Raw genomic sequence first — 46,320 nt, 5'->3', positions numbered from 1 at the left:
CAACATTTCCATGCTGATCACCCTGTGTTCTCCTGCTCAAAAAGTGAGCAGAAGCAGTTGAACACCTGGGTCAGTTTTCAGTCGGCAGAACAGCCCCTACTGGGTCAGTTTTCGGTCAGCGGCAACAGCTGCCATTCTTGACACCATCGGCGAAGCGCCCTTGGAACTCGGGTCTATTGGTGCAAGGTGCAATATCACGGAAAAAATTCTTTCCAATTACTTCGCTCGGCTTGCGGCCCGTGATGTCACCTTCCGCAGCGTTGTACTGCAGGATTTTACCGGACGCGTCCAGCTGGATAGCTCCAAATGCAACCTTATCGAGCTGTCCAGCCGACATTTTGGCGAGAGTATTTTCGATGTCATTAGATCCAAAGCTTATCAATTGCATGGGTAACCCCTGCTGCTTGAGCGCAGCGAAATTTTTCGCTATCGTTAAAATCTGTACAGACCGTATCTTATGTACAGGTTTTGTACAACTCTGATTTTAATCGCGCCGCTAGTGAGAACCCTTCTGGAATAAAGTCCTCCGTCCAAGACTGGACTCGAGTGGCGCGGATTCTGATCGCCGCAGCCCGTTTTTCTGCACTCCGTTTTGTGTCAATTTTCAATCAACACTAACAAGCCGGGCCGTCATTAGTCCCCAGCCCGTTGGCATCCGAATCATATAGAGTTTCGAAATGGCCATAAAAACGTTGGGGACGCATCGTTATCATAAGCAACTACGACAGGCTCACCACAATTTACTATCCCTCAGCTCGCTGACCAGGACTGCAGCAATGTAGATAATTCTTCCGCACGTACTGGAGGGCTGAACAGATACCCTTGCACGAATGGGCAATCCATTTCTTTCAATCGTTGGAGCTGAGCGAGCGTCTCAATGCCCTCCGCTGTGATAGCCAAATTCAACGTCCTGCCAAGGGAAAGTATACTTCTGATGATGGCATCACTTCGGTCGAAGGACATCATTCTAGAAACGAAGGAACGGTCGATTTTGATGGCATCGAGCGGGTAGCGATCAATATATCCTAGGGAACTGTAGCCCGTACCGAAGTCATCAAGCGCCACGCGAATACCTAGCTGCCGAACCCCCTCCAGCACGCTTGCGGTCATCTGAGGTTCGTGAAGAAAAACAGATTCCGTAATTTCAATCTGAAGCTCGTGTGCGCAAACTCCCGTGGTCGACAGCACATTGCTGACTTGAGCTACATAACCAGGACGAATGAGCTCAGTACCTGATACGTTCACATTCAAATGCAATCGTAGAGAAGGAAATTCGTGCTTCCAGCGCATTAGTTCTGTGCAAGCTTGTTGCATGACCCAATGGCCCAACTCATGAATGACACCGATATCTTCCGCTACCGGGATGAAGACGTCTGGAGGCACATGCCCCAGCTCTGGATGTAGCCATCTGACCAAAGCTTCGACGCCACTTATTTCACCGGTCTTGACGTTATAAATCGGCTGGTAAACAACTGAAAACTCTTCGCGCGCAATGGCTTGCTTCAGCGCGTTCTGCATCAGGAGTGCATCAATAGCAGCCTTTCGCATTGAGGCATCAAATATCGTCCAGCGGCCACGCCCCTTCTTCTTAGCGGCGTACATCGCTACATCAGCGTCTCTAAGCAAATCTTCAGGTGTTTCGTGTGAGGCGTCAGTTGTGACAATGCCCAGGCTGCAGGACGTGAAAATATCTTGGCCATCAATCGCAACTGGCTGGCTGAGCTGGCTAACGATGCGTTGAGCGAGCTCAATGGCTAGAGGAGCCGTTTCATCCCCAGCCAGTAGAATTGCAAATTCGTCGCCGCCAATGCGGGCAAAGATATCGTCTCCCCGGATACAGCTTTCAAGGCGCCGCGCGACGACTTTCAGGAGATGATCACCTGCGCTGTGGCCAAGGCTATCGTTGACAAATTTAAATCGGTCAAGGTCTAGAAAAAGTACCGTGGCCGCAGGTACATAGTGAGGCTTGCTCGCAGTGAACATACTCAGCAACCTGGACATAAGATAAGCCCGGTTGTGCAACAAGGTCAGATCGTCGTGAAAGGCTGCATATGAAAGCTCCTCTTCAATGCGCTCCCTCTCTAACAGCCGCGTCTCCAACGCGACCTTCGCGTCTCTATCAGCCTGAGCCTGAAGTGCCAGCAACTCGGCTTCCTTGCGTTCGCTGATATCCCTCTGAACGGAAACCCAATGGGTGAACCACCCACGCTCGTCGGCGACAGGAACGATGCTCAGTTGCACCCAGAATTTGCTGCCGTCTTTGCGCGCGTTGATAAGCTCAACCTCAATGGGCTCCCACTTCGACAATGCGGCACGAATTGAATCGAGAGTCGCTCTGCTCGTATCTTCCGAATGGAGAATACGAGGGGTTAGCCCGATTACGTCTGAAGAGCTAAAACCCGTAGCGGTGATGAACGCGGGATTACAGTAAACAATCCTCGGGCCGGGCTGATCTATGGGCTCGGCCTCAGTGATCAGGATTGCGTCTTTCGCATTGACCACCACAGACTCAAGTAGCCTCAAGCGCTCGATCAACGGATCAATAGCCGGGACAGGTTCGGTTCCCTTTGACTCAATCAGCTTACTAAAAAGAGCGCCATGCGTTTGTAAGGCGTATGTTTGCGCGGCACTCAAGCGCTGTTGCGGCTCAGCACTGCTGACCAGCAAAACGCCCAACAAACTGTTGTCCGCCCCACGGACGGCTAGGCCAATCAGAAAGCCTTCTCGGAAATACATAAGCCGGTGAAACAAGATAGGCATGACCTGTCCTGCGGCTTCACTGATTGCGATCAAAGCTTTTTGGGAAACGACCTCACGTAGAAAGCTTTCAGTAGGGGCCTCGACGACCAGGTCTTCTTGCACGCCGTAACTGGCGATAATCGACCACTTCCCTGGCACTCCACCCACAAGCAGTCCCCTGGTGCAGTCTGCCGAGTAGGCAGCAGCCTGCACCAGCAGATTCATAGCGTCTGAGCTTTGGGTGTTGAAGTCATCGTGCATTTGATTGCCTACTTTCAAGCCATTACTGAGGCTGGTGGATACCAAGATATCACTATGCCATCACCTCCGTACGTCACTTTGACGGATGGCTCGCTGCCTAGGCTCGCGATGAAACTCGTAAGGTTGATTCGTCACGCTGAGGACGCCGCAAATGCGGGCCTTCCCACTAAAGCGCCAGACTCAATACCATTGATCGAAAAAGGCCAGCTCTAAGCACGGGCACTCGCTGACCACTTTACGACCCCACCCGCCTCTATCGTCTCATCACCATTCGAACGAGAAGTCGCAACCGCATTCCATAACCCCACGATGACCGAGACCTGCGACAAGCGGTGTTGTGAAATGACTTGGTGATCATAAATATCTCAAGGTTCTGGGTATTCAGTGATCGCAATACCTTTGCGCCCTAGCTGTTTTACCCCGTACATAGCTTGATCCGCTGCCTTGAGCAATGCGTCGAGGCTCTGTCCATGCAACGGGCAAATTGAGACGCCGATAGAGCAAGAAAGGGAAAGCTCCCCAACGCTTGTCACGACTGTACCCGCAATGGAGTCGAGCACCCTCGCTGCTCTAGTTTCAGCACTTCCGGGGTTGGATAAATCCTTAATCAGAATCACGAACTCATCTCCTCCGTAGCGGGCGACCGTATCAGTCGAGCGAGTGGCCTGAAGCATGCGACTTGCGACCGCTTGAAGAACCTGATCACCGATCTCATGACCGTGCTGATCATTTATCTGTTTGAAATGATCCAGATCGATCAACAGCACCGCAAACGGTTCCGCCCGCTCTTTCCAATCGGAGAAGGCTTGCTGAAAACGATCAGCAAATAGGTAGCGGTTTGGCAGTTCGGTGAGTACGTCATGGGTCGCAAGATAGGCGGATCTTTCGTGCTCAACCTCAGCTCTTTCTATCGCCCTGAAGTGCCGAATCAGTACCCCTGGAATAAGAAAGAGAGCCGCGGCGAGAACCGAAAGGATGATCAGCGCTTGCGCAGTCAAAACGTCTGCAAAACGTAACTGACGCTCAAACAGCAGTGTCATCGGTTGCGAGGTACTTCTGATTTCGACTCGATCAGTCAGGCGCGGCAAAATCAGACGATCAAGAAAGCCAGCATTGTTGGCGTTCGTAGAGAACACGTTACTTTCAGACCCTGCCCCGGCTTTCATGACTGCGCTGATATGAACCAAGGGATCTATGTTCGAATCATTGACCGCATCCAACAGCGAGCCGGTCTGGATCAAAAGCAAAGACACCATGGTGCTTCCGAAAAAATTGGGCCGATTGCTCTCCCTTAGATTTTCGGGCCGACTCACGGACTGCATGAGAATGTAAGCGCTGCCTCCTTCGTACATAGAGAAGACAGGTGATACAACCGGCTTCGGATTATTGTGAGTGCGGGCCAACGCGTAGGAAAGATGCCCAACGGTTTCCAATCTAACGCCATAGATGGAACTGGATTCGGGAAGCGGCGGGTACATAAACAACACAGGCCAAGTCTCACTGAGGTAGGCCTGATGCTGGGCAGGTTGCTGGGTGAGACTCGGGAAGTCTTTGAGCTCAAAGTCCGGACGCCAAGTGCGGCGCATCAGAGTCTCAAATGCAGCCTGCTCCAAGATGGGAACCGCCCTCGCCGCCTCAAGCATGTAAATATGAGGGTATGCGGACAATACGGCTGACGCATAACGGGCTGCAGCTTCCGTGTCGCTCTGATCGACCGCTTGGAGAAAGGCAGAGAACCCCGACAATACCGCTTCATTGGTATCAAGCTTATTTCGCACGATGCTCGAGATGTTCTGCACGTAATCCGAGAAGCGCGTCTCCCTGCGTTGAGTTTCTGACTTAAGCAGTAACAGGGCCGAAAAACCGACCAAGCCGGCAGCCATGAGAATGAAACCCAATAAAGATCTGCGCCTTTTAGTCAACATCATCCTTATATTCCAATGCGCATCATATGTGTGGGACTTCGGTCAACCTCAGGGCTGAGCGGCGTTGCTGCCCCAATTTCGTATTAAGTGACCATCGCTAAATCTAGGGCATATCGCCGGTGAGGATCAGCGTGCGCTGGCGCAGACGGACAATCCGCAGCAGGCTTGTCCAGCCGACCAAGGCGGCGAGCTGGCAATTACCAAGTCAGCATAGCGCGGCAGACGCATCGGCCAGCGGGGCATTTGCGATTTCCCGACCCCGGGCACGTCCAACGTTATAGTCGTGAAGTCCACCAACTCATCGCGCAGGGAGTCGAAGGTACGGATCAAACCACCCTGGCCATTGAGCAATAAAAGCGGCGAGCCTTTACCGTAGATTGACACGTTTACCTGCAAGTCTTTAATGGTCAGTTTGTGCGTTGCCATGGTTTTCCCTTGCTGCACGTAGCTGAGATGGCAGTCGTGAACAAGGACGCCGATCATGTAAGTGAACAGTTTCTGGGTGCTCAGAACAGCACTGCGGCGGCTTCCCCATAAATATCTCGATCGTCTTCGGCCCGATTCCTTCAAATTCGGATAATCGGTTTTCGAATGACTGATGCTCAGGGCTCGCTTCCACAATGTTGCTCACCCTGCCAGCGTATTCAATGGTGAGCTTGTTTGCCAATGCTAGCAACCGCGACGCGGAGGTCTCGTCGTAACGCACATAGCTCGGCGCCTAACGATTGCACCAAAAGTTCGAGAGTTACGAAATGCATATGACCGAGGCTACTCAAGTCATGGAAGCGTTGTCGGCCAACGAATCAAACCTGAAGCTTCATGAGGGCTGGTCATTGATATCCGTGGTTGTCACGACACATCCTAATGGTCAGCTTCATCCCTGCTACATACTGGGGAAATCGGTGACCGTAGTTAACCATCAAAGCCCCGATGAAATTACGCGGTGCTTAGCGATCTAGTGCATCGAAAGGTGTTGGGAGGAGATTTTGGCTTATCTGGACTGGGTTCAATGGCCCGCGATGCTTGTGACCGTTCTCGCCGCATGGCTAATCGGATCACAGCGGTCAGGACGGCGGATGATCGGGTTTGTGTGCTTCAGCTTGAGCAACGTGTTGTGGGTGATTTGGGGAGCCTATGCAGAGGCGTTTGCATTGATCGCCTTACAGGTTTGTCTATTCCTAATGAATCTCCGGGGCTTCAGGAAAAACTTCAAAGGGCAGGAAAGGGAGCAGTCTCATGACTGACGGTGGCCATCGAAGTTCTTTTTAGAACCTCGGGCATTCATCCCCAAGAGAATGCACTCAAGGAGGATCAGCGCGATCGTAAGGGGGAAACGGTGTCCTGTCTTTCATGGGGCTCGTTCAAGCGGTAACCAGACGCGCACTTCGAAACCCTCTTGTCGACCGGTTGCAGGAGAGATCAATTGCATACGCGCGTTGACCCCCTGCGCAATCGTTTTGGCAATCGCGAGGCCCAGTCCTGAACCGCTGATTTCACGGTGACCTCGCACAAAGCGCTCAGTCAGGTGCTGCAACACCGACTCCGGTACCGCCGGGCCGCCATTGACTACCCGCAGCTGTGCCTGTTCGGTGAGGCTGACTTCCACCGGTTGATCGGTTGCGCCGTACTTCAACGCATTCTCGATCAGGTTGCGCAACAAGATGCCAAAGGCGTCAGGGTCGATGTTCGAGTACACGCTGGCCTGGCCCGGCAGATGCAGCTCAATGCTTTGGCCGCCGCGCTGGCTCCACTCGTCGACCCCATGGGCCAGCAATGGAATCAAGTCCTGAGGCGTTTCGGACAACAGCCCGCCGCCCTCGGCCTTGGCCAGTTGCATGAGCTTTTCCGATAGGCGTGCCAGCTCGCGCAAGGCATTTTCGATCTTCGCCGCACGCACTCGCAACGGCCCTTCGGGCGCCTCGTGGCGTAACCGCTGGATCTGCGCCAGGGTCGCGGCCAGTGGCGTGCGCAGTTCATGGGCGCTGTTGGCGGTAAAGCTGCGCTCGGTTTCAAGGGCCTTGCGCATGCGCTCCAGCAGGTGGTTGACCGCCTCGGCCAACGGGTCGATTTCTGCCGGCAGACGGGCCACCTTGATTGGCGACAAGTCACCCACGCCCCGCGCCTCAACCGCACGACGATACGCCAACACACTGCGCAGGCTGATCCGCACAAATAACCAGGTGCCCAATAGACTCACAGGAATCAGCGCCAACAGCGGCAGCAACAAGGCAAACAAGGCCTCCCGCGCGGCTTCACGGCGGTGATCCAGGGGCTCGGCTATCTCGATAAACAGCGTCTCGCGCAACGCACTGGCGCCGTACAAGCGGTATTTTTCAGAAGTGGTAAACCCCTCAGTCGGCTGTTGATTGAAGATCTTCGGGTTGGCGTCGTGGGACTGCATCAGGATCTTGCCGCTGGCATCGCGCACCAGGTACGTCAGGTATTCCTTGTGCATTTTCAACGTCGCAACGTGCTGCGCTTCACGGGGTTCCTCCCGGTTGCTGATTTCCATCACGGCCAGCGGCAAGATGCGTTGCGCGGTCTCTTCCAGCGCACTGTCGAACGCTTCGTTCAACTCATGTTGCACCACCAGCCAGGCGCCGACAGTCGCGCCCAGCCACAGTAAGGTCATGCCCAGGGTCAGCCCCAGGCCGAGGCGTTTTTGCAGGCTCGAAGAAGACTTCATACGGCCATCAACCGGTAGCCCATGCCTCGCACGGTTTCAATCAGCTCGCGTCCCAGTTTTTTGCGCAGCCGGCTGATGTAGACCTCGATGGTATTGCTCTCGATTTCGGCACCGAAGGCATACAGCCGCTCTTCCAGCTGCGACTTGGACAACAACGCGCTGGGGCGCTGCACGAACGCTTCGAACAGCGCCCATTCGCGGGCCGTCAAGTCCACGGTGGTGCCGGCACGCTGCACGGTGCGGGCGCTCATGTCGACCTGTAAATCGCCGAGTCTGATCTGCGGATTGGGGTTGCCGCTGTAACGTCGGGCCACCGCCGCCACACGGGCCGAGAGCTCAAACAAGTCAAACGGCTTGACCAGGTAGTCGTCGGCGCCTGCGTTGAGGCCGGCGATGCGATCGGAAATCTGATCCTGGGCTGTCAGGATAATCACCGGGGTCACGTCCCCTGCCGAGCGCTGCTGACGCAAGAAATCAAGCCCGCGACCGTCCGGTAGCATCAGGTCCAGCAGGATCAGGTCGTAAGGCGTGGTGCGCACGCTGTTGCGCGCATGGGCCAGGCGCTGCACCCAATCGACGGCGTGGCCGTCATCGGCGATCTGCTCGCGCACCGCTTCCCCCAACCCTGGCGCGTCCTCGACCAATAAAACCCGCATCTGGCACCTCCTGTGGTGATTGTTGTGCCGCACCTTAATCGCCCTACCTGACGTGAATCTGAAGATTCAGCTGGTTGTCAGGAATGCACCTTAGGGTATGCCACAGACGCCGACCTCGGCAGGAGACAGATCATGAAATCAGGTTTTATTGCCCATGCCGCGCTGTTGAGCCTGATGCTCAGCGGTTACGCCTTGGCCGACGACTGCAGCGACCCGGTGAGCGACTGGCAACCGCGCGAAAACCTGCGTGAGCAGGTCGAGCGGCAATACGGCTGGAGCGTGCAACGCATCAAGGTCGACGACGGTTGTTACGAGCTCAAGGGGTTGGACCGCAAGGGCAACGTTATCGAAGCCAACTACTCACCGGCCTCGTTGCGCCTGCGCACCCTCGAGATCCATTTCCGCGACGACGGCGATGCCAGGGATTACCTCGGCAACCCGCTCACCGAATGACGCCTCTCCTGTCGAGTTTTTCCTGCGCTTCAGGTTGCTGTCAGCAAGCAGGTCCAGGATCTCGACCTAACGATCAAAAGGACACCCTCATGAAAAAGATCATCGCAGCCACCTGCCTCGCCGGCGCCATTGCCCTGCCGGGGTTGGCCCAGGCCCGGGAAGTGACCCTGACCACCCAGCTCAAGGACTACAGCGGCAATGATGCTTACCTGGCGATCTACGTAACCGACGCCAACGGCCAGTACCAGAAAACCCTGTGGGTGGCCGGCAAGAAGGCCAAGTACTACAAGCACCTGGGCGACTGGGCCCGTGGCAGCGGGATGAACCGGAGCGAGTTTGACGGCGTCAGCGGCGCCAGTGTCGGCAGCGGGCGCACGCTCAAGGTCAGCGTCGAGCTGGCAGACACCCTGATCGATGCCGGGTATCAGATCCGCATCGACAGCGCCGTCGAGGACAAACGTGACGCTCGCGCCGATGTCAGCGTGCCGTTGACGTCCAAGGGCGCCGGCAAGCCGGTAACCGGCAGCACCTATGTCGAGTCCTTTACTTACGATTTGTAGCACTTGCCCTTTCTGGAGGCTGAACATGCTTCGCCAGTCCCATTCCCTGCCCGGCCTGATCGCCGCCCTGTTGGTCATGCTGTTGGCCATCAGCGGCGCGATCCTGTCGGTCGACCCGGCGCTGGAACGCTTGCACAACACCGCCACCGCGGCCGGGCAACTTAACGTCGGCCAACTGGCCGGGCGTGTCGCCAGTCACTTTCCGGGCGTGGAGCAGATCCAGCGCACAGCGTCCGGGACGGTCATCGTCTACTACAACCAGAACGGTCAGGCCGGGGCTGAAACGGTCGACACTCTGACCGGCGAAGGCCTCGCGCCTTATGCACCCTCCGCGTTCACGCGTTGGGTGAAAGAGCTGCACCGCTCGATGTTCCTTGGCACGCCAGGCCATGGAGTGTCGGGAGTCGGCGCGTTGTTCATGCTGATGTTGTCAGTGTCCGGCGCGCTGTTGCTGGCCCGGCGCCTGGGTGGCTGGCGCAACCTGCTGCGGCCACTGCACGGCACCTTCAGCCAGCGCTGGCATGCTGAAGTCGGGCGACTGGCCTTGCTCGGGCTGCTGCTGTCGGCATTGAGCGGGCTTTACATGTCCGCCACCACTTTTGGTTTTATCACCGACGGCAGTCAGAGTGAACCCGCCTTCCCCGCCCACGTCAGCGCCGGCCCGGCCTTGCCGGTGGCGAACCTGCAAGCCTTGCAGGCCACCGACCTGAATGACCTGCGCGAGCTGGTCTACCCCAGCCCCGGTAACCCGAAGGACGTGTTTTCCCTGCGCACGGCCCAGGGCGACGGCTACGTGGATCAGGCCAGCGGCGCTTTGTTGTCCTATCAGGCCCACGACTCGATGCACAACCTCTATGAATTGATCTATCAGCTGCACACCGGTGAAGGCCTGTGGTGGTTGGGCCTGCCGCTTGGGCTCTGTGCCCTCTGTGTGCCGTTGATGAGCGTCACCGGCCTCCTGTTGTGGTGGCGCCGCCGCAAGGCGAGCCCGAACATCGGCCACAACAGCCCTGCCCACTCTGCCGACAGCGTGATTCTGGTGGGCAGTGAAAACAACAGCACCTGGGGCTTTGCCAAGACCTTGCATGACGCCTTGCACCTGGCCGGACACCGAGTGCATAGCGCGGCGATGAATCAATACGCCAACGACTACCGCAGCGCCCAGCGCGTGATCATCCTCACCGCGACCCACGGTGACGGCGACGCGCCAAGCTCGGCTTCGCAGTTCCTGGCGCGGTTGGCCAAAACCGGCCTCAAGCCCGGCCAGCCCTTTGCCGTGCTGGGCTTTGGTGACCGCCAGTTTGCGCAGTTCTGTCAGTTCGCCCATCAGGTGCAGGACGCGATGTTGCAGGCCGGTGGCTTGCCGTTACTGGGGCTGGAAACCGTCAACCGCCAATCCTCTCAGGAATTTGCACGTTGGGGCCACGCGCTGGGCGACGTGCTCAAACATGACCTGACACTGGTCCATGCCCCGCAGCGGCCACAGACCCATCCATTGGAGTTGACAGAGCGCATTGTCTACGGCGAACAGGTGAACGCACCGACACACGTGTTGCGCTTCAAGGCACCCGGCGCGCTGCCGGACTTCTTGGCCGGTGACCTGGTCGGGATTGTGCCTCCGGGCAGTCCGATCCCCCGTTTCTACTCGCTGGCCAGTGGTTCGCAGGACGGCGTGCTGGAAATCTGCGTTCGCAAACACAACGCAGGCGTGTGCTCGGAATTCCTTCATGGCCTGGACATTGGTGCGCAGATAGAAGCGTTTATCCAGCCCAACCCGCAATTTCGCCCGGCGTCGGGCACGCACCCGGTGATCCTGATCGGGGCCGGTACCGGCATCGGTCCATTGGCCGGTTTTATCCGCAACAACAAGGCGCGACACCCAATGCACTTGTATTGGGGCGGGCGCAACCCGGACTCGGATTTTCTCTATGAACCGCAGCTCAATCAGTACCTGGCCGACCGACGCCTGACGGCATTGCGCGCCGCCTTTTCTCAGGTTCAGGACCGCTGTTATGTGCAAGATCGGTTGATCGGCGATGCCCTGACCTTGCGCCGGCTGATTGAAAAAGGTGCCCAGGTGCTGGTGTGTGGCAGTCGCGAAATGGCCAAAGGCGTGATGCAAGCCCTCGATGAAGTGTTGGCACCTCTCAATCTGACTGTGCTGACCCTCAAGGCACAAGGACGCTACCGTGAAGACGTTTACTGAGTTGCAACGCTATAGCCTGAACGGCGAAACGATGGGCACGCGCTACATCGCCCTGTTTTATGCCGGGGCCGGGATCGATACCGACGCAATTGGCCATCGCCTGGCGCGCGCCGTGGCCCGGGTGGACCAGCAAATGTCCACCTGGAAACCCGACTCGGACCTCAACCGCCTCAACACCGCCCCCGAGCAGGAATGGGTATCAGTGCCCCAGGAACTGGCAACGGTGTTGTCTGCGGCACTGCGTGTCAGTCAGCAATCCGGCGGCGCCTTCGACATCGGGGTCGGTGATCTGGTTGATGCCTGGGGGTTCGGCCCCGGGGAGCAGACGGTCACAGAGCAGGCGCTCGCGACGATGCCGCCGCGCACCCGGCTGTCAGCCAGCGCAGCGTTGGTGATTGACCCATTACGTCATCAGGTGCGTAAACGCGCACAGCTGCACCTTGACTTGAATGGCATCGCCAAAGGGTTTGGCGTCGATGAACTGGCCCGTTGCCTGGAAGGTTTGGGCATAACCCGCTACCTGGTCGGCATCGACGGCGAAATGCGCGCCCGGGGCGTCAAACCCGATGGCCAGTGCTGGACCGTAGCGGTGGAAAAACCTAACCGGGGCGTGCGTGAAGTCATGGGCGTGATGGAGCTTGGCGATGCCGCGATCGCGACCTCCGGGGACTACCGACGGTGGGTCGACGTGGCCGGTCAAGCCTATGCCCATACCATGAACCCGGCCACTGGCGCGCCGCTGTGCAACCCGCTCGCCGCCGTCACCGTGGTGGCCGCTTCGTGCATGCTCGCCGATGCCTGGGCCACGGCGCTGATGGTGCTGGGTGAAACCGAAGGCCCACGCTTGGCTCAGGAACGCGGGATGGACGCGTTGTTCGTGCTTCGCGACGGCCAACAATTCAAGGAAATATCCATTGTCGGCGGCCAGTTGCAGGCGCAGATTGAAACCCGTCCGATGTGAACCGCCTAATGACAGTGAGTCGCGCTCAACCATGAAATTCATGCACAGACACACCGAGTCCCACCGCAGTGATCGTATCGGCTGGCTGCGCGCCGCCGTCCTTGGGGCCAACGACGGAATTGTCTCCACCGCCAGCCTGCTGATCGGCGTCGCCGCCGCCAACGCCAGCCACGCCACGTTGCTGGTCACGGGCATGGCGGGGCTGATGGCCGGCGCCATGTCCATGGCGGCAGGCGAGTACATCTCCGTGCACTCCCAGGCCGATACCGAGCGCGCCGACTTGTCCCGCGAACGTGCCGAGCTCGCCAGTGACCCGAAAGCCGAACACATCGAGCTCGCCAACATCTACATGCACCGTGGCGTATCACCCGAACTGGCGCATCAGGTGGCCGATCAATTGATGGCCCATGACGCACTGGGCTCTCACGCCCGGGACGAACTGGGTATCAGCGCCACCCTTACCGCCAAACCCTTACAGGCCGCCCTGGCCTCCGCCGTCAGCTTTGTGGTGGGTGCCGCCCTGCCCCTGGCGGTGACGTTTGTCGCGCCGGAGCACAGCGTGGTGCCCTGGATATCGGGCATGTCATTGGTGTTTCTCGGGACACTGGGCGCCATTGCCGCCAGGGCCGGCGGCGCCAAGGTCATCACCGGTGCCTGGCGGGTGACCTTCTGGGGGGCGCTGGCCATGGGGATTACGGCGCTGGTGGGGCACTTGTTTGGCGCCGTGGTCTAGCTCACGTCCGTTCCCGCAAAAAACAAAGGGCGCCCCTTAATGAAAAGGGGCGCCCTTTTTACGCTGCCAACCTATACCACGCCGACGAAATCGCTCGCAGTGAGGGCCACATGCCCGACCAGATCAATCTGGAAGTCGGCGCCATTGCCGCTGTTCACATTGCCCTCCACATAGGTGTGATCGACCCCGCCGACATTGACGAAGTGGTACTTCAATTGCGCCTGGTTGTTGAACTCGTTGCCGGTGCCGTTCCACTCGCCGAGGAAGGTGAAGTCCTGATTACCGGCGGAACCTGCGCCGGAGGTCCGGGCATCCATCAGCGACAGATCGATAAGGTCTTGCCCTTGGGTAAAGTCGGTAATTGCATCTCGGGTAAGGGTTGACGTGCCTGAATCCCCAATGGCCGAGAAGACAAACAGGTCATTGCCCGCTCCACCGGTCAGGGTGTCCCGGTTCGCTCCACCGAACAAAGTATCGTTGCCACCGCCACCGCCGAGCGTGTCATTGCCTCCCAGGCCTGTCAGCACGTTAGCGCCACCGTCACCGGTCAGGATATTGGCACCGCTGCTGCCGATCACATTCTCGATACCCGTCAAGGTGTCATTGCCGGTTTGCGAACTGCTGGCAAGGCCGGTGAGCAGATTGACCGATGCGTTGGCCGAGGTCCCCGACAGGTCGTAGGTATCGGTGTCGCCACCGCCGTCGTAGCTGTCGTTGCCGTCATTGACCGACGCCCGGAAGGTGTCGTTGCCAAGCCCACCGAACAGACTGTCCGCACCTTGCCCGCCAATCAACGTATCGTCGCCGCTGCCACCGTTGATCCAGTCATTACCGCCCTGGCCTTGCAACAGGTTGCTGACGCCATCGCCCTGGATGTGATCGTCACCCGAACTGCCGGTGACGTTCTCGATGCCGGTCAGACTGTCGCTGCCAGTCTGAGTGCTGGTTGACGTACCCGCGATCAAATCGACCGTGGATGGCGCCGATGTGGCCGACAAATCGTAGGTGTCGACATCCGCACCACCGTCATAGTGGTCGTTGCCATCGTTCAAGGAGGCCAGCAGCGTATCGTTGCCGGCGTCCCCGAACACCGTGTCGTTACCCGTCAAGCCAGTGAGCTGGTTGTTGCCGCTGTTGCCATTGATAACGTTGTCCAGTGCGTTACCGATGCCGTTGATGTTGTTCGACCCCAGCAAGGTCAGGTTTTCGACGTTGGCGCCTAGGGTGTAGCTGACCGACGACATGACCGTGTCGTTGCCTTCGTTAAGGTTCTCCTGAACCACATCGCCATTGGCATCGACCATATAGACGTCGTTGCCGGTATTGCCGCGCATTGTGTCGTTGCCCGTGCCGCCGTCCAGCACGTCGGAGCCCAAGCCACCGTTGAGGATGTCATTGCCCGAGTAGCCCATCAGGATGTCCTGAAAGTTGGTGCCATTGAGCGTGTTGTTGAAGAAGTTGGTGCCCTCGATCAAGCGCCCGACTGCCTCCGACGGGGCCGACGTCAGCTGTTCCACCGTGCCGCTGTCATCGGTGTAGGTGGTGATCACTCGCAATTGCTGGCCGAACTGCGCCGAGGTGGGTGCGAAGGTCGACGCATTGGACCCGGTTATGCTCAGCCAGGCGGCGCCCACCAGCGCTTGCCACTGATAGGAGAACCCGCTTGGTCCAGGCAAGCCGTCGGCGTCCTGGATGGCCGAGGTGTTAGCCGTCAGCCGGTATTGGGCAGGCACCGGACGACTTGGCGTGGTCGGCGCAGTGGCATAGCCCGACAGCGCCACATTCCCGGTCGGCAGATGATTGGTGATGCTCAGGTTGACCGTGCGGTCGGCGAAGCCCAGTTTCTCCACGCCAACCACAATGTCGCTGCCATCGCGGCCCGCCACGCTGTCGGTGATCTTGAAGGCGGTGATAAGGCCCTGATGTTGAGTCAAAAAGTTGATCCTCTGAATCGTGTATTCCGACCGGTTTCCCGTAAACAACGCCATGTCCGACAGGCCCGCCGTACCACCGTCACCGACCGTGACGCTATCGGCGAGATCGGCAGGATTGGAACTCGCGACCCCATTGCGCCACAAACGGGTGATTTGGCTACCGCCCAGTTCCAGATTCTCGAAAGTGGCCGACTTCAGCATCTCGGTGAAGTGCTTGTCGAAGCCAGGCCCCGCCGCGTCCAGCAGACCGTTAGTGCCGATAAATCCGGCAGCACGGTAGCTGGCGCCATCCTGGTAATTGTCGTAGCCACCGGCGTACGTGCCGATCAGGCTGTCCAGACGGATACCGTCACCCACGATCACGTCGTTGCCAATGCCGCCGACCAGCTTGTCATTGCCGCTGCCGCCAATCAGCCAGTTGGCGCTCGCATCGCCCAGGACAGTGTCATTGTTCTGGCTGGCAATGACCCCTTCAATGCCAACCCACGCCGGAAAAGGTGTGGTCAGGTCGATCGCCACCGCCGGGTTCTGCTGGGTCGAAAAATCGATCGTAAGGCCTTGGGGGGCCTTGGCATGGTCGCTGAAGTCGATCAAGTCGAATCCAATGCCCTTGCCGTCGTTGCCCAGGTCGGTCTTGCCGTCACCACCCAGTACTTCGTCCGGCCCACCGCCCATGGCTTGGGAGAAGGCCCCCGGGCGCAGGATATCGTCGCCATCGAGGCCGCCCGAAACATCCTGGTCGTCGCCGCCGATGATCAGGTCGTCGCCGCCGTCGCCCCACAGCAGATCACCACCGGCACCGCCGTCAAGGATGTCGTTGCCATCGCCACCGTGGGTGAAGGGATCGGTATCGCCTTCGCCGAACAGGAAGTCGTCTCCCGACTCCCCCGACAGCTTGTCGATGCCCACTCCGCTGTGGAGGATGTCATTGCCTTCGCCGCCAATAATCTGGTCGATGCCCGCCGCTGCCGTGGCGGATTGTTCGCCGCTCAAGTAGTCGTCACCGGCGCCGCCATCCAGCAGATCGCCGCCATCGCCGCCGTAGATGCGGTCGTTACCATCACCACCGTACAGGCGGTCGATACCGTTGCCGCCGTAGATAATATCGTTACCGCCTTCGCCATAGACCGTATCGTCACCGCCCCAGGCGTAAATCAGGTCGTTACTGTCGCTGGCCACTATTACCTCGTGGGACTCGGCACCGCTGTTCAGCGTGCCGTCGAGATTTACCCCTCCATTGATCGCCGTGGTGCCAGAGGTCGCGGCGCTGTCTTCGACACGGAAGTCACGGATGTACTGCACGCCATTGACGGTCACGATGTCGCCGTTGTTGGTGGTGGCATTGCCCCGAGTGGAATAAATGCCAAGAGACTGATGACCAATCACCGTGATGCCATCGGCGGCGTAGAGGGGATGAGCATCCTCGTAAGCCTTGATCGCATCGGCGTACTTGTGCTCGGTCTTGGCATTGGCGACCTCGTTCTGCGCCAGGTCGTAGTACTTGTCGGCATAGGCGAAAACGCTGCCATTGAGGTGCTCGGCGCCGGTGTTGCGCTCGACGATGTCCTTGAACTGTTCATTGACGATGCCCTCTCCCATCTGCAACTGGTCCAGTCGATAGAGGTAGTAAAAGCGGTCGCCGTTCATCAGTCGGCTGATCTGGTCGACAAACACCGTGTCGAAGGTTTCACCCAGAATGCCCCCGGTGACGTGCACCTCCGCTAGACCGCCCAACCAGGTGTCGATGTGTTGAAAGCCGTCGACGCCATAGCTGCCTGCGTCAGCGGGGCTGTTGAAGGTGTTGTTGAGGAAGTCCAGTGCCTGGTTGTACGTATACCCTTGGGCTTCGATGCTGCCCTCGGCGATCTTGCCGTTTTCCAGACCGATCAGCGCGGCGGCGCGTGCGACGTTGCCGTCGAACGAATAAGCCGCAATGAAATTCACCAGGTTGTCCGGGTGGATCATGTTGGCGCCAAAGTCGGCCCAACTGCTGTATTCGCTCAGGCCAATGGCGGCGCGGAACTCATTGAGTGTGGGGATGCCAACGTCGCGGCCACGGGCGATGTTGATCGCGGCCAGGTCCAGCGGCTGGCCGAGCAGGCCCTGGTTCAGCGCTGGCGTGACGAATTCGTCAACCTCGTTGGCCTGTTGGTGGGTCATGCCCAGGGCGATGGCGGCCGCGCCCTTTTGCGCAAACAGCTCAGGCGTGAGGAATGCTCGCTCGAGTGCAACGCGCATCACACTGCCGGTGATGCCTCCCGACGGGTCGATCAGGTCGATTGATTCGCGCAAGGTGCTGTGGCCGAAGCGGTAGGCCACTTGAGAGAAGTCCAGGCTCACATCGGCTTGTTCGCCGCTGTTGTAGCCCACGAATTCGGCGATGTTGGGTGTGATGGTTCGGGCGAATTGGTCCACCGCCGTATGCTGATACTCCATCTCGACCGTGATTTTGGCTGCATTGAACAGTTTGGTATCGTCCCAGGCGATGGCACCACCGGCGTAAACGTAATTGCCTTGGGCATCTTCGTAGTGATTGCCGATCACGCTCACACCGGCCGCCACGACATCTGTCGCCTGGGTGAGCACCGAGACCTGCCACTCATGCAGCAGGTCATGGTTGTATGTACCCGCTTGATCGAGCCGCTCTTGTCGCAAGTCCTCGACCGCAACGGCATCCTGAATGTTGCGCACCTGAAAGTTGTGCTCTTCGTGCCACACATGGTGTACCGCGGTCAGACCGATGTTCTCGTTCACTCGGCCGTCACCGGCAATGTAGTGATCGCCCACCGCCGCCATCAGCAGCTCGCCGACGGCGGCGTGCACTGCTGGAGTGAGTGCGATCACTGTAGGGCCCACCTGCATCGATGTCTTGATGCTGAAGTCGCTGAAGTTCACCCACAGCGCCAACGCGCTGGCTCCCGTCAGCGTCACCGCCGGTGATCCCGGGCCCATGGCGCCGGCCGGCAGTTTCAGTTCCAGGTGTCCATCATTGGGGCCCGCACCGTCGACATAGGCGAACTCATAACCGGCGCCCAACGCCTGCGCAGCGTCACGAAGGGTCGCAATATTGGCCAGGAAATCAGTCGCAGCCTCGGGGTTCAACGGGTTTTTGAAGTGCGCCTCGTCGAAGCGCGGGTTCATATCAAGAATCAGCGCCTGGCCAGAGTTACCGGCCTCTGCTCCGGTTTCCACGTTGCCAGCCGCATCGCGATTGCGCAGGTCGAGCACATCTTCCCAGGTCAAGTCAGCACGTTGGGTGAGCATCAGGTGCGCACGTAGCTCGTTCAGCGTAGGCAGCGTGGCGTGAGTGGTTTCGCCAAACGCATTCTTCCAGGCGACCGACGTGTTGCCGTCCAGCATTTGGGCGCCGGCGTGGTAAGTGATACCGCCATCGGTGGACACCCACGCTCGCAACAGGTCGGTGACTTCCTGGTCGGAGCCGTAGGTCTGGCTCTGATCAATATAAGGCGATGTGTGGTTGTTCCATTGCGGCGTTCCTTCAGCGGTGAAGCCGCTCACATCCGCGCGGGAAATCACGATCTTGGTGGCAGGCTGGCCGGTGGTGGGGTTGATCACGCCATAGAGCGGATCGTCCGGGGACAAGTTGATCGTGATCTTGGTGCCGTCCGCGCCCTTGCCGATGAAATCGAGGCCGTGATCGAAAAACTGGCCGAACAGGACGAACCAGCCATTGACCGGTGACACACCAGGGTTCTGTGCGCCAATGAAATACTCATCATTTTGCACAGACGAATAGGCTTGAACGTTGGCGCCGGTCAGCGGGTCAGTGACCGGCTCGCCATTGCCATCCAGTTGCCAGACCGGATTGCCGCTGGCATCAAACTGCAAGTCATAGCCGCGTTGGGCGTCTTGCTGGCCGAGGGCTTCCAGCATGCCGTAGTCAGCAACCTGGGTGAAACCATTGACGTCCTTGACGAGGTGAGTGCTATCGGGCTCCGTCTGGAAGGTGACATCTGCCGTGGTGACCAACCGACTGATCATGCGCGGCGTGTAATCCACAACGTCGTGAGCGGGAGACGCCTCGTTGATCGGCGTCCCGAGGTTGTCGCCTTGCTTGGTGTAGTCGGCCGCGGCCGTGTTGGGACTGGTTGTAAACGTGTTGGCGTAGAACGCGTTGGGGTCGCTGCCAAGCCCAGCCATGGGCTTTACGTACTGATCGAACGCCACCGCCATGCGTTGCAGAAAGGGCTGGTCGGCTGATCCCCAACTGGCATTGACCAGGTACAGGTTGTTGTTCAGCCCCGACAGATCGCGCAGGCCCTGAGAGGCCGTCACCGATGCATATGAGTGGCCATACATCGCAAGATTACTGTCAATCTGGGTCTGGCTCAGGGTCGTGCTGCCCGGATCGTAGATTAACCGGTGTTGCGAATCGTATATCGCACTCGACCCGCTCCAATCGATGATCGCATTGCCATCCGCATCGAAGAGTGGACGAAATCCAATTTGACTCCTCATGAAATCCAGATCGGAAAAATTGAATCGAAAAGGCTTCAAGATATAGCGCGTGGCCATGATATTTCACCTGTCAAATTAGGTTTCAAACTTCAGATCTGTCATGACTGGCCTGGCCTTGATCCCAACCTTGAGGGCAGCCCGTAAGCGAGTGAGTCCAAATCGCTTTTTTCGTCACCTAAAGCATCGGGGAGGCCAACGAAAACCGATAGATGCGAAGGTCCAATCAAGAATCGGGACCTTCGTCGCAGGCGCACACTCGACTTTGGTCGCCCCTGAAGAGTGAATCGCCCCAGATTGGACAGGTCGCTACACGCCCTGCAACAGGCCGTCGCCTGTTGCACCGAATGTCCATCTATAGTGAGGCTGTTCGTATAGGCAGTTGGACCATGGCACTCTGCGGTTGATGCACTGTTTTACCACCCACGGCGAGCAATGATTGGGGAATTGAAGCAATGGCGAATGACTCAAACGCCCACTCGGAAAGAGAGACATTTATCGCCGAACAGGGTGAGACGCCGGACGGCCCGATACCGGTCTCCGATAGTGGTCGGCATGCCAACCTGCGCAGCCGACTGATGGATCAGATACGCAAGCTAAGCCGCTCTACGCAGTTCGTGATGGTCGCCGCACTAATCCTGGGGCTTACCATGTTTTTTGTCGGCGAGCTGGTCAGTGAGCGCATAGAAAGGGCCGCCGTACAAAGCGCGGCGGAAGCCGGCGCCCACTACATGGAGGCGTTTCTGGAGCCCTATGTGCAGGAGATGAGTCGCGACAACATCCTCTCGCCGCAAAGCGTCGGCTCCCTGGACCGCTTGATGGACAGCCGTTCGCTGAAACGGCACATCGTCTCCATCAAAATTTGGCGACCGGACGGCACGGTGGTCTATAGCACGGACAAATCCATCACTAATCGCAAGTTTCCGATGGAAGAAATTGCCCATGCACTCAAAGGTAACGTGGTGACCGACCTTGAGGACCTGACGCAGGAAGAGAACGAATTCGAGCGAAACATGAATGTGCCTCTCTATGAGATTTATGCACCGTTGCGCGAGATTTCCACGGGAAAAATCATCGCCGTAGGCGAGTTTTATGAAAAGGCCGACAGCCTGGAACAGGAGATCAAACGCGTCCGCCAGCAAGTATGGATGGTGGTTGGTGCCGCGACCATGGCGATGCTGACGCTGCTGTTTTTCCTGGTGCGAGGCGGTGACAAAATCATTCAACGCCAGCAGGTGGCCTTGCGAATGAGGTTGCAGGAACAAAACCGGTTGCATGATCACAACGCCACGCTCCAGCACAAGATGAGCACCGCGACCCAAGAGTTCTCACGGATTAACGAACTGACACTGCGCCGCATCGGTGCAGACCTGCATGACGGCCCGGCGCAGCTGTTGACCTTGATTCTGATCCGCCTCGATGACCTGGCCGAGACTTGCACGGCGGTCGATCAGGAGACAATGGAAACCATTCGCGGCGCAGCGACCGATGCCCTGCGTGAGGTCAGAGAGCTATCGCGGGGTCTGGCGCTTCCAGAGATAAACAACCTTAGCCTGCAGGATGAATTGCACCTGGTGGCACAGCGACACGAACAACGCACCGGCACCAAAGTCAAAGTCACGCTGGGGGCGTTACCCGAGGACGCGCCGCTGCCCTTCAAACTGTGTCTTTACCGGTTTGTGCAGGAGACCCTCAACAACGCCTACCGTCATGCCCGGGGCCAAGGCCAGGCCATCAGCGCGGACTACATGGACGGCCTGCTTCACATCAGCGTCAAAGATAGCGGGCCGGGTATGTCGGCTGACGCCATGATGGTCGACACAGCCGGCAGAACTCGACTGGGGCTCGCCGGTTTGCGCAACCGCGTTGAATCCTTGGGGGGACTGTTCAGCATCGATTCATCCGCCGACGGCACTGCGGTGAATGCACAGTTCAAGCTTTAGCCATGGGCTACCTTACATATCCATGTGATTACTCACTGCCCCGATGTGCAGGCGACCGACGGCCTCGCGCTCCCAATAGCGCCGCAGGGCTGTGACGGCCTCGACACGGTTGCGCACATGAAGCTTCTGCATCACGCAGGTCATGTAGTACTTCACGGTTTTTTCGCTGATCAAAAGCTTTGAAGCCACTTCCTTATTGGTCAGGCCCATTGATACTTCACGAATGATCTGCTCCTCCCGGTGGGTGAGGTCGATCTTACGGACTTCGGCTTCATGCTTTTTGAAGTTGCTCAGGAGCTTTTGCGCAAAGTCCGGGGTGATGTACGTTTCGCCCCTGGAGATCGAGCGTATCGCAAGAACCAGGTCCGGACCGCTGATCCCTTTCAATACATAACCGCGTGCCCCCGCTTCGAGCGCTGAGTAGGCGTCATCTTCGGACTCGGACACCGTGAGCATCAGGACTTTCACACCCGAAAGCTGAGTGGAGATGTAACGAACGGCAGCAAACACATCGCCCGGCATATTGACGTCCATCAGCATCACGTCCGGTCTCAAGCGCAGTGCGATGTCCTGGGCTTCGTTCGCAGTGCTCCCCTGCTCTACGACTTGCAAATCCGTTCTCTTCCTCAGTGTGTTGGCAACTCCCTCACGCAACATCGGGTGGTCGTCGACAATGCCGATCCGAATGAAAGGGTTCATAACACGCTCCTGAAATGGTCAAGCATTCGTACTCCCATTGATTAATAGCAGGTAACCCCGGCGAACGCTGTGCACTGATCGAATGGGCGAACACCTCGGTGCCACAAATTAGACTTAGGTCGCACGAAATTAGTCCGCCAAGAAGCAACTTTCATCACTATCTACCGAAAGAAAATACGCAACCTGTTGTTCTTAAACACCGTCAAACGCGTCAAAAAAACATTGACGCGTAAAAACCGGGTCGGCGCGTCATCCGACCAACCGTCGTCCCCCTACGCTGAGGTACATACACCGACAGCAATGGACCTTCCGATGGACAAGAAAAACCAGCAGCGATCCGAGTTTGCCGAGGTGTTTTTTCGGCTGCGCCACACGTTCTACTCGCTGGCCGGATTCAGCGGTGTCATCAACGTGCTAATGCTGGCGCCGGCCATTTATATGCTGCAGGTGTATGACCGGGCGCTGGTCAGCAGCAATGTCACCACGTTGCTGATGCTGACTCTTCTGATGATCGGTTTGTACACCCTGATGGCCATACTGGAAGTCGTGCGCACACGGGTGTTGATCCGAGTCGGCAATCGACTGGACATGGCCCTGAACCATCGCGTGTTTACCGCCGCTTTCGAGCGCAACCTGCATCGCACCGGCGGTAACCCGGCCCAAGCCCTGCAGGACCTCGCGCAAGTTCGCCAGTTTTTGACCGGCAACGGTCTGTTTGCGTTCTTCGATGCGCCTTGGACCCCCATTTACCTTTTCGTCGCCTACTTGATCCACCCGTTGCTCGGGATGGTCATCCTGTGTGGTTCACTGATCTTGTTGGCCCTGACCTGGTTGACCGAAATCGCCACCAAAAAACCGTTGAATGAAGCGAATCAGGCCGCACAAATCTCGGGCACCTTTGCCAACAATAATCTGCGCAACGCCGAGGTCATCGAGGCCATGGGCATGCTGCCGGCGATCACCCGGCGCTGGTTCGGCAGCCACCTGCGGATTCTCGAAATGCAAACCCTGGCTTCCGATCGTGCAGCCTACATCAGCGGCCTCGCGCGTTTCGTGCGGATCACCCTGCAATCGCTGATCCTCGGCACTGGTGCCCTGCTGGCGATCGAAGGTTCAATCACCCCCGGCATGATGATCGCCAGCTCGATCCTCAGCGGCCGCGCGCTGGCACCCGTGGAGCAACTGATCGGCAGCTGGAAGCAATTGCTGACCAGCCGCCGCGCCTGGGCGCGGCTCAAGCAACTGCTGCAAGATTTTCCGCCCCGGGCCGATGCGATGAAGCTGCAACGGCCCCTGGGCATGCTCTCGGTGGAGCACTTGCACGCCGGGGCGCCGGGCATGAGCCAATCGATCCTTCGCGGGCCGCACTTCAACCTGTCGCCGGGTGAATCACTGGGCATCATCGGCCCGTCCGCGTCGGGCAAATCAACCCTGGCACGGCTGCTGGTGGGCATCTGGCCGGCGCAAAGCGGCAAAGTGAGGCTCGACGGTGTGGACGTCTACCTGTGGAACAAGGAAGAGCTCGGCCCCTGGGTCGGTTACCTGCCCCAGGACGTGGAATTGTTCGAAGGCACTATTGCCGACAATATCGCCCGCTTCGGCGCAGTCGACAGTGATGCCGTGATCGTGGCAGCCAAGCGGGCCGGCGTGCACGACATGATCCTGCGCTTTGCCCATGGTTATGACACGCCCCTGGATGTGGACGGCAACCCGCTGTCCGGTGGACAGCGCCAACGCATCGGCCTGGCTCGTGCGCTGTATGGCGAGCCGTCGATCATCGTGCTGGATGAGCCGAACGCCAACCTCGACGACGCCGGGGAAAAAGCCCTGATCGAGGTGCTTGAAGACCTCAAGTCCAGGGGCTGCACCACGGTGCTGATCAGCCACCGCCCGAGCATCCTCGGCACCGTCGATAAAGTCCTGATGCTGCGTGAAGGCAGCACACAATTGTTCGGCCCCCGGGACGAGGTGTTTGCTGCACTACGTCAAACCAGCGTGCTGCCGACCGTGGGCGCACTAACCCTTTCAGCTGTGCGCGGGAGAGAATAAATGGGCGCGTTGAGTCTTGATCCTCGTAGCCAGGAATTGGAACGCGCGGCGGCCAATATCGATGTCAACGACCACCGCCTGGCACGCTGGGGCGTGCTGCTAACGGTCCTCGGCTTTGGCGGATTTCTGCTCTGGTCATGGCTTGCACCGCTGGACGCCGGCATCGTCGCCACCGCAACGGTCAAGGTCACCAGCAATCGTAAGACCATCCAGCACCTCACCGGCGGCAGCGTCGAAGCGATTCTGGTGCGCGAAGGCGACAGCGTCAGCAAGGACCAGGAACTGGTGCGGCTCGACGCCACACAGGCGCTCTCGGAACAAGGGGTGGTCAACGCTCAGTTTATCGCCACCAAAACCATGGAAAACCGCTTGCAAGCCGAGCGTGACGGCGTGCCAGAGGTCATCTTCGATCCCACCATGTTGCGGCGCTACGCCGGCAGCGAGCACCTGGAAAATGCAATCATCCTGCAACGGCATTTATTCACCACGCGCCGCGCCGCCCTTGAGGGCGAGATTGACATCCTTCGCGAATCGCAAAACTCCGCCGAAGCACAGATCAAAGGGTTACAACACGTCTACAGTGCCCGCTCGACACAGCTCGGGTTTCTCAATCAGGAACTGATCGGGATCCGGCAACTGGCCGCCGAAGGCTATGTGCCACGCAATCGTATGCTCGAACTGGAACGCACCGGTTCGGATCTCAATGCCTCCCAGGCCGACAACCTCAATAACATTGCCAGGGCGCGAGGCCAGGTCACCGAAATCAAGTTGCGCATCCTTCAGCGGGGGTTCGACTATCGCAAGGAAGTGCAGTCGTTGCTGGCCGAAGTGCAGAAAGAAAACAGCGCCCTCACCGACCGTTTGAAGGCCCTGGATTATCAGGTCCGACACACGGTGATCCGTTCGCCCATCGACGGTATGGTCCAGGGCCTGAACGTCTCGACCATCGGCGGCGTGATCGCGCCCGGTTTCAAGATCATGGAGATCGTGCCGGCACACGAACCGTTGCAAATCGACGCGATGGTGCCGGTACAAGCGATCGACCGGATGACGCCCGGCCTGCCGGTAACCATCTCGTTCCCCGCGTTCAATCACGTGCAGACACCGAACGTTCCGGGTCAGGTGCTGACCATTTCCGCCGACCGCCTGGTCAGCGACGACAACAAACAGCCCTACTACCTGGCGCAAATCGAAGTGACTCCCCCCGGCATGGCCATGCTCGGCAGCAACCACATCCGCGCGGGCATGCCCGCGTCAGTCACCATCAAGACGGGTGAACGCAACATGCTCAGCTACTTGTTGAAGCCGCTGCTTGATCGCGTGAACAGCGCGTTCAAGGAGCAATGAAATGAATGGCACCCAATTCCGGCTCATCATCGCTTTTCTTGTTTGCCAGGCACCGGCGGCTCAGGCCCTGGACCTTCGCGAGTCCTGGAACCTGATGCAGTTCCAGGGCCCGACCTATCTTTCTGCCGGTCACGAACGCGATGCAGCGCTGGAAAACCGCACTATCGGTCAATCCGGGCTGCTGCCGAAAATCGGCATCACCGCCTTCGACAACCACATCAACGGCACGCAAAAGCAGCCGGATTTTTTCGGCAATAGCCAGACCAATGACCTGAACTACAACTCCCGGGGCGCGACACTGCAACTGCGCCAACCGCTCTTCAACAAGCAGAAAATGGCCGAGTATCGCCAAGGCGAATATCAGGCCGAGTACGGTGTGGCGGTGTTCGACGGCAAGGCGCAGGATGCGGCCGTTAAGCTGGCCGGGCGCTACTTTGACGTGTTGCTGGCCCACGAGACCGTGGAACTGGCGACGGCCAAACTCAAATCGTTCAATGAACAAGTGGCTTCGACCCAACGGCGCAAGGACCTCGGCGACGGCACCATCACAGACGTCGACGAAGCGGTGGCCCGTCGTGACCTGGCCCAGGCCGAGCTGATCGAAGCCGAAGACAGCGTGACCGTGGCACGGCGACTGTTGCAGGAATACCTCGGGCAGACACCCGATGAAATCGCCACCCTGCAAGACACCTTCCCCACGCCACCGCTGCAACCGGACAATCTGCAGGAATGGATTATTCGCGCGGGGACAAACAGCCCCTCGATCCGGGCCCGCCGCTTGAACGTCAACACCGCCGACGAAGAAGTGGCCAAGGCCAAGGCCGGTCACTGGCCGACCCTGGATCTGGTGCTGGGCTACACCGCCGCCGACAGTGAAACCCTGTCCACTCAAAACCAGCGCAACCGCTACAGCTCGGCTGGCGTGGAGCTGAATATTCCGTTGTACAGCGGCGGCTACGTCAGCGCCCGCGCCCGGCAAAGCGTCGCCACCCGGGATCAGGCCGAAGAGGATCTGAACGCCACCCGCGAGGAAATCATCTCTGGCACCACCCGGGAATTTCGCGGGGTGCAGAGCGGCGAAGCGCGCATCCGCGCCTTGGAAAAAGCCGTCAAATCCAGCGAGCGTTCACTCGACTCCTCGAAAAAGGGCTTCCTCGCTGGCTCCAGCACCAACGTCGACATCCTCAACGCCCAGGAACAAATCTACACCGCCCGGCGCGATCTGTTCGAAGCCAAGCTGCGTTACCTGCTGGCCAAACTGCGGCTGGCGGCGGATGTGGGCGCGTTGGGGGATGACGACATCGCCAGCGCCAATGCCTACCTGGGGCCGAAGTTGGCGTTTTGAACACCGCGGGGCTGTCGGCCGCTTTGTTGATTCACCTCAAGGATTTTTCGTCGTTCAGGCGCCTCAAAGGTGTACGCGCCGTCGCCGAAGGCGACATTAAAGTCGTCGTGCAACATGGGTGGATCGCCCTGGAAGGCGAAGTAGACTGGCAATACCAAAAAGAAACCGTGGAACGGCTCGTGCGCAAATTGTCCGGCGTGTTGGGCATCGACAATTGGCTCACTCTTCGTCCGCGGGTAGACGCCGGCGACATCCAGCGCAGCATCGAAGCGGCACTCAAGCGCAATGCCGAGGTAGAAGCCGACGGGATACACGTCAAGGTCCAGGGCGACGTGGTGATACTCGAAGGCCGGGTCCATTTTTGGCGCCAGCGTCACGTTGCAGAACGGTCCGGCTGGTAGTCTTTGCGGCCCATGTCGCGTAGGAACACACCAAGCCGAACGTCAGTAAAAAGAAAGCCAGATAAGGGGTCACATCTTTCATCCTTTCAGTTCGAGTGATCCGTTGTCGTGGCGAATATATCCGTGCTTTAGCTGGCGATGGGGTTAAGGTGGGTTAAGAAATATTTAATATTCGGCGGGCTCGTTGGTCACTAGGGTACGCCTGCATTGGCTGTCGACGTTGCGTCGGAGTCGCCCGAGTACAGGTAGCAATGGAGGAAGTTATGAGTTGCGCGCTGGTCATAGAGGACGACAAGGTGACGGCGGAGGTCATCATTGCTGAACTCCAACGCCATGGGTTCAGTTCAAGATGGGCCGCTACTGGACGAGACGGCCTTGCCCTGGCGATTGCAGGAGGTTTCGACGCTATTACCCTGGATCGGATGCTTCCCGACTTTGATGGACTGACGATTGTCAGTACGTTGCGTAGTCTGGGTATTCAGACGCCAGTCCTGATGATCAGTGCGCTTTCTGATGTGGATGAACGCGTCCAAGGGCTTCGCGCGGGCGGCGACGACTATCTGACCAAACCCTTTTCTGCTATCGAGATGGTTGCGCGTCTTGACGCGTTGCTAAGGCGCACCAGTACAGATGCAAGCCATCCGCAACTCAGTTGCGGAAACCTGCGACTGGACCTAGTCGAGCACAAACTGACGCGAAATGACGAACACATCCTGCTGCTGCCAACGGAATTCAAGCTGCTCAATTACTTGATGCGCAGTGCCGGCCAACTGGTCACCCGCACCATGCTTTTTGAAGAGGTCTGGGGTTATCGATTCGACCCGGGGACAAACATCATAGATGTTCACATCGGTCGGCTGCGCAAAAAAATTGAAGGCGATGAAGGGACCCCCGCCATTCATACAATACGCGGTGCCGGTTATGTCCTTGCTGCCAAAGACTGAAGAATGGCGCTCGTCCGGTAGTCGATTGATCGGTTTCTACGCCCTGTTTTTTGTGGCCTGGGGTGCACTCTTTACCGGTGTGTTGTACTGGGAAATCTCCCACTATCTGGGAACCGTTGCAGAGCGAACATTACTGCAGCGTGCCCATTACTATCAAAAGATCGATGATAAACAACTGGTGAAGGAACTGGCTGCCAGCGAAGCCTATTCGACACCCGGGATCGATGCTTACGGATTATTCACTCCCGAAGGACGGCACGTTGCCGGGGACCTGCTCAAACTTCGCTCCAGTTTGCCCGATGACGGCAAGGTTCATTATCTTGAGCGCGGACTGAGCATTGCGTTACCCGACAAAGAAACCAGAAGCAGTTATGCGCTGTTAGCACGCCGACCCGACGGGCATATTCTTATTCTGGCGCGTGACGGCGGCTCGATTTCTGCCGTGGGCGGGATTATCGAACAGGCCTTGATGTGGGGATTTTCGTTAACACTGATTCCCGGGCTAATTGGCTGGCGTTTGTTGCGACGCCGACCGTTGCGTCGTGTCAAACGCCTGCAGCTTTGTACGGAAAGTATCGTTTCAGGCAACTTGGCGGAGCGTTTGCCCTTGTCAGCCCGCCGTGATGAACTGGATATGCTGGCAAGCGCCGTGAATACGATGCTCGACCATATCGAGCAACTGATGCATGAGGTCAAGAGCGTCTGCGATGGGGTCGCCCATGACCTACGAACGCCACTGACCCGGTTGCGCGCAAGGCTATATCAGCTCCAACAATTGCCTCTGGACAGTGATCACCAACACACATTGAATCAGGCCCTTGAAGAAAGCGAATCAATCATGGTGCGCTTTCAAGGACTGCTTCGGGTTGCCGAACTCGACGATATCCGTCGCCGCTCGGCCTTTGCTCCTTTTCCGATCATGGCGCTGTTGCAGCAGGCACATGAGTTTTATGAACCTCTTGCATTGGACCGCTCTCAGACGCTGTCCCTGGAAATCACCAGCGACTTGCCCAGATTGTATGGCGACTCATCGTTGCTGTTCGAAGCGCTGGTCAACTTGCTGGATAACGCCATCAAGTTTACGCCGGTGGACGGGCATATCAAATTGCGCGGTAGCATAAAGGACTCAACGGTCATCATTGAGGTCGCCGACGATGGGGCCGGGATACCAGAGGCGGACCGTACACATGTCATTCGCAGGCTCTATCGAGGTGAGGCAAGCAGTATGCAACCCGGACATGGCCTTGGCTTATCGTTGGTCGCTGCCATTGTAAAATTGCACGATTACTCGCTGGATATCCAGCCTGCCGCCATCGGTCGTGGTACCCGTGTTTTGATTCACTGCCCGATGGTTTCCGACTGATCTACGTAATCATCGGTGGCCGAACATTAAATTTAACTTAATCCAGCTTAATTTGAGCCCCCCCGGCCCTGAGGGCTAGCTTGTCAGCAACTTCTGCTGACCCAAGGCCTTTTGCTTGTGAAATACCTGTTGTTCCGGCTCCTGTTAACCGTTCTCTGCGTAACAACGCCTTTTGCCTGGGCGAGCCCTGCTCTGGCTGACAATCCCACACGAGGGGCTATGATCCCTGCTGCGCCGAAGCTCGGCGCCAAAGCCTGGATACTCATCGACGCTGCAACGGGTACCGTTATCACCAGCCACAACAGCGATAAGCGTCTACCGCCAGCCAGCCTGACGAAAATGATGACGGCGTTTGTCACCACACGTGAGATCAAGGCCGGGCGTATAAAAGCGGATGCCATGGTCACGGTCAGCGAAAATGCCTGGCGTACCGGCGGCTCACGGATGTTTCTCGACCCCGGCAGTTCTGTTTCGGTTCACGACTTACTCAGCGGTGTGATCATCGACTCTGGTAACGACGCAAGCGTTGCTCTCGCCGAACATGTGGCCGGAAGCGAAGGCGTCTTCGTCCGAATGATGAATACGACTGCCAATGCACTGGGAATGAGCAATACGCACTTCATGAACTCCACTGGGCTGCCTGAGCGCGAGCATTATTCATCGGCCCGAGACATGGCCACATTGGCTCGGGCGATCATCAGTGAAGGTGCTTACTCCTACGGGCTGTACGCCAAGAAACACTTCACCTGGAATGGAATACGGCAAGCCAATCGCAACCTTCTGTTATGGCGTGACGCAAGCTTCGACGGATTGAAAACCGGCCATACCGACGCAGCAGGTTATTGCCTGGTCGCTTCCTCTCATCGGAGCGGGCGGCGTTTGATCAGTGTGATCCTTGGCGCAAGCAGCACACATAAACGCACTGCAGAAACGGAAAAACTCATGGGTTACGGCTTTCGTTTCTACGATACCCAAACCTACAAAAGAGCCGGGAAAATACTCATGTGGTCTGCGCTCTGGAAAGGTAAAGAACGATCGATCGCCGTGGGGTTGCTGGACGATATGACCCTCACCTTACCCAAGAATAAAAATCGAGAATTAGAGACACGCATGGAAATTGATGGACCGCTCGAAGCGCCTATCGCTATTGGGGCCGTCGTTGGAAGACTGGAACTGTACGATGCTGGGCAAAAGCTCGGAAGCCAACCATTGATAGCACTTGAAAACGGGGAGCCAGGCAACTGGTGGAAACGTTGGTGGGACACAATGCATCTATTTTTTACCAAAACGATCCGCGACTGGTTCGATGAGACTGAGATTGCCTGACTAATTCCATCGAGAAGTTGCAGAAATGGTAGAAATGGACTGGAAGGATTATTGCAAACTGAATGGGGTAAACGAGTACTCGTCCCAGCCCCATATTCCAATTTCACGCCTCATGGACCGAACTATCGTGAGTGAATGTCTAGATAACGGGTGTTTATCCTCGTTCCGCGGCTAATCACAGCTCAATGGCCAAGCAGGCCCGTGAATGGACAGCCTCTTTTGCTTGGTTGTAAGCGTCCAGCCATCCCACCTTTACGATCTATTGGACGGCAAGGTCTATGGCAGGAGTGTTGACACACGCCCTACTGCCCCACCCAAGATGCTGCTGTGAATGATCCAGATAACTCAGACGTTTCGACGTCAGGAGGAATAAACTTGCGAGGGTTGTTGCGCTGGTTCCTTATGCCTGAGCGGTTGCTGCCTAGCGAGCTGCGCCTGGACTACAGCGACAGCATCCAGGACTTTCTGCGCCCAGCTCTCATCCTGCGGATGCACGACAACAACGCGAAAACCGTGGTCATGCCCTTCAATCCGCACGCCCTCGGAATCATCGACATGCAAGTCGATATCGAAAGCCGGCGGAAATTTCGAGGGGGCATTGGACAGGCCATGCGCTGTCAGAGCGCGACTATGCAGCACACTGTTGACCACGCCGTCGACGCGGATGCCGTACAGCAATAGCCAACGCCTGATGTAGGACGGAGTACGACCGGACGAGGTGTAGACCCAGATACTGCAGCCCTGGCGACGTAATTCCTGGGTCAGGGAGCGTGTTCCGATACGCAACGGTTCACCCAGCCAACGATGAACACAGCCAGGCAGCCGGCTGGCCTCGACCGCGCAATGGTGAAGTTGGCAGGCCAGGGTGTCATCGATATCGAACGAAATTCGTATGCGCTGACGCCTGAATAACTGCAACGGGATGGCACACCGGATGGCTTGCCATACCCGGCTGCCGGAAGCTCGGCATTTAGTAGCGAGCATTGGATTCCAGCTCATCAGTGACCCTCCTGGTAGAGGGGCAAGGGCTTGTCTTTAAGAAAAAATTTCATTGGATCAGGCGCCTGTTCTTCCAGGAAGGCTGCATATTTTTTCTTGATCTTGGGCAATTCGTACAACGCCTTGACTCCATGCTTGGCAGAGTTGCGTATGACCGATGACGGGTTGAAGTAGCCCTCGGCGTTTTCCAGCGTCAGCACGAACGGCGGCAAACCTGCACGCATGAGCAAATAGCTGACGATAAGCGACCCGCTGCGGTTGTTACCTTCAATGAACAATTGCGGCTTGCTGAGGATTCGGACATACACACCGGCCGCGCGCTTCCACACGGACTCACTGCGATAGGCGCAATACCAGTTGTACAAATCCTTTATCCCCCCCTCAACATTGTTGAAGAAGTGTTCCTCGGTCGCCGCAAGGTGCTGAGCGTATTCATGCCGGCGCGCCGGGTTTCGGCCGCACAAAACGGTGGCATTGATCTCCAGCATCAGGTTCAGTTGCTGCAGGTCGAACAGGTCCACGCCATGTGCGACATAGTCATCGATCAGCGCATAGCCTTCGAGCACATTCTGCAACACCTCGTCGGTCAAGGGATCACGCGGCTCGGTAAAGTGCCGGCTGAGCTCGGAAAAACGGCCCTGCACCTTACGTAATGCGCGTTCAATCGCGGGTAAATCAAGACGACGCATTGCAGACATTGGCGATCCTGCGAAACGGTAGGTAAGAAACTAAAACGACCGGATACCAGCCAAAAGCGCTTTCTCGGCGCTGGAGAGGCATGCGGCCTTGAGCGGATGTGTGCTGCCTAGCTGAATTTGCCGCTGATGTAATCCTCGGTCATTTGTTCGCGCGGGCTGCCGAAAATCTGGGCGGTCGGGCCCATTTCAACCAGGTAGCCGGTGCGCGTTCCCTGGGAAATATCCACCGAGAAAAAGGCAGTCGTATCAGCCACGCGTATGGCCTGCTGCATGTTGTGGGTCACCAGGGCGATGGTGTAGTCCTTCTTCAACTCGACCATCAACTCTTCAACACGGCGAGTGGCGATCGGATCAAGCGCTGAACAGGGCTCATCCAGCAACAGCACTTCCGGCTCGGTGGCAATGGCGCGGGCGATGCACAGCCGTTGCTGCTGACCGCCAGAGAGTGACAGGCCGCTGACCTTGAGCTTGTCCTTGACCTCATCCCACAACGCGGCGCCCTGCAGCGCATGCTTGACACGGTCGCCCAGGTCACCTTTATAGCGATTCAGGCGCAGGCCGAAGGCAACGTTGTCGAAGATGCTCATGGAGAACGGATTCGGCTGCTGAAACACCATGCCGATATAGCGGCGCACGACCACTGGATCAACACCCTTGCCATAAACGTCCTGCCCGAGAAAATGCACATGGCCCTCAAAGCGGAACCCTTTCACCAGGTCGTTCATCCGGTTGAGGCTACGCAGCACGGTGCTTTTACCGCAGCCGGAAGGACCGATGAAGCCGGTGATCTTGTTTTTCTCAATTGGCACATGGCTGTCACGTACCGCCATGAAATTGCCGTAGAAAATCTTGTCGAGCTTGCAGTCCATGACCACCGGTGTCTGGGTAACAAACGGAGCGGCTATTTGCGCAGTTGATACGTTCAAAATTCAGATGCTCCCGTTCTCAGTACTTGGGCTTGCCGAAAATGCGGCTGAAAATATTCACGACCAGCACGATCATCACCAGCACCAGCGAGGCTGCCCATGCGAGCTCCAACTGGTTGTCGAAGGGCATGCCGGAGAAGTTGTAAATCAGCACGGCAAGCGATGCCGTCGGATTCATCACCGCCAGGCTGCCGTCGTGGTAGATCCAGTAGTTGCTGAACAGCGCGGTAAACAACAACGGCGCGGTTTCGCCCGCAGCGCGTGCCACGGCCAGCATCACGCCTGTGAGGATTGCCGGCATGCCGGTCGGCAAGATTATTTTCCAGATCACTTGCGAGCGGGTGCAGCCCATGCCGTAGGCGGCATCCTTCATGATCTTGGGCACCATCCTCATCGACTCTTCAGCCGTCAGCACGACAATGGGCAGCATCAGTACCGCCAGTGCCACGCCACCTGCCGGCGCCGAGTAGGTACCGGTGGTCATCACCACCAGGGCGTAGGCAAACACCCCGGCCAGGATGGAAGGCAGCCCCGTGAGCATCTTGGCGGCAAAGCGCGCGGCATTTGCCAGCTTGCTGTCGGGCCCGAGTTCAGCCAGGAAAATGGCGGCCATGATGCCGACCGGAACCGCGATGGCGGCCGCGATACCGACCATCACGAAGGTGCCTGCCATCGCGTTACCGAAGCCACCGCCCGTCTCGAAACCGGTGGGCGGCAATTCGGTGAAGACTTCCAGGCTCAGGCGTGCCCCGCCCCGCATGATCAGCATATAGAGCACGGAAATCAGCGGGACGCTGGCCAGCAACGCACCGGTCCAAACCAGCGTGGTCAACACCAGGCTGCGCAGGGCGCGGCCTTCGAACTTGCGCTGCAGGCTGGGGACTGCGGTTATAGCGGACGTGAGGTCAGTCATCATTTGTTACCCCGCTGGGCGTAGAGCATGATCATGGAACCGAGGACGTTCACCAGCAGCGTGATGAACATCAGCACCAGAGCTGCATACATCAACACCTCAATCTCGTTGGGCCCGGCTTCGGGGAAGTTCAGCGCCAACAAGGCTGCCAGGGTATTAGCTGGAGCAAACAGAGAAAGCGAAATATTGTTCGCGTTGCCCACCAGCATGGCCAGCGCCATGGTTTCACCCAGCGCACGACCCAGGCCGAGGACCAGGGAGCCGAAAATACCGGTCGCCGCGGAGGGCACCATCACTTTAAGAATTGCTTCCCAATGGGTGGTCCCCATGCCGTAGGCGGCCTGTTTGGTTTTCATCGGTACGCCGGTGAGGGCGTCCTGCGAAACGGCAGCGATGGTCGGCAGAATCATGATGGCCAGTACCAACGCCGCAGGCAGCAGCCCCGGCCCACTCAAGGACGTGCCGAAAAAAGGAATCCAACCCAGTTCGCTGTTCAACCACGCCGTGAGAGGGCGGATCGCCGGTATCACCACGTAAATCCCCCACAAGCCATAAACGACGCTGGGGATGGCCGCGAGTAACTCGACGATAGTGCGAAACACGGCCGCCAATTTCGCCGGCAGGAAATCCTGGGTGAGGAAAATCGCCATGCTGACGCCGAAAACGCCTGCGATCAGCAACGCGATCAGGGCGCTGTAGAGCGTGCCCCAAATGGCCGGCAGAATGCCGTACTTGCCTTGGTTAACGTCCCAGACGCTGCCGAAGATGACGTCAAAACCGTGCTTCTCCATGCCTGGAAGGGCCTTGCGTCCCACCTCGAACACCAAGGCGAAGACCAACGCCAGAATCAGAACCACCCCTATTCGCGCAAGCGCACGGAAGGTGCGATCAACCAGGAAATCCTTCGTAGAGGGCGGCTGACAGGCGGAACCCGGGTTAACCGGTACGACAAAAGGTGTGTTCATTGGCTAATTCCGGAACAAGGGGGGAACGCTCCCGGCATGGCTGACAACCCATGCCGAGAGCGACCTGGCGAGCCTTACTGGATGTTGGCGGAAGCTTTGCGAACTTGATCGACAACCGACTGAGGCAATGGGATGTAGCCCATCGAATCGGCGATCTTCTGACCTTCAGTCAGGCTGTACTCAACCATCTCGCGCATGGCCTTGGCTTTAGCCGGGTTGCCGTTGTCCTTGCGGAAGATCATCCAGGTGTAGGAAGTGATCGGGTAGGAATTCGCGCCATCCGGATCCGGCAACCAGGCCACCAGGCTTTCCGGCATTTTCACCGCAGCCAGGGCTTCGGCGCCGCTTTCGGCGTTTGGAACCACGTACTTGCCGGCCTTGTTCTGCAGTTGGGCAAAGTCAACCTTGGCCAGTTTGGCGAAGCCGTACTCAATGTAGCCAATCGCGCCCGGGGTTTGGCGAACAGTGGCGGTCACGCCATCGTTTTTCGGCGATTTGATGAATTTGTCGCTGGCAGGCCAGTTGACGGTGTTGCCTTCGCCCAAGTCTTTCTGGAACTCAGCGTTGATCGCTGCCAAGTGCTTGGTGAATACAGCCGTGGTACCGCTGGAGTCTGCACGCACCACTACGGTGATCGGCATGTCAGGCAGTTTCAGGCCCGGGTTGGCGGCGGCGATCTTCGGATCGTTCCACTTGGTGATCTTGCCCAGGAAGATGTTGGAGTAAACATCGCGAGGCAGCTTGAGCTCTTTAGGATTGCCCGGCAGGTTGAACGCCAGAACAATTTCACCGGCCGTCATCGGCAGCAATTGCACGCCTTCGGCAACCTTGGCGATGTCTTCGCCTTTCATCGCCGAGTCGCTGGCGGCGAAGTCGACGGTCTTGTTCAGGAAGTCCTGTACACCCGCACCGCTCCCCTTGGACTGGTAGTCAACCGTGACGCCTTCGGTTTTCTTGCTGAAATCCTTGAACCAGGTGAGGTAGATCGGGGCAGGGAAACTCGCACCGGAACCAGTCAGGCGGACGCTCTCGGCAGCAAACACCGACGTGGCACTGAGAGAAACCGCAACGGCGAGTGCAGCAGACTTCATCAGACGTTTCATTCAGGAAAATCCTTGTGATTTCGGGCTCGGCAACTCTGCAACAAACTTGTTACGGTTTTATGAAAGTGCAGTGGCAAAACGCCCGTTTGTCCCCCTCTCCTGTCGCAATCACGCCTTCTGGTGTCATTTGTCAGTAACAAAATGCGACTAAGACTTTGCCATCCCCCACCACGCGAGTTCCGCCCATGTCCTCTGTAGAAGACGCCTTGATGCAGCGCATCCACCGTGAATTGCTGGATCACAGCGATGAAGAGCTGGAACTGGAATTATCCGAAGACGGCCATGACCTGAACGCGCTGTTTGATGAGCACGTCGGCGAAAGCAGCGAAAAAGCCGCCCGCAGGATTTACTTCAGCGAACTGTTCCGCTTGCAGGGCGAACTGGTGAAATTGCAAAGCTGGGTGGTCAAGACCGGCCACAAAGTGGTGATCCTGTTCGAAGGACGCGATGCTGCTGGCAAAGGTGGTGTCATCAAGCGCATCACCCAGCGACTCAATCCTCGGGTATGCCGCGTCGCTGCCCTGCCTGCACCCAACGACCGCGAACGTACTCAATGGTACTTCCAGCGTTACGTCTCGCACTTGCCGGCAGCAGGTGAAATTGTGCTGTTCGACCGTAGTTGGTACAACCGCGCCGGGGTCGAAAAGGTCATGGGGTTTTGCAATGACGATCAGTACGAAGAGTTTTTCCGCACAGTGCCAGAGTTTGAGCGGATGCTCGCACGCTCCGGCATTCAGTTGATCAAATACTGGTTCTCCATTTCCGACCAGGAACAGAGTTTGCGCTTTCTCAGCCGCATTCATGACCCGCTCAAGCAGTGGAAACTCAGCCCCATGGATCTGGAGTCCCGGCGGCGCTGGGAAGCCTACACCAAGGCCAAGGAAATCATGCTCGAACGCACCCACATCGCCGAAGCACCGTGGTGGGTGGTGCAAGCCGACGACAAGAAAAAAGCCCGACTCAACTGCATCCATCATCTGCTTGGGCAAATGCCCTATGAGGAAGTGGAGCTACCTGTGATCGAACTGCCTCAACGCGTGCGGCAGGAGGACTACTCCCGCAACCCGACGCCATCGGAGCTCATTGTGCCTCAGGTCTATTAAGACAGGCCTGGCTGGCAGGCGTGTGGTTGAACTGTGTTTAGCCATCGCTGCAATGTCAAAAAACGTCATCGCTTTGTCACTTTCCAGCAGTAATACTCAGGCTGTTCAACGCCTGCTGTTTTTCCGCTGCCACTCCAGGCAGCTTTTTTTTGCCTGAAAATCCGGGTAACAGCTTCGCCAGGTCGGTTAATGGGTCCCAGCTTTTTCAAGCGCGGTTGCAGCGCAGGCTGCCAAACTTTTTCCAGGGGGCGCGGATCAGATTCAACCTTTAGGATATTCGAGAAATCGAAGTCCAAGCATTGGCCCCGAACCGCGGCTGAGACGACAGCTTCAACCACCAACCTTCCTCGTATACTGGAATTGTGACCATGCCTCTGCATATCAATACTCCCCTCATCGAATCCCGACCACTCAGCGCTGTTGCAGAGCGTTCCGTTTGGCTGAAGATGGATGCTTTACAGCCGTGCGGATCTTTCAAGATCCGTGGCGTCGGCCACGCTTGCGAAACGCACCACCGTCATGGGGCCACGCATTTTGTGTCCTCTTCCGGAGGTAACGCTGGTCTTGCAGTCGCTTACGCGGGACGCCAACTAGGTATACCTGTAACAGTGGTGGTTCCCAAAACGACGAGTGAGCGCGCGAAGGAATTGCTGAACCTGGAAGGAGCGGAGGTCATCGTCCACGGAGACTCGTGGCAAGAAGCGAATGAGCTGGCGTTGACGCTGATGTCACCAGAAAAAGCATTCATTCACCCCTTCAATGATCCGCTGCTATGGTCTGGACATGCCTCTCTGATTGATGAAGTGGCGCAAGCTGGTCAGAAACCTGATGTGATAGTCCTTTCAGTCGGTGGTGGCGGCCTGCTGTGCGGCATTGTTGAAGGCTTGCAGCGAAACGGCTGGCATGACGTTCCGGTCATCGCCGTTGAAACTGAAGGAGCCGCGTCGTTCCATGCTGCAGTGGTTGCTGGTAAACCGGTTGAGTTAGAGCGGATCGAATCGATTGCGACATCGTTGGGAGCAAAGCGAATTTGCGATCAGGCCTTCCAATACACCAACACTCATCAAATCGACAGCGTCGTAGTGACCGACCAGGCAGCCCTGGATGCCTGCGAGCGATTTCTGTTTGATCATCGCGTACTCGTCGAGCCTGCCTGCGGCGCTGCGCTGTCCCTAGCCTACAATCACCACTCCCTGGTGCCGTACAGGAAGGTGCTGATTGTTGCTTGCGGGGGTGCGACGGCAACACTGGCACAAATTCGACAATGGATTGTGCAGCCATGATGCAGTGGTGCGACGTGAGTGCAACGACTGAATACGCCGACGTGCCACTCGCCATACGTCGGTTAATTATCGATGGTTAACGTCAGAGTCTGAAATTCGCACCAGTACGCAGTGGTCCAAACCTGTCGATATTCGTCTGTGGCCTGACAAATTTCAGACTTTCGCGGACGCCTCAGCAACCTTTGCAAAATCTCTGCTTCGCGCCCGTCTTTGATCGGGCGCGGCAATGCAACGAAATGCGCTTTCCCTGAAATTATGGTTTAACTAGATAGTTACCTATCCATATAATGCTCACATCATTTCAGCGGGATACTCAACGTGAAGCAGAGTCAACGCCTCTCGGGCATATCAAAATTCATTCTGGTCGGGCTGGGCGTGATCATCGCCCTGCTCGGCTTGGCACTGGCGGCAGGCGGCGTGAAACTGGTCAGCCTTGGAGGTTCCTGGTACTTCCTGGTGGGTGGGCTGGTGATGGCCACTTCCGGTCTGCTGATCGCTCGTTTCAAACTGGCGGGTGCCTGGCTGTTTGCTGCATTTTTGGCGGATACCGCCATCTGGGCCATCAGCGACGCGGGCCTGGTGTTCTGGCCGGTGTTTTCGCGCCTGTTCATGTTCAGCGCGATTGGCTTGGCCGTGACCTTGGTGTATCCGCTGCTCAAGCGGGCAAACGGCGGCGTTCCGGGCCGTGGCGCTCATGGCATCGCTGCCGTACTGGCAGTCGGACTGGCGGTGGCCGCCGGCAATATGTTCGTTGCACATCCGACAGTGGCCGCGACCGGCACAGGCCCGGGACTTACGCCGGTCGAGCCGGATAAAGCGCAAAAGGACTGGGCCCACTACGGCAATACCGAAGGTGGCAGCCGCTTCGCCGCACTGGATCAAATCAATCGCACCAACGTCGACAAGCTGAAAGTGGCGTGGACTTATCACACCGGTGACGTCGCCCAAAGTGATGGCAACGGCGCTGAAGACCAGCTCACCCCGCTGCAGATAGGCAACAAGGTGTTCATCTGCACCCCGCACAACAACCTGATCGCGCTGGACGCCGATACCGGCAAGGAACTCTGGAAAAACCCGATCAACGCGCAGTCAAAAGTCTGGCAGCGTTGCCGTGGCATGGCGTATTTCGATGCCACCAAGGCGATCGCTCAACCAGACAACTCAAGCATTATCGAAGCCACACCTGCCCCGGCAGCCAATTGCCAGCGGCGTTTGCTGACCAACACCATTGATGCCCGCCTGATCGCGGTCGATGCCGACACCGGTGAGTTCTGCCAGGGTTTCGGCAACAACGGTCAGGTCGATCTGAAGGCAGGCCTGGGTGATGTGCCGGACAGCTACTATCAGTTGTCCTCCGCCCCGTTGATGGCCGGCACCACCGTGGTGGTTGGCGGTCGCGTGGCCGACAACGTGCAAACCGACATGCCCGGTGGCGTGATCCGTGGTTTCGACGTGATGACCGGCGCCATGCGTTGGGCCTTCGACCCGGGCAATCCGCAGGATAAAAAGGCACCGGCAGACGGCAGTACCTATGTGCGCAGCACCCCGAACAGCTGGGCGCCAATGTCTTACGACGCGGCAACCAATACCGTATTCCTGCCGATGGGCAGTTCCTCCACCGATATCTATGGCGTGGAGCGCAGCAAGCTCGATCACACCTACGGCGCCTCGATCCTGGCGCTGGACGCCACCAGCGGTGAAGAACGCTGGGTCTACCAGACCGTTCACAACGACCTCTGGGATTTCGACCTGCCGATGCAGCCGAGCCTGATCGACTTCACCAAGGACGGAAACACCGTACCGGCGCTGGTCATCGGCACCAAGGCCGGGCAGATCTACGTGCTTGATCGCGCCACCGGCAAGCCGCTGACCGACGTTAAAGAAGTACCGGTCAAGGCGGCAAACATCCCTGACGAACCCTACTCGCCAACCCAGCCGAAATCGGTGGGCATGCCGCAGATTGGTGCTCAGCACCTGACCGAATCCGACATGTGGGGTGCAACGCCGTACGACCAGCTGTTGTGCCGAATCGATTTCAAATCGATGCGTTATGACGGGCTGTACACCGCGCCAGGTACCGACAAATCGCTGAGTTTCCCAGGTTCGCTGGGTGGCATGAATTGGGGCAGCATCTCCACCGACCCTGTGCACGGCTTCATCTTCGTCAACGACATGCGCCTGGGCCTGTGGATTCAGATGATCCCGTCGCAGAACAAGGCTCAAGCCGCTTCCGGTGGCGAATCGTTGAACACTGGCATGGGCGCCGTGCCGCTCAAGGGCACGCCGTATGCCGTGAACAAAAACCGCTTCCTGTCGGTTGCCGGTATTCCTTGTCAGGCTCCGCCGTTCGGCACGCTGACCGCCATCGACATGAAGACGCAGAAAGTTGCCTGGCAGGTTCCGGTCGGCACCGTAGAAGACACCGGTCCCCTGGGTATTCGCATGCACCTGCCGATCAAGATCGGTCTGCCAACCCTGGGCGGCACCCTGTCGACTCAAGGTGGCTTGATCTTCATTGCCGGCACCCAGGACTTCTACCTGCGCGCCTTCAACAGCGCCAACGGTGAAGAGGTGTGGAAAGCCCGCCTGCCAGTCGGCAGTCAGGGCGGCCCGATGACCTACGTTTCCCCTAAGACCGGCAAGCAGTACATCGTCATCACCGCCGGTGGTGCGCGCCAGTCGACCGATCGCGGCGACTACGTGATGGCTTACGCCTTGCCGTAAGCCGCTGTGCCCGCCTCGCTGGCAGGCAATCTCTCTGTGCGCTGCGCCTGCGGGTGCCGCGCCGCTTTACGAAATCATTCAAGATTGCACCAGGAAGTCTCCCATGTTTTTGGCTGTTCGCTTTTCCCATGCAGGCTGGCTCAACGGCTTGCTGCTGGGCCTGACCTGCAGCGCCACCCTGCCCGCCTTCGCCGACACCGATTCTAACCTTCTGACCCGCAACACCCTGACCGGTGATTGGGGTGGTCTGCGCCAACAAATGGATCAGGACGGCATCAAATTCACCGGCGATTACAGCGGCGAAACCGCCTACAACGCCGATGGCGGCCTGCACCGTTCGGCCCGTTACTCGCAGAACATCAAGCTCGGCGCGCAGTTCGACCTGAGCAAACTGTATGGCGTGGATAACGCCGGCAAGATTCAACTGACCATCAACGACCGACGCGGCAATAGCGCCTCCGAGGATCTGGTCGGCAACCGTCTGCCCATCCAGGAAAACTACGGCGGTCTCTACACTCGCCTGACCGAACTGAGTTACGAGCGCAGCCTGTTCACCCCGGCGCTCAACGTGAAACTGGGCTACATGGCCATGGGCAACGACCTCGGGGGCCTGGACAGTGGCATTCTCTGCAACTTCATGAACGCCGGTTTCTGCGGCCATCCGCTGAACATGTCCGGCGGGAGTGGCTGGACCAACTACCCCAACGCCCACTTGGGCGTGCGCGTGAAGTACGACCTGTCGTCGGCCTGGCAACTGCGCGTGGCGGCCTTTAATGTCGATCCCGAGAGCAACGGCAATTCCAGCCGTGCCTGGCATCCGGGCCCGAAAAATACGACCGGCACCGTGGTGCCGATCGAACTGGTGTACAAGCATGCCGGTGAGTTGCCCGGCGAGTACAAGGTTGGCTACTACTACGACAGTTCCGATGTGAAACGCATCGGCAGCGATAAAAAAGTGTCCGGCCGCGGCGGTCATTACCTGCTGGTTGATCAGGCCGTGTGGCGTTCGCAATCGTCCGAAGGCCGCAGTCTGCACGCCTTCGGCCAATACTCGGCGGCCAGCGAAGCGGCTTCACCGTTCAGCAAGTGGTACGGCACCGGCGTGGTGCTGTACAAACCGTTCGAAAGTCGCCCGCGTGACACCGTCGCCCTGGGCTATGGCCGGGCGGTGCCCAACCCTCGCAGCCGGGATGTGCAGCAGGACGCTGCGCTCGCCAATGGCGCATCGTTTCCGAATCTGGACAGTGCCGAACAGTTGATCGAGCTTGGCTACGGCTACCAGGCCACTCCCTGGCTGACGCTGCGCCCGAATGTGCAATACATCATCGAACCAGGCGCGTTTTCCGGGCAGGACATCGACAATGCGCTGGTGTTCGGTTTGCAGGTGAAAGCTGCGCTCTGAACGGGTCACGCAGCAATGTGCCGCAAGCACCTCCACCAGCCTGCCCGCCTGGATATCGTCCTGGTACAGGCTGCGTGGTACCTGGCACAAACCGGTGCGGCGATCGCCGCGAGAATCATGGCGTCGTTAGGCAGATGCTCGCCAACCTAACTGGGCACGCGCCTCTTGAAGGTCGGACTGCATATCGTGATTCCACAGCCAGTCGAAACGCTCGGCGAGGGTTTTGCCCAGCAGTTGTTCGTCATCGGCTACAACTGGATCACGCATTTCATAAAGCTCCCCGGCTTCCCATGAGGTGCGCTGCACACGGCAGGCACGTGGACGACGGATAGCGTCGTAAGCCGCCAGCACTGCTTGTGGCTGACTGTCCAGGACCTGCGGATCGGCGAGCAAGCGCGCCAACAGCCAGGCGTCTTCCAGCCCCTGACCTGCACCAGCGCCCTGGTGGGGCAACATGGCGTGCGCAGCATCGCCTATCAGCCCCACGCGGCCGTGCACGTAGCCCGGCAATTCATCGAGCTCATGCAGCGCCCAAAGAGTGGGTGCCGGAATGCATTCGAGCAGCACCTTTGCAGCGTCACCCCAGTGATCGAAGGCGGACAGCATTTCTTCCTGGCTGGCATTGCGCACCCATGGCGCATCGCTTGGCCAGGTGGGATCAGGGCGACTGCGGTCGGAAATAAAGGCGACGACGTTGATCAACCGGCCTTGTTTAACGGGGAAGGTGAGAATGTGCGCGTCAAGTCCCAGGTACATCTGCGGCACGTCAATCAAATGCTCATCGACCCCCCGGGCCCGGTAGGCTGCGCGCAGCTGTTCACTGTCGATCATCCCGCGGTACGCGCAGGTACCACTGAACCGCGGCGCCACCAGGGGGTAGCCAAGACCGCTAAGCACATGATCACGAATTGAAGACTTGATACCGTCGGCAGCGATCAGCAGATCGCAGCGATGCTCAGTGCCATCGGTGAACACCACGCGAGCCTGTTCGCCATCCTGCTCTACGCTGACTGCACGTTTACCGAACTGGGCGATTCCTTCGGGCAACTGGCTGGCCAGGGCATCGAGAAAGTCAGCACGGTGTACCGATGACTGCCCTACCCCTTCGGCCAGGCTTGCGCCCAGATAACCGGCATCTTCACCGCGACGCCATTCGAACCAGATGTCCTGCCAGGGGTCCTGAGTCTGGTCGGCAATCTTGCGGTAGGGTTCGGCAATACCCAGACCCGCGATGGCTCGAACGGCATTGGCGCCGAAGGAGACACCTGCTCCGACCTCGCCAAAGGCTGGTGCCGCTTCGAACAGCTGCACACTCAGGTGGGAATGACGGCACAGGTCAAGGGCCAGACCCACGCCGGCAATACCACCGCCAACAATACCGATGTGTAATTTGGATTGAGAAGTACGCATATCAAGTTACCCATGAGGCTGATTGTTATTGGAGTTACCAAATCATCGCCATCCGAGCGCTATTGATAAATACCGTAACTCCCATACATGCCATCACGACTGTGAATATTACTCTTCAGGACGAGCATTAAACGATTCGCCAGCAGTTGCGAACAACCCTTCGGGCTCGCGGTGCGACCGACTCCATCCTGGTCAGCGATGTAAGACGCAGGAACGTATTGATCCAGACGGCCATGACCTTTGATGAGGATAAGGTCGTTATCGAAGCTCAGTACCGGAACATGCTCGAGTTCGGCCCCAAGCCGATGGTAGACATCCATGTGGACGTGGGAGCAAACCGCGCACGCAAGATAATCGAGCAACTTCGCCAGGCCTCTCGATGATCAATCAAGAGTCGTCCAGAACAGCCACTGTTGAGCAGGTCTCACATTCTCATGAACACGAACCAGTGCGGTGAACTTCGCCTACGGGCATCGAAGGACTTTATGGATCTCAGAAACCACCTGCATCGTTGCGTCTTCGATCGTTCCTTCATTACGGCATAACACCCAGCCGTGATCTGCAACCGCTCGCTCGAACGCCTGGGTACAAGCGACCTGTTCTTCCAGCTTGTGGATCACGGTACTGCTCAGCCCACGCCGGCGTGCCGCGGCCCTCGCCCATGAAACTTCAGGGGCGGTGACAACCCCGACGTGCAGGTCTGGCACTTGCACGTTTCGATCAATGTTCAACTGGAGAATTTCCGCAAACGGGACGATCCGGCGAAACGCGGCATCAGACGGGTACCAGCGATCGATCAGGACGATGCTGCCTTGTGGCTGTTTAGCCAGCACATGCCGGGTAATCCAGTTACGGCTATCAGCCAGGCGCTCACAAACCTCCAACTCCAGATCCCGGGAGGGATGCCTGACGAGTTTGTTCACCAGGGCCATTGTTTCACCCCTGTAGGGATCGCTTTTTTTCTCGCAGAGTCGGATCACCATTTTGTTGTCTGCCCTCAGTACTTTCGTAACGGCCTCCAACAATGTGGTTTTTCCGGCTCCCTTGGGCCCATCCAGAGAAACAAACAGCGGACGATTCATTCTTCAAACAACGATTGATGTACGGTTTTTTTGCCCGTTCCGTTCGCTGCAACCGCTTGGCGCGACTATGCGAATCGAGTGGAGGGTCCTTGAGAACGAACACTCTAACTTAGTTTTCGGCCGACAGAACTCAAAACCCAGGGTCACAGTTGCCCACGAGCAGCGCTAAACCGAGAGGTTAGATGAGTAGGCCGTTTGCCTGCAAAGAGGCTAGCTAATCACCGCCCCCGCACCCTACTGACAGACAATCCCAGCGAGTACGAGGGGGAGTGAAAACATGAGGGTACGTTCCGGCTGAAAGTCCTCTACATCTGGCTCAGCGGCGCAGGAACCGACTCACCAAAAGCACCACTGCTGCACCTATCGCCAGTGCAGCAACCGGTTTTTCCTTAACAAACGTCGATACGTTGTCGAGCGTGTCGCCATAGGTTTTGGTCAGTTGACCAGCAACCTGGTGTCCAGCACCTTCAGCTTCAACCTTCGAATCACCCAACAACCTGCCGACCGCGCTCTGCGCCTTGCCGGCGAGTTTTTCTGCAACACCTTCGACCTGTTCACTCTTCATGATTCACCCAACCTGTAGTGGTCTAATGAAACCGGACACCCATTTAGGCGAGAATGCTCGCCAGATCGAGGTGTCAGATGACCAAACAACGCCGTTCCTTTTCCGCTGAATTCAAGCGCGAGGCTGCCGACCTTGTGCTC

At 57.9% G+C, this 46,320-nt stretch carries 34 protein-coding genes and 3 pseudogenes; 19 read left to right on the top strand and 18 right to left on the bottom strand.

The annotated features are described in order from the left end of the window. Positions 1–115 precede the first annotated feature (115 nt). The 5 genes and pseudogenes from IMW75_RS22635 to IMW75_RS27040 form a co-directional block, all read right to left on the bottom strand. The gene (locus tag IMW75_RS22635) at positions 116–388 is read right to left on the bottom strand and encodes a PAS domain-containing protein (RefSeq protein ID WP_205893827.1); all 273 of its coding nucleotides are present in this window, start codon (positions 386–388) and stop codon (positions 116–118) included. Between the two features lie 362 nt (positions 389–750). Then, positions 751–3,000 carry a putative bifunctional diguanylate cyclase/phosphodiesterase gene (locus IMW75_RS22630; protein WP_414704662.1) on the bottom strand — a complete coding sequence of 750 codons (2,250 nt, stop codon included), beginning with the start codon at positions 2,998–3,000 and terminating at the stop codon, positions 751–753. Positions 3,001–3,365: 365 nt separating this feature from the next. Further along, on the bottom strand, positions 3,366–4,925 hold the full coding sequence (locus tag IMW75_RS22625; protein ID WP_045058654.1) for a sensor domain-containing diguanylate cyclase: 1,560 nt from the start codon (positions 4,923–4,925) through the stop codon (positions 3,366–3,368). Between the two features lie 126 nt (positions 4,926–5,051). Further along, entirely contained in the window at positions 5,052–5,408 is a 357-nt protein-coding gene (locus IMW75_RS27045; RefSeq protein ID WP_237142315.1) for an alpha/beta fold hydrolase, read from the bottom strand. 23 nt (positions 5,409–5,431) lie between these two features. After that, positions 5,432–5,634: pseudogene (locus IMW75_RS27040) on the bottom strand (DNA methylase); the annotation flags it as partial. A gap of 277 nt (positions 5,635–5,911) precedes the next feature. Between IMW75_RS27040 and IMW75_RS27035 the strand changes: the two are divergent. Beyond that, positions 5,912–6,169: a hypothetical protein gene (locus tag IMW75_RS27035; protein WP_236695838.1), complete on the top strand. Its 258-nt coding sequence runs from the start codon at positions 5,912–5,914 to the stop codon at positions 6,167–6,169. A gap of 104 nt (positions 6,170–6,273) precedes the next feature. Here IMW75_RS27035 and IMW75_RS22615 read toward each other — a convergent pair whose 3' ends face one another. Beyond that, positions 6,274–7,611 carry a sensor histidine kinase gene (locus tag IMW75_RS22615; protein ID WP_045058417.1) on the bottom strand — a complete coding sequence of 446 codons (1,338 nt, stop codon included), beginning with the start codon at positions 7,609–7,611 and terminating at the stop codon, positions 6,274–6,276. Then, entirely contained in the window at positions 7,608–8,267 is a 660-nt protein-coding gene (locus IMW75_RS22610; protein WP_045058418.1) for a response regulator transcription factor, read from the bottom strand. The genes IMW75_RS22615 and IMW75_RS22610 overlap by 4 nt, the downstream gene beginning before the upstream one ends. Positions 8,268–8,399: 132 nt before the next feature. Between IMW75_RS22610 and IMW75_RS22605 the strand changes: the two genes are divergently transcribed. From IMW75_RS22605 to IMW75_RS22585, 5 genes are all read left to right on the top strand, one after another. Continuing rightward, positions 8,400–8,720 (top strand): PepSY domain-containing protein, encoded by a 321-nt coding sequence (locus IMW75_RS22605; protein WP_045058419.1) that lies wholly within the window; start codon positions 8,400–8,402, stop codon positions 8,718–8,720. An 89-nt stretch (positions 8,721–8,809) separates the two neighbouring features. Further along, complete coding sequence (locus IMW75_RS22600) at positions 8,810–9,280, top strand: DUF2271 domain-containing protein (protein WP_205893826.1); 471 nt, start codon at positions 8,810–8,812, stop codon at positions 9,278–9,280. 25 nt (positions 9,281–9,305) lie between these two features. Beyond that, on the top strand, positions 9,306–11,486 hold the full coding sequence (locus IMW75_RS22595) for a PepSY domain-containing protein (protein ID WP_205893825.1): 2,181 nt from the start codon (positions 9,306–9,308) through the stop codon (positions 11,484–11,486). Further along, positions 11,470–12,447: an FAD:protein FMN transferase gene (locus IMW75_RS22590; protein ID WP_236695839.1), complete on the top strand. Its 978-nt coding sequence runs from the start codon at positions 11,470–11,472 to the stop codon at positions 12,445–12,447. Before IMW75_RS22595 ends, IMW75_RS22590 begins: the two co-directional genes overlap by 17 nt. 31 nt (positions 12,448–12,478) lie before the next feature. Beyond that, a complete protein-coding gene (locus tag IMW75_RS22585) occupies positions 12,479–13,180 on the top strand; it encodes a VIT1/CCC1 transporter family protein (RefSeq protein ID WP_205893824.1) in 702 nt (233 codons plus the stop codon). Positions 13,181–13,251: 71 nt separating this feature from the next. Here the strand turns inward: IMW75_RS22585 and IMW75_RS22580 are convergent, their stop codons facing one another. Next, positions 13,252–19,434 (bottom strand): peroxidase family protein, encoded by a 6,183-nt coding sequence (locus IMW75_RS22580; RefSeq protein WP_205893823.1) that lies wholly within the window; start codon positions 19,432–19,434, stop codon positions 13,252–13,254. Positions 19,435–20,045: 611 nt separating this feature from the next. Between IMW75_RS22580 and IMW75_RS22575 the strand changes: the two genes are divergently transcribed. Beyond that, the gene (locus IMW75_RS22575) at positions 20,046–21,533 is read left to right on the top strand and encodes a sensor histidine kinase (RefSeq protein ID WP_205893822.1); all 1,488 of its coding nucleotides are present in this window, start codon (positions 20,046–20,048) and stop codon (positions 21,531–21,533) included. Positions 21,534–21,545: 12 nt separating this feature from the next. Here IMW75_RS22575 and IMW75_RS22570 read toward each other — a convergent pair whose 3' ends face one another. After that, the gene (locus IMW75_RS22570; RefSeq protein WP_045058425.1) at positions 21,546–22,232 is read right to left on the bottom strand and encodes a response regulator; all 687 of its coding nucleotides are present in this window, start codon (positions 22,230–22,232) and stop codon (positions 21,546–21,548) included. A gap of 312 nt (positions 22,233–22,544) precedes the next feature. Here IMW75_RS22570 and IMW75_RS22565 point away from each other — a divergent pair, with 312 nt between their 5' ends. From IMW75_RS22565 to IMW75_RS22535, 7 genes and pseudogenes are all read left to right on the top strand, one after another. Then, the gene (locus tag IMW75_RS22565; protein ID WP_205893821.1) at positions 22,545–24,281 is read left to right on the top strand and encodes a type I secretion system permease/ATPase; all 1,737 of its coding nucleotides are present in this window, start codon (positions 22,545–22,547) and stop codon (positions 24,279–24,281) included. Then, on the top strand, positions 24,282–25,628 hold the full coding sequence (locus tag IMW75_RS22560; protein ID WP_205893820.1) for an HlyD family type I secretion periplasmic adaptor subunit: 1,347 nt from the start codon (positions 24,282–24,284) through the stop codon (positions 25,626–25,628). 1 nt (position 25,629) lies between these two features. After that, on the top strand, positions 25,630–26,973 hold the full coding sequence (locus tag IMW75_RS22555; protein ID WP_205893819.1) for a TolC family outer membrane protein: 1,344 nt from the start codon (positions 25,630–25,632) through the stop codon (positions 26,971–26,973). After that, positions 26,946–27,374, top strand: a pseudogene (locus tag IMW75_RS22550) (BON domain-containing protein); the annotation flags it as partial. The gene IMW75_RS22555 and the pseudogene IMW75_RS22550, both read left to right, overlap by 28 nt. Positions 27,375–27,637: 263 nt before the next feature. Beyond that, positions 27,638–28,318 carry a response regulator transcription factor gene (locus IMW75_RS22545; protein WP_045058429.1) on the top strand — a complete coding sequence of 227 codons (681 nt, stop codon included), beginning with the start codon at positions 27,638–27,640 and terminating at the stop codon, positions 28,316–28,318. Then, on the top strand, positions 28,296–29,681 hold the full coding sequence (locus IMW75_RS22540; protein ID WP_205893818.1) for a sensor histidine kinase: 1,386 nt from the start codon (positions 28,296–28,298) through the stop codon (positions 29,679–29,681). The genes IMW75_RS22545 and IMW75_RS22540 overlap by 23 nt, the downstream gene beginning before the upstream one ends. Positions 29,682–29,900: 219 nt before the next feature. After that, the gene (locus IMW75_RS22535) at positions 29,901–31,007 is read left to right on the top strand and encodes a D-alanyl-D-alanine carboxypeptidase family protein (protein ID WP_237142314.1); all 1,107 of its coding nucleotides are present in this window, start codon (positions 29,901–29,903) and stop codon (positions 31,005–31,007) included. 360 nt (positions 31,008–31,367) lie between these two features. Here the strand turns inward: IMW75_RS22535 and IMW75_RS22530 are convergent, their stop codons facing one another. The 6 genes from IMW75_RS22530 to pstS form a co-directional block, all read right to left on the bottom strand. Then, entirely contained in the window at positions 31,368–32,006 is a 639-nt protein-coding gene (locus tag IMW75_RS22530; protein WP_205893816.1) for a hypothetical protein, read from the bottom strand. Then, positions 32,006–32,704, bottom strand: a complete 699-nt coding sequence (locus IMW75_RS22525) for a hypothetical protein (protein WP_205893815.1) — start codon at positions 32,702–32,704, stop codon at positions 32,006–32,008. The genes IMW75_RS22530 and IMW75_RS22525 overlap by 1 nt, the downstream gene beginning before the upstream one ends. Before the next feature lie 107 nt (positions 32,705–32,811). After that, positions 32,812–33,573: a phosphate ABC transporter ATP-binding protein PstB gene (gene pstB, locus IMW75_RS22520; protein WP_218171024.1), complete on the bottom strand. Its 762-nt coding sequence runs from the start codon at positions 33,571–33,573 to the stop codon at positions 32,812–32,814. 76 nt (positions 33,574–33,649) lie between these two features. Then, complete coding sequence (gene pstA / locus IMW75_RS22515; protein WP_045058661.1) at positions 33,650–34,543, bottom strand: phosphate ABC transporter permease PstA; 894 nt, start codon at positions 34,541–34,543, stop codon at positions 33,650–33,652. Then, positions 34,543–35,508: a phosphate ABC transporter permease subunit PstC gene (pstC, locus tag IMW75_RS22510; protein ID WP_045058437.1), complete on the bottom strand. Its 966-nt coding sequence runs from the start codon at positions 35,506–35,508 to the stop codon at positions 34,543–34,545. The genes pstA and pstC overlap by 1 nt, the downstream gene beginning before the upstream one ends. 74 nt (positions 35,509–35,582) lie before the next feature. Continuing rightward, positions 35,583–36,611, bottom strand: a complete 1,029-nt coding sequence (gene pstS, locus IMW75_RS22505; RefSeq protein WP_045058438.1) for a phosphate ABC transporter substrate-binding protein PstS — start codon at positions 36,609–36,611, stop codon at positions 35,583–35,585. 185 nt (positions 36,612–36,796) lie between these two features. On the opposite strand from pstS, the gene ppk2 reads away from it, so the two are divergent. The 4 genes from ppk2 to IMW75_RS22485 all read left to right on the top strand — a co-directional run bounded on the left by ppk2 (position 36,797) and on the right by IMW75_RS22485 (position 43,123). Then, positions 36,797–37,714, top strand: coding sequence for a polyphosphate kinase 2 (ppk2, locus tag IMW75_RS22500; protein WP_205893813.1), 918 nt, complete (start codon positions 36,797–36,799; stop codon positions 37,712–37,714). 368 nt (positions 37,715–38,082) lie between these two features. Continuing rightward, positions 38,083–38,997: a serine/threonine dehydratase family protein gene (locus IMW75_RS22495; protein WP_205893812.1), complete on the top strand. Its 915-nt coding sequence runs from the start codon at positions 38,083–38,085 to the stop codon at positions 38,995–38,997. A gap of 318 nt (positions 38,998–39,315) precedes the next feature. Beyond that, positions 39,316–41,721 carry a membrane-bound PQQ-dependent dehydrogenase, glucose/quinate/shikimate family gene (locus IMW75_RS22490; RefSeq protein ID WP_205893811.1) on the top strand — a complete coding sequence of 802 codons (2,406 nt, stop codon included), beginning with the start codon at positions 39,316–39,318 and terminating at the stop codon, positions 41,719–41,721. 103 nt (positions 41,722–41,824) lie between these two features. Beyond that, complete coding sequence (locus tag IMW75_RS22485; RefSeq protein ID WP_205893810.1) at positions 41,825–43,123, top strand: carbohydrate porin; 1,299 nt, start codon at positions 41,825–41,827, stop codon at positions 43,121–43,123. A gap of 126 nt (positions 43,124–43,249) precedes the next feature. Here IMW75_RS22485 and salA read toward each other — a convergent pair whose 3' ends face one another. Next, entirely contained in the window at positions 43,250–44,533 is a 1,284-nt protein-coding gene (gene salA / locus IMW75_RS22480; protein WP_205893809.1) for a salicylate 1-monooxygenase, read from the bottom strand. A 215-nt stretch (positions 44,534–44,748) separates the two neighbouring features. Between salA and IMW75_RS27030 the strand changes: the two are divergent. Next, positions 44,749–44,916, top strand: a pseudogene (locus IMW75_RS27030) (aromatic ring-hydroxylating dioxygenase subunit alpha); the annotation flags it as partial. Positions 44,917–44,997: 81 nt separating this feature from the next. On the opposite strand, the gene IMW75_RS22475 reads toward IMW75_RS27030, so the two are convergent. After that, entirely contained in the window at positions 44,998–45,615 is a 618-nt protein-coding gene (locus IMW75_RS22475) for a dTMP kinase (RefSeq protein WP_205893808.1), read from the bottom strand. Positions 45,616–45,931: 316 nt separating this feature from the next. Beyond that, on the bottom strand, positions 45,932–46,180 hold the full coding sequence (locus IMW75_RS22470) for a CsbD family protein (RefSeq protein ID WP_205893807.1): 249 nt from the start codon (positions 46,178–46,180) through the stop codon (positions 45,932–45,934). Between the last annotated feature and the right edge of the window lie 140 nt (positions 46,181–46,320).

Source organism: Pseudomonas gregormendelii (genome assembly GCF_017114825.1).
GTDB lineage: Bacteria > Pseudomonadota > Gammaproteobacteria > Pseudomonadales > Pseudomonadaceae > Aquipseudomonas > Aquipseudomonas gregormendelii.
Note: the sequence above shows the minus strand (reverse complement) of the source record. Positions and strands in the feature narration are given on the sequence as shown.

Coding starts and splice junctions, on each gene's coding strand:
- ppk2 (WP_205893813.1), top strand. CDS start 36,797: ATGTCCTCTGTAGAAGACGCCTTGATGCAGCGCATCCACCGTGAATTG.
- IMW75_RS22625 (WP_045058654.1), bottom strand. CDS start 4,925: ATGTTGACTAAAAGGCGCAGATCTTTATTGGGTTTCATTCTCATGGCT.
- IMW75_RS22495 (WP_205893812.1), top strand. CDS start 38,083: ATGCCTCTGCATATCAATACTCCCCTCATCGAATCCCGACCACTCAGC.
- IMW75_RS22565 (WP_205893821.1), top strand. CDS start 22,545: ATGGACAAGAAAAACCAGCAGCGATCCGAGTTTGCCGAGGTGTTTTTT.
- salA (WP_205893809.1), bottom strand. CDS start 44,533: ATGCGTACTTCTCAATCCAAATTACACATCGGTATTGTTGGCGGTGGT.
- pstS (WP_045058438.1), bottom strand. CDS start 36,611: ATGAAACGTCTGATGAAGTCTGCTGCACTCGCCGTTGCGGTTTCTCTC.
- IMW75_RS22580 (WP_205893823.1), bottom strand. CDS start 19,434: ATGTATGGCCACTCATATGCATCGGTGACGGCCTCTCAGGGCCTGCGC.
- IMW75_RS22485 (WP_205893810.1), top strand. CDS start 41,825: ATGTTTTTGGCTGTTCGCTTTTCCCATGCAGGCTGGCTCAACGGCTTG.
- IMW75_RS22570 (WP_045058425.1), bottom strand. CDS start 22,232: ATGAACCCTTTCATTCGGATCGGCATTGTCGACGACCACCCGATGTTG.
- IMW75_RS22545 (WP_045058429.1), top strand. CDS start 27,638: ATGAGTTGCGCGCTGGTCATAGAGGACGACAAGGTGACGGCGGAGGTC.
- IMW75_RS22635 (WP_205893827.1), bottom strand. CDS start 388: ATGCAATTGATAAGCTTTGGATCTAATGACATCGAAAATACTCTCGCC.
- IMW75_RS22615 (WP_045058417.1), bottom strand. CDS start 7,611: ATGAAGTCTTCTTCGAGCCTGCAAAAACGCCTCGGCCTGGGGCTGACC.
- IMW75_RS22630 (WP_414704662.1), bottom strand. CDS start 3,000: ATGCACGATGACTTCAACACCCAAAGCTCAGACGCTATGAATCTGCTG.
- pstB (WP_218171024.1), bottom strand. CDS start 33,573: ATGGACTGCAAGCTCGACAAGATTTTCTACGGCAATTTCATGGCGGTA.
- IMW75_RS22595 (WP_205893825.1), top strand. CDS start 9,306: ATGCTTCGCCAGTCCCATTCCCTGCCCGGCCTGATCGCCGCCCTGTTG.
- pstA (WP_045058661.1), bottom strand. CDS start 34,543: ATGACTGACCTCACGTCCGCTATAACCGCAGTCCCCAGCCTGCAGCGC.
- IMW75_RS22470 (WP_205893807.1), bottom strand. CDS start 46,180: ATGAAGAGTGAACAGGTCGAAGGTGTTGCAGAAAAACTCGCCGGCAAG.
- IMW75_RS22610 (WP_045058418.1), bottom strand. CDS start 8,267: ATGCGGGTTTTATTGGTCGAGGACGCGCCAGGGTTGGGGGAAGCGGTG.
- IMW75_RS22600 (WP_205893826.1), top strand. CDS start 8,810: ATGAAAAAGATCATCGCAGCCACCTGCCTCGCCGGCGCCATTGCCCTG.
- IMW75_RS22575 (WP_205893822.1), top strand. CDS start 20,046: ATGGCGAATGACTCAAACGCCCACTCGGAAAGAGAGACATTTATCGCC.
- IMW75_RS22605 (WP_045058419.1), top strand. CDS start 8,400: ATGAAATCAGGTTTTATTGCCCATGCCGCGCTGTTGAGCCTGATGCTC.
- IMW75_RS22475 (WP_205893808.1), bottom strand. CDS start 45,615: ATGAATCGTCCGCTGTTTGTTTCTCTGGATGGGCCCAAGGGAGCCGGA.
- IMW75_RS22540 (WP_205893818.1), top strand. CDS start 28,296: ATGTCCTTGCTGCCAAAGACTGAAGAATGGCGCTCGTCCGGTAGTCGA.
- IMW75_RS22585 (WP_205893824.1), top strand. CDS start 12,479: ATGAAATTCATGCACAGACACACCGAGTCCCACCGCAGTGATCGTATC.
- pstC (WP_045058437.1), bottom strand. CDS start 35,508: ATGAACACACCTTTTGTCGTACCGGTTAACCCGGGTTCCGCCTGTCAG.
- IMW75_RS22525 (WP_205893815.1), bottom strand. CDS start 32,704: ATGTCTGCAATGCGTCGTCTTGATTTACCCGCGATTGAACGCGCATTA.
- IMW75_RS22555 (WP_205893819.1), top strand. CDS start 25,630: ATGAATGGCACCCAATTCCGGCTCATCATCGCTTTTCTTGTTTGCCAG.
- IMW75_RS22530 (WP_205893816.1), bottom strand. CDS start 32,006: ATGAGCTGGAATCCAATGCTCGCTACTAAATGCCGAGCTTCCGGCAGC.
- IMW75_RS22535 (WP_237142314.1), top strand. CDS start 29,901: ATGATCCCTGCTGCGCCGAAGCTCGGCGCCAAAGCCTGGATACTCATC.
- IMW75_RS22560 (WP_205893820.1), top strand. CDS start 24,282: ATGGGCGCGTTGAGTCTTGATCCTCGTAGCCAGGAATTGGAACGCGCG.
- IMW75_RS27045 (WP_237142315.1), bottom strand. CDS start 5,408: ATGATCGGCGTCCTTGTTCACGACTGCCATCTCAGCTACGTGCAGCAA.